The 57671-nt window shown below is 60.6% G+C and carries 49 protein-coding genes, 2 tRNA genes and 1 riboswitch (1 of these 52 running past the window's edge); of the genes, 35 read left to right on the plus strand and 16 right to left on the minus strand.

Annotated features, from left to right (window positions below):
• Positions 1–190 precede the first annotated feature (190 nt).
• Positions 191–1615: a bifunctional D-glycero-beta-D-manno-heptose-7-phosphate kinase/D-glycero-beta-D-manno-heptose 1-phosphate adenylyltransferase HldE gene (gene hldE, locus M5B43_RS15685; protein WP_248750953.1), complete on the plus strand. Its 1425-nt coding sequence runs from the start codon at positions 191–193 to the stop codon at positions 1613–1615.
• 34 nt (positions 1616–1649) lie between these two features.
• On the opposite strand, the gene M5B43_RS15690 is transcribed toward hldE, so the two are convergent.
• From M5B43_RS15690 to M5B43_RS15705, 4 genes are all read right to left on the minus strand, one after another.
• The gene (locus M5B43_RS15690; protein ID WP_248750954.1) at positions 1650–2615 is read right to left on the minus strand and encodes a metal ABC transporter ATPase; all 966 of its coding nucleotides are present in this window, start codon (positions 2613–2615) and stop codon (positions 1650–1652) included.
• A 41-nt stretch (positions 2616–2656) separates the two neighbouring features.
• Complete coding sequence (locus M5B43_RS15695) at positions 2657–3469, minus strand: aldo/keto reductase (protein WP_248750955.1); 813 nt, start codon at positions 3467–3469, stop codon at positions 2657–2659.
• Positions 3466–4641, minus strand: coding sequence for an FAD-dependent oxidoreductase (locus tag M5B43_RS15700; protein WP_248750956.1), 1176 nt, complete (start codon positions 4639–4641; stop codon positions 3466–3468). The genes M5B43_RS15695 and M5B43_RS15700 overlap by 4 nt, the downstream gene beginning before the upstream one ends.
• 103 nt (positions 4642–4744) lie before the next feature.
• The gene (locus M5B43_RS15705) at positions 4745–5080 is read right to left on the minus strand and encodes a multidrug efflux SMR transporter (RefSeq protein ID WP_248750957.1); all 336 of its coding nucleotides are present in this window, start codon (positions 5078–5080) and stop codon (positions 4745–4747) included.
• A gap of 103 nt (positions 5081–5183) precedes the next feature.
• On the opposite strand from M5B43_RS15705, the gene M5B43_RS15710 reads away from it, so the two are divergent.
• Positions 5184–6074, plus strand: coding sequence for a LysR family transcriptional regulator (locus tag M5B43_RS15710; protein ID WP_248750958.1), 891 nt, complete (start codon positions 5184–5186; stop codon positions 6072–6074).
• Positions 6075–6097: 23 nt separating this feature from the next.
• The gene (waaA, locus tag M5B43_RS15715) at positions 6098–7372 is read left to right on the plus strand and encodes a lipid IV(A) 3-deoxy-D-manno-octulosonic acid transferase (protein WP_248750959.1); all 1275 of its coding nucleotides are present in this window, start codon (positions 6098–6100) and stop codon (positions 7370–7372) included.
• On the opposite strand, the gene M5B43_RS15720 is transcribed toward waaA, so the two are convergent.
• Positions 7366–8805 carry a TolC family outer membrane protein gene (locus tag M5B43_RS15720; protein ID WP_248750960.1) on the minus strand — a complete coding sequence of 480 codons (1440 nt, stop codon included), beginning with the start codon at positions 8803–8805 and terminating at the stop codon, positions 7366–7368. The genes waaA and M5B43_RS15720 overlap by 7 nt on opposite strands.
• 195 nt (positions 8806–9000) lie before the next feature.
• Positions 9001–9106: riboswitch (TPP riboswitch) on the plus strand.
• Between the two features lie 148 nt (positions 9107–9254).
• Between M5B43_RS15720 and thiC the strand changes: the two genes are divergently transcribed.
• The gene (gene thiC / locus M5B43_RS15725; RefSeq protein ID WP_248750961.1) at positions 9255–11144 is read left to right on the plus strand and encodes a phosphomethylpyrimidine synthase ThiC; all 1890 of its coding nucleotides are present in this window, start codon (positions 9255–9257) and stop codon (positions 11142–11144) included.
• 137 nt (positions 11145–11281) lie between these two features.
• The gene (cytX, locus tag M5B43_RS15730) at positions 11282–12571 is read left to right on the plus strand and encodes a putative hydroxymethylpyrimidine transporter CytX (protein WP_248750962.1); all 1290 of its coding nucleotides are present in this window, start codon (positions 11282–11284) and stop codon (positions 12569–12571) included.
• On the opposite strand, the gene M5B43_RS15735 is transcribed toward cytX, so the two are convergent.
• A complete protein-coding gene (locus tag M5B43_RS15735; RefSeq protein ID WP_248750963.1) occupies positions 12540–13286 on the minus strand; it encodes an RsiV family protein in 747 nt (248 codons plus the stop codon). The two genes, cytX and M5B43_RS15735, sit on opposite strands and share 32 nt — an antisense overlap.
• Positions 13287–13480: 194 nt before the next feature.
• Here M5B43_RS15735 and M5B43_RS15740 point away from each other — a divergent pair, with 194 nt between their 5' ends.
• The 8 genes from M5B43_RS15740 to M5B43_RS15775 all read left to right on the plus strand — a co-directional run bounded on the left by M5B43_RS15740 (position 13481) and on the right by M5B43_RS15775 (position 22422).
• Positions 13481–14098 carry an NUDIX domain-containing protein gene (locus tag M5B43_RS15740; protein ID WP_248750964.1) on the plus strand — a complete coding sequence of 206 codons (618 nt, stop codon included), beginning with the start codon at positions 13481–13483 and terminating at the stop codon, positions 14096–14098.
• Entirely contained in the window at positions 14089–14538 is a 450-nt protein-coding gene (locus M5B43_RS15745; RefSeq protein WP_034117421.1) for a DUF1249 domain-containing protein, read from the plus strand. Before M5B43_RS15740 ends, M5B43_RS15745 begins: the two co-directional genes overlap by 10 nt.
• 99 nt (positions 14539–14637) lie before the next feature.
• Positions 14638–15453: a 3',5'-cyclic-AMP phosphodiesterase gene (gene cpdA / locus M5B43_RS15750; RefSeq protein WP_248750965.1), complete on the plus strand. Its 816-nt coding sequence runs from the start codon at positions 14638–14640 to the stop codon at positions 15451–15453.
• 184 nt (positions 15454–15637) lie between these two features.
• Entirely contained in the window at positions 15638–16246 is a 609-nt protein-coding gene (locus tag M5B43_RS15755; RefSeq protein ID WP_248750966.1) for a YqiA/YcfP family alpha/beta fold hydrolase, read from the plus strand.
• Positions 16247–16300: 54 nt separating this feature from the next.
• Positions 16301–18205 (plus strand): DNA topoisomerase IV subunit B, encoded by a 1905-nt coding sequence (gene parE, locus M5B43_RS15760; RefSeq protein ID WP_248750967.1) that lies wholly within the window; start codon positions 16301–16303, stop codon positions 18203–18205.
• Positions 18205–19200 carry an esterase-like activity of phytase family protein gene (locus tag M5B43_RS15765; protein ID WP_248750968.1) on the plus strand — a complete coding sequence of 332 codons (996 nt, stop codon included), beginning with the start codon at positions 18205–18207 and terminating at the stop codon, positions 19198–19200. Before parE ends, M5B43_RS15765 begins: the two co-directional genes overlap by 1 nt.
• A 73-nt stretch (positions 19201–19273) precedes the next feature.
• A complete protein-coding gene (parC, locus tag M5B43_RS15770; protein ID WP_248750969.1) occupies positions 19274–21538 on the plus strand; it encodes a DNA topoisomerase IV subunit A in 2265 nt (754 codons plus the stop codon).
• Between the two features lie 173 nt (positions 21539–21711).
• The gene (locus M5B43_RS15775; RefSeq protein WP_248750970.1) at positions 21712–22422 is read left to right on the plus strand and encodes an ABC-type transport auxiliary lipoprotein family protein; all 711 of its coding nucleotides are present in this window, start codon (positions 21712–21714) and stop codon (positions 22420–22422) included.
• 173 nt (positions 22423–22595) lie between these two features.
• Here M5B43_RS15775 and M5B43_RS15780 read toward each other — a convergent pair whose 3' ends face one another.
• On the minus strand, positions 22596–24125 hold the full coding sequence (locus M5B43_RS15780; RefSeq protein ID WP_248750971.1) for a histidine kinase: 1530 nt from the start codon (positions 24123–24125) through the stop codon (positions 22596–22598).
• Between the two features lie 133 nt (positions 24126–24258).
• Here M5B43_RS15780 and serB point away from each other — a divergent pair, with 133 nt between their 5' ends.
• On the plus strand, positions 24259–25473 hold the full coding sequence (gene serB, locus M5B43_RS15785; RefSeq protein ID WP_248750972.1) for a phosphoserine phosphatase SerB: 1215 nt from the start codon (positions 24259–24261) through the stop codon (positions 25471–25473).
• An 835-nt stretch (positions 25474–26308) separates the two neighbouring features.
• Here the strand turns inward: serB and asd are convergent.
• From asd to M5B43_RS15800, 3 genes are read right to left on the minus strand one after another with little or no spacing between them, the layout of a single operon-like run.
• Positions 26309–27169: an archaetidylserine decarboxylase gene (asd, locus tag M5B43_RS15790; RefSeq protein ID WP_248750973.1), complete on the minus strand. Its 861-nt coding sequence runs from the start codon at positions 27167–27169 to the stop codon at positions 26309–26311.
• Positions 27170–27185: 16 nt separating this feature from the next.
• Positions 27186–28001 carry a rhodanese-like domain-containing protein gene (locus M5B43_RS15795; RefSeq protein ID WP_248750974.1) on the minus strand — a complete coding sequence of 272 codons (816 nt, stop codon included), beginning with the start codon at positions 27999–28001 and terminating at the stop codon, positions 27186–27188.
• Positions 28002–28058: 57 nt separating this feature from the next.
• Positions 28059–29594, minus strand: a complete 1536-nt coding sequence (locus M5B43_RS15800; protein ID WP_248750975.1) for an HDOD domain-containing protein — start codon at positions 29592–29594, stop codon at positions 28059–28061.
• A 166-nt stretch (positions 29595–29760) separates the two neighbouring features.
• Between M5B43_RS15800 and motA the strand changes: the two genes are divergently transcribed.
• Complete coding sequence (gene motA / locus M5B43_RS15805; protein ID WP_248750976.1) at positions 29761–30612, plus strand: flagellar motor stator protein MotA; 852 nt, start codon at positions 29761–29763, stop codon at positions 30610–30612.
• A 3-nt stretch (positions 30613–30615) separates the two neighbouring features.
• A complete protein-coding gene (motB, locus tag M5B43_RS15810; RefSeq protein WP_248750977.1) occupies positions 30616–31644 on the plus strand; it encodes a flagellar motor protein MotB in 1029 nt (342 codons plus the stop codon).
• A 71-nt stretch (positions 31645–31715) separates the two neighbouring features.
• Here the strand turns inward: motB and rsgA are convergent, their stop codons facing one another.
• Positions 31716–32747, minus strand: a complete 1032-nt coding sequence (gene rsgA / locus M5B43_RS15815) for a small ribosomal subunit biogenesis GTPase RsgA (protein WP_033898469.1) — start codon at positions 32745–32747, stop codon at positions 31716–31718.
• A gap of 108 nt (positions 32748–32855) precedes the next feature.
• Here rsgA and orn point away from each other — a divergent pair, with 108 nt between their 5' ends.
• Together orn and M5B43_RS15825 are read left to right on the plus strand one after the other, a co-directional pair.
• Positions 32856–33398 carry an oligoribonuclease gene (gene orn / locus M5B43_RS15820; RefSeq protein ID WP_010213620.1) on the plus strand — a complete coding sequence of 181 codons (543 nt, stop codon included), beginning with the start codon at positions 32856–32858 and terminating at the stop codon, positions 33396–33398.
• Between the two features lie 186 nt (positions 33399–33584).
• Positions 33585–34202, plus strand: a complete 618-nt coding sequence (locus M5B43_RS15825; protein WP_248751028.1) for a trimeric intracellular cation channel family protein — start codon at positions 33585–33587, stop codon at positions 34200–34202.
• Here the strand turns inward: M5B43_RS15825 and queG are convergent.
• The gene (queG, locus tag M5B43_RS15830; RefSeq protein WP_248750978.1) at positions 34181–35263 is read right to left on the minus strand and encodes a tRNA epoxyqueuosine(34) reductase QueG; all 1083 of its coding nucleotides are present in this window, start codon (positions 35261–35263) and stop codon (positions 34181–34183) included. The genes M5B43_RS15825 and queG overlap by 22 nt on opposite strands.
• A 63-nt stretch (positions 35264–35326) precedes the next feature.
• Here queG and M5B43_RS15835 point away from each other — a divergent pair, with 63 nt between their 5' ends.
• The 12 genes from M5B43_RS15835 (at position 35327) to M5B43_RS15890 (ending at position 49675) form a co-directional block, all read left to right on the plus strand.
• Positions 35327–36187 (plus strand): NAD(P)H-hydrate dehydratase, encoded by an 861-nt coding sequence (locus tag M5B43_RS15835; RefSeq protein ID WP_248750979.1) that lies wholly within the window; start codon positions 35327–35329, stop codon positions 36185–36187.
• The gene (gene tsaE / locus M5B43_RS15840) at positions 36175–36645 is read left to right on the plus strand and encodes a tRNA (adenosine(37)-N6)-threonylcarbamoyltransferase complex ATPase subunit type 1 TsaE (protein ID WP_248750980.1); all 471 of its coding nucleotides are present in this window, start codon (positions 36175–36177) and stop codon (positions 36643–36645) included. Before M5B43_RS15835 ends, tsaE begins: the two co-directional genes overlap by 13 nt.
• A 15-nt stretch (positions 36646–36660) precedes the next feature.
• Complete coding sequence (locus M5B43_RS15845; RefSeq protein ID WP_248750981.1) at positions 36661–38082, plus strand: N-acetylmuramoyl-L-alanine amidase; 1422 nt, start codon at positions 36661–36663, stop codon at positions 38080–38082.
• A complete protein-coding gene (mutL, locus tag M5B43_RS15850; protein ID WP_248750982.1) occupies positions 38082–39998 on the plus strand; it encodes a DNA mismatch repair endonuclease MutL in 1917 nt (638 codons plus the stop codon). The genes M5B43_RS15845 and mutL overlap by 1 nt, the downstream gene beginning before the upstream one ends.
• A complete protein-coding gene (miaA, locus tag M5B43_RS15855; protein ID WP_248750983.1) occupies positions 39998–40969 on the plus strand; it encodes a tRNA (adenosine(37)-N6)-dimethylallyltransferase MiaA in 972 nt (323 codons plus the stop codon). Before mutL ends, miaA begins: the two co-directional genes overlap by 1 nt.
• A gap of 94 nt (positions 40970–41063) precedes the next feature.
• Positions 41064–41324 (plus strand): RNA chaperone Hfq, encoded by a 261-nt coding sequence (hfq, locus tag M5B43_RS15860; protein WP_248750984.1) that lies wholly within the window; start codon positions 41064–41066, stop codon positions 41322–41324.
• A gap of 12 nt (positions 41325–41336) precedes the next feature.
• Positions 41337–42638 carry a ribosome rescue GTPase HflX gene (gene hflX / locus M5B43_RS15865; RefSeq protein ID WP_248750985.1) on the plus strand — a complete coding sequence of 434 codons (1302 nt, stop codon included), beginning with the start codon at positions 41337–41339 and terminating at the stop codon, positions 42636–42638.
• Between the two features lie 96 nt (positions 42639–42734).
• Positions 42735–43910 (plus strand): FtsH protease activity modulator HflK, encoded by a 1176-nt coding sequence (gene hflK / locus M5B43_RS15870; protein ID WP_248750986.1) that lies wholly within the window; start codon positions 42735–42737, stop codon positions 43908–43910.
• The gene (hflC, locus tag M5B43_RS15875) at positions 43910–44776 is read left to right on the plus strand and encodes a protease modulator HflC (RefSeq protein WP_017138460.1); all 867 of its coding nucleotides are present in this window, start codon (positions 43910–43912) and stop codon (positions 44774–44776) included. The genes hflK and hflC overlap by 1 nt, the downstream gene beginning before the upstream one ends.
• 293 nt (positions 44777–45069) lie before the next feature.
• A complete protein-coding gene (locus tag M5B43_RS15880; protein ID WP_248750987.1) occupies positions 45070–46257 on the plus strand; it encodes an ATP phosphoribosyltransferase regulatory subunit in 1188 nt (395 codons plus the stop codon).
• Between the two features lie 54 nt (positions 46258–46311).
• Positions 46312–47601, plus strand: coding sequence for an adenylosuccinate synthase (locus tag M5B43_RS15885; RefSeq protein WP_248750988.1), 1290 nt, complete (start codon positions 46312–46314; stop codon positions 47599–47601).
• Positions 47602–47740: 139 nt separating this feature from the next.
• Positions 47741–49675: a methyl-accepting chemotaxis protein gene (locus M5B43_RS15890; RefSeq protein WP_248750989.1), complete on the plus strand. Its 1935-nt coding sequence runs from the start codon at positions 47741–47743 to the stop codon at positions 49673–49675.
• 74 nt (positions 49676–49749) lie between these two features.
• On the opposite strand, the gene M5B43_RS15895 is transcribed toward M5B43_RS15890, so the two are convergent.
• From M5B43_RS15895 to M5B43_RS15910, 4 genes are all read right to left on the minus strand, one after another.
• Positions 49750–51303 (minus strand): iron ABC transporter permease, encoded by a 1554-nt coding sequence (locus tag M5B43_RS15895; RefSeq protein ID WP_248750990.1) that lies wholly within the window; start codon positions 51301–51303, stop codon positions 49750–49752.
• On the minus strand, positions 51303–52328 hold the full coding sequence (locus M5B43_RS15900) for an extracellular solute-binding protein (RefSeq protein WP_248750991.1): 1026 nt from the start codon (positions 52326–52328) through the stop codon (positions 51303–51305). Before M5B43_RS15900 ends, M5B43_RS15895 begins: the two co-directional genes overlap by 1 nt.
• Positions 52329–52472: 144 nt before the next feature.
• Positions 52473–52559, minus strand: a tRNA-Leu gene (locus tag M5B43_RS15905).
• 177 nt (positions 52560–52736) lie between these two features.
• Positions 52737–52823: transfer RNA gene (locus tag M5B43_RS15910), tRNA-Leu, on the minus strand.
• Positions 52824–53048: 225 nt separating this feature from the next.
• On the opposite strand from M5B43_RS15910, the gene rnr reads away from it, so the two are divergent.
• From rnr to M5B43_RS15935, 5 genes are all read left to right on the plus strand, one after another.
• Positions 53049–55682, plus strand: a complete 2634-nt coding sequence (gene rnr / locus M5B43_RS15915; protein WP_248750992.1) for a ribonuclease R — start codon at positions 53049–53051, stop codon at positions 55680–55682.
• Positions 55679–56434, plus strand: a complete 756-nt coding sequence (rlmB, locus tag M5B43_RS15920; RefSeq protein ID WP_248750993.1) for a 23S rRNA (guanosine(2251)-2'-O)-methyltransferase RlmB — start codon at positions 55679–55681, stop codon at positions 56432–56434. The genes rnr and rlmB overlap by 4 nt, the downstream gene beginning before the upstream one ends.
• Positions 56435–56680: 246 nt before the next feature.
• Positions 56681–57103, plus strand: coding sequence for a 30S ribosomal protein S6 (gene rpsF / locus M5B43_RS15925; protein WP_010563335.1), 423 nt, complete (start codon positions 56681–56683; stop codon positions 57101–57103).
• A 28-nt stretch (positions 57104–57131) separates the two neighbouring features.
• Positions 57132–57362, plus strand: a complete 231-nt coding sequence (gene rpsR / locus M5B43_RS15930; protein ID WP_002551829.1) for a 30S ribosomal protein S18 — start codon at positions 57132–57134, stop codon at positions 57360–57362.
• A gap of 36 nt (positions 57363–57398) precedes the next feature.
• Positions 57399–57671, plus strand: partial view of a hypothetical protein gene (locus M5B43_RS15935; RefSeq protein ID WP_248750994.1) — the beginning only. The gene runs 621 nt beyond the window's last position; only the first 273 of its 894 coding nucleotides appear in the window; it begins with the start codon at positions 57399–57401; the stop codon falls past the right edge of the window.

Below are 57671 nucleotides of genomic sequence, written 5' to 3' on the forward strand. Positions count from 1 at the left end.
ACTGCTGCGCAGCCCAACGCGGGACAAGCCCGCTCGCCACAGTGATAGTGTTCCTTCTTAACTGACTGGCATTAGGGCAAGCCCCCTTCCACATTTGCCGTGCGATGGATTCGACGTTGCGCCAGTCACAAGCCATCGCAAACCCTGTGCTAATATCGCGCCCCTGTTCATTTTGTATGTGGGTTGCTCCATGAAGTTGTCCATGCCGCGATTCAATCAAGCCGCTGTCTTGGTGGTCGGCGATGTCATGCTCGACCGTTACTGGCATGGTGGTACCTCACGGATTTCCCCTGAGGCGCCGGTACCGGTGGTCAAGGTCGAGCACATTGAAGACCGTCCAGGTGGCGCTGCCAACGTTGCCCTCAATATTGCCGCCCTCGGCGCCCCTGCCTCCCTGGTGGGTGTGACTGGTGACGACGAAGCTGCCGACAGCCTGGCCAATAGCCTGCGCGGTGCTGGCGTGCGCGCACTGTTCCAGCGCATTGCGCACCAGCCGACCATCGTCAAGCTGCGGGTCATGAGCCGTCACCAGCAGTTGCTGCGAATCGATTTCGAAGAACCCTTCGCCACCGACGCCCTGGCCCTCGGCAACCAGGTCGACGCCTTGCTCGAAGGGATCAAGGTGCTGGTGTTGTCCGACTACGGCAAAGGCGCCTTGCAGAACCATCAGGTGTTGATCCAGGCCGCCAAGGCCCGCAACATTCCGGTGCTGGCCGACCCCAAGGGCAAGGACTTCTCGATTTATCGAGGCGCCAGCCTGCTGACACCAAACCTCAGCGAGTTCGAAACCATCGTCGGCGGTTGCGTCGATGAGCACGAGCTGGTGAGCAAGGGTGCGGCACTGATGACCGATCTCGATTTGGGCGCCTTGCTGGTGACCCGTGGCGAGCATGGCATGACCTTGTTGCGCCCGGGCCACCCGGCCATGCACTTGCCGGCGCGTGCCCGTGAAGTGTTTGACGTCACCGGCGCCGGCGATACGGTGATTTCCACCCTGGCAGCCTCCATTGCCGCCGGTGAAGAACTGCCTCACGCCGTGGCGCTGGCCAACCTGGCGGCGGGCATTGTGGTCGGTAAGCTGGGCACCGCTGCCATCAGTGCACCGGAATTGCGCCGTGCGATCCAGCGCTCCGAAGGTTCGGAGCGCGGCGTGCTGAGCCTCGAGCAATTGCTGCTGGCGATTGACGATGCGCGGGCCCACAACGAAAGCATTGTGTTTACCAACGGCTGCTTCGACATCCTGCACGCCGGTCATGTGACTTATCTGGAGCAGGCACGTGCCCAAGGCGATCGCCTGATCGTGGCGGTCAACGATGACGCGTCGGTCAGCCGCTTGAAAGGCCCGGGTCGTCCGATCAACAGTGTTGACCGGCGCATGGCGGTTCTGGCGGGGCTGGGCGCAGTGGACTGGGTGATCAGCTTTTCTGAGGGAACCCCGGAAAACCTGCTGGCCCAGGTCAAGCCGGACGTGCTGGTCAAGGGCGGTGACTATTCCGTCGACCAGGTGGTCGGTGCGGATATCGTCAGTGCCTACGGCGGCACGGTCAAAGTGCTGGGGCTGGTCGAGAACAGCTCGACCACCGCTATCGTTGAAAAGATCCGTAATAACGAGTGATGTACATCACCGTCAGGGGCGAGCGTACTCGCCCCTAACGGCTGGTTTTTTTCGGCACGATCTTGCTTAGCATCTGCCGCGCTTTCCCAGTCAAACGCGTCAGTTTCGACTCCTTTTCCGGTTCGGCCAGGCCCTGCTGCCGGAGCCAATCCTTCCAGCGAATCCGCTCATCGCGTACCAGCCAGCCCTCCTGCTGGGCGAAGCTTTCCGCCAGGTACAGGCCGCGTGTACTGGCCGGGTAGAGCTGATCTTTCTTGACGGTATACAGCTCGGCCAGTGGTTCGCCGTCTTTGAGCGGCATCAGGTACAGGTCCGGGCGCTGGCGATCCAGGCGAGCTACCAATTGATCACCTTCCAGGCGCTCATCCACATGAAACAGGCTGAGCGACTTGGCCTCCTTCGGCACTTCCAGGCGCAAGTCATAAATCAGCTGCAGCGATGCCGTCGGCAGGTGCACATAGGCCCGTGGACGCTCGATCAACTGCGTGGTTGCACAGCGCACCGGGCGAGCGGCGCCGGACAAGGGGCTCAGGCGAAATGGCAGGGCTTCGCGATAATGCAGGGCTGAAGAGTAGGGGGCTGGCAGCCACGTGTCATTGAAGCGTCCGCCGAGCCAGCCTTCGGGTGTTTCGAGCAAGCATTCTTCGGCAATTTCCTGGATGGCGGTATGCAGCGGCAAGTTCAACTCATGGGCCGGGACATAGCCGGAGATCAGCTTGAGCACCACATCGCCACGGTCCTGGCGGCGTTGGCGCACCAGTACCCAGTAATCCTTGTTTTGCCAGTGCAGGGTCAGGCGCACCGAGACGCCGAGGTTCGCCAGTTCCAGGGCGAAGCGCTCGGCGTCCGGCACCTCTACCGGCTTGCGCCGTTGCAGGGTCTGGGCGAAGTTGAGCGGCATGCCGACGCTCTGGTAACTCAGGCCCTCGGGGGTGGCTTCGACGTGCAGTGGCAGTGTTTTGAAGTTGCTGGGGTTTTTTCTAATGAGCGTTCGCGGCATGTCGGCTCCTTCTTGCGACGGGGTCGGCCGCGTCGGCGGCATCAGAGTTGACGAATGACCCGGGCAGCGGTCGCCACGTTATGGGCCAGGTGCAGCGGATTAATGGTCCCGACAATAGCACTGGCGACGCCCGTTTGCGCAAACAACAACATGAAACTGGCATGAATTGGATCCATTCCTGGCTCCAGGCAAACGTGACCACTGGCCAGGGCTTTTTTCACCAGGACGCCCTTGCCATGGGCTGCGGCGTAATCAATCACGGCTTTCTCAGCCTGTTCGTTCAGATTGTAGGTGACCATCGCGCAATCACCCTGTTCCAGAGCCTTTACGCCGCCTTCGACGGTTTTGCCGGAGAAGCCGAAACCGCGAATCTTGCCCTCTTTTTTCAGCGCTGCCAGGGTCTGGTACACCTCGCAATCGTTGAGGATATGCATGTCGTTGCCATCGGAATGCACCAGCACCAGATCGATGAAATCCGTTTCCAATCGTTTCAGGCTACGTTCGATCGACATTCGCGTATGGGCCGCGCTGAAATCGTGATGGGACACGCCTTCGGCAAACTCCTCGCCGACCTTGCTGACGATGACCCAGTCCTTGCGCTGGCCACGCAGCAGGGGGCCCAGGCGCTCTTCGCTGCGGCCATAGGCTGGGGCGGTGTCGATCAGGTTGATGCCCAATTCGCGGGCCTGGCGCAGTAGCATCCGCGCCGCGTCGTCATCGGGGATCTGGAAGCCGCTGGGGTATTTAACCCCCTGATCGCGACCCAGCTTGACGGTACCCAGGCCCAGTGGCGACACCAGCAGGCCGGTGCTGCCCAGGGGGCGGTGCAGGTCGTGCAGGGTGGGCAGGCTCATGGTAACAATTGCTCCCAGGCGGGTTGACCGATTGCCGGTCTTGGCAGGTCGGGCAGAGGTGCCGTTGCGCTTGGGTGGATGCCGTCGCGTTCCAGGGCGCTGAGCACGCGGTCAGCGAAGTCGGGCGCCAACGCCAGTTTGGTCGGCCAGCCCACCAACAGGCGGCCGTGTTCGGCGAGGAAGGCGTTGTCGGGGCGGCTCAGGCCCGATTGCAGCGGCTCGGCACGGTCTACCCGCAGAGTGGCCCACTGGGTCTGGTTCATGTCGATCCATGGCAGCAGTTGCGCCAGCTCTTTTTCAGCGGTGGCGATTTGTTCTTGCGGTGTGCGCGCGACGCCGTCCGCCTCGGCGATATCGCCGCCTATGTACCACACCCAATTGTCGTCGGCAGCCGGGTGGGTGGTAATGGTGAGGCGAGGCTTGGTGCCGCCGCCCAGGCAATGGGCGTACAGCGGCTTCAAGCCCGGGCCTTTGGCGATGATCATATGCAGCGGGCGCTTTTGCATGGCCGGCTGGCTCAGGCCCAGGGTCGCCAGTACGTCAGCGGTGCCGCCGCCGGCACTCAATACAATGCGCTGCGCGCGGATCTCGCGGCCGTCGACCTTCAAGCCCACCAGGGCGTCGCCTTCCAGCAGCGGTTCAATGTGTTGCCCCGCGAGCAAGCCATCACCCGCCAGCTGTGCGAGGCGTTCGATCAGGCTTGGCACATCGACCACCAGTTCCGCCAAGCGATAGACCTTGCCTTTGAAACGGCGGTCTTGCAGGGCCAGGGGCAATTCGTCGCCTTTGACCTGATCGACGCGGCCACGCACGGCCTTGCTGGCGAAGAAGCTGGTGAGGTTGCCGGCGATCGTGCCGGGGGACCACAGGTAATGGGCTTCGGAGAGCAAGCGCACGCCGGACAGATCCAGCTCGCCGTTACCCGCCAGCGCTTCGCGCCAGCGACGCGGCATATCGGCAATCGCTTCGGACGCGCCGGTGAGGGCGCCGTGAAGGGCGTATTTTGCACCGCCGTGAATGATCCCTTGGGACTTCACGCTTTGCCCGCCGCCCAAGGTGGCGCTTTCCACCAGTACGGTGGAAAACCCCTGGCGGCGCAGGCGTGCATTGAGCCAGAGCCCGGCAACCCCGGCGCCGACAATCAGAACGTCGGTGGAAATAACGGATGGCATCGGCGACCTCACTTCAAAACAAGGCGCCAAGTATACATTCTCAAGCCATGCATACCGTAGGCGCTGTCGAGTGAAGCGAGGCGGTTGAGGCTAAAGCGAGCGATCAGTGCCCGACGGTTTTCGAGAACAGCTGAATCACGACCACGCCCAGGACAATCAGGCCCATGCCCAGCATCGCCGGGATATCCAGTTTCTGCCCGTAGATAAACAGCGCGGCGACACTGACCATCACGATCCCCAACCCCGCCCAGACCGCATAAGCCACGCCCACCGGCACGGTGCGCACCACCAGTGTGAGCATCCAGAACGCTACGCCATAACCCACAATCATCAGCAGCAGCGGGATCGGCGTGCTCAAGCCCTTGACGGCTTTCATGGAAACGGTCGCGACCACTTCTGAGCAGATGGCAACGGCCAGGTAGAGGTAGGCGGCATTCATGGGGTAATCCTCGGTGTGTTGCGTGCTTGGTAAGGTCGGCATTCTAACGCTTCGAGAGATGAGATAAAGTCATTACCTATCCGAATTAAAGATGGGTTGGGCCATGAGCGTGCAGTGGAATCTGGAACAGATGCGCCTGTTTGTCAGCGTCGCCGAGCAGCGTTCCTTTTCGGCGGTGGCGCGCGACCAGCGCAAGGCGCAATCGGCGGTAAGCAATGGCATTGCTTTGCTGGAAGCGGACCTGGGGCTGTGCCTGTTCGAGCGCAGCAGTGGCCGTCAGCCGCGCTTGACCGAGGCCGGCGGCGTATTGCTGGAGGAAGCGCGTGAAGTGCTGCGCCAGTGTGAGCGGCTCAATGGTCGGGCGCTGTCCTTGACCCGTGGCGAGGAAGCCTGCCTGCGCCTGGCTCAGGATGAGGCGATGCTGTTCCAGCCGGTGCTCGATAGTCTCGAGGCGTTGGCGGTGCAATACCCGCTCTTGGAGGTGCAGCTGTCCAGTGCCGCCCAAGGCGATGTGGCGCGCAAGTTGGTGGAGCGCAAGGCTGACCTGGGGTTGTTGTTCTACCACGACCAAATTCCCGAGGCCCTTGAGCGACGGGTGGTGGGGCGCGTGGAAATGGTCACGGTGTGCGGTGTGAATCACCCGTTGGCCAAGGAAAAGTATGTGACGTGCCAGCATCTGGCACAGTTTCGCCAGTTGCTGATGTCGACCCAGACCAGCGTCTATCCTGGCAGCGAAGCGGCGAGCCCGCTGGTGTGGCGCGCCGACAGCTTCTACGTATTGGCCGAATGGGTGATGAGTGGCCTGGGCTGGGCCTGGCTGCCTCGGCATATCGTGCAATACCCGACCTATCAGCAACAAATGGTCGAATTGGTCAGCGAATGGACACCGCCGGCCCTGGTGGTGGAGTTGGTGTGGCGTCGCGATGAACACCTGGGGCCCGCGGCCCGCTTCCTGGCCAAACGTTTTGCCGAGTGCTTGCAGGCGATCGACTGAAAAAGCCGATAAACTCCGCCGCCATGAATAGAACTCTCTACAGCTGTCTGTTTTACCTGGTGCTACCGTTGGTGGCCTTGCGTCTGTGGCTGCGTGCACGCAAGGCGCCGGCCTATGCCAAGCGTGTGGGCGAGCGGTTTTCCTATGGCTTGCCGGTGGTCCAGCCGGGTGGGATCTGGGTGCACGCCGTGTCGGTGGGCGAAAGTATTGCGGCGGCGCCGATGATCCGTGGCCTGTTGGAACGTTATCCACAGTTGCCGATGACCGTCACCTGCATGACGCCCACCGGTTCCGAGCGTATCCAGGCATTGTTTGCCAACGAGCCGCGCATCCAGCACTGCTACCTGCCATACGACTTGCCCTGCGCCGCCAAGCGTTTTCTCGATCGTGTGCAACCCAAGCTGGCCGTGATCATGGAAACCGAGTTGTGGCCCAACCACATCCATGCCTGCGCCCAGCGCGGCATTCCAGTGGCACTGGCGAATGCGCGGCTGTCGGCGCGTTCGGCCAAGGGCTATGCGCGCTTTGCCAAGTTGACTGCGCCGATGCTTGCGCAAATGAGCCTGTTCGCGGTGCAAACGCAAGCCGAAGCCCAGCGTTTTCTGAGCCTGGGCGCACGGCCGGAAACCGTCGAAGTCACCGGCTCGATCAAGTTCGACCTGACCATCGATCCTCAACTGCCGTCGCGCGCCGCCGCCTTGCGCGAGCAATGGGGCGCCAGCGAACGCCCGGTGTGGATCGCGGCCAGCACTCACGAAGGCGAAGATGAGGTCGTGCTGGCGGCCCATCGCCAACTGCTTGCCAGCTACCCCAACGCGCTGCTGATTCTGGTGCCGCGGCATCAGGAACGCTTCGGCCCGACATTTGAGCGCTGCGTGCAGCAAGGCTTTGCCACGGTACGTCGTTCCAGTGGCGAGCCCGTCACCGCGCAAACCTCAGTGTTGCTCGGCGACACCATGGGCGAGTTACTGTTTCTCTATGCCTTGGCCGACAGCGCCTTTGTCGGCGGCAGCCTGGTACCGACCGGCGGGCACAATCCATTGGAGCCGGCAGCGTTGGGTAAGCCGGTGATCATGGGGCCGCATTTGTTCAACTTCCTCGAAATCACCACGATGATGCGCGATGCCGGGGCGTTGCGAGAGGTGGATGATGCAGAAGGGCTGGCCGAGGCGGTGCGGCAGTTGTTCGAGTTGCCCCAGGATGCGCGCAGGATGGCAGAGGCGGGGCTTGCGGTGATGCAGGCCAACCAGGGCGCGTTGCAGCGCTTGCTGGATGGCCTGGGTCGTTTGATTCAATAGCCCGGGCGGGCTTTCAGCTGTTCGGCGGCGGCTTTGGCCAGGTCCGGTGGCAGGAAGTCCTTGTCCGGGTTGTAGTCAGCCTTGAGGTAGCGCGTCAGGTCTTGCAAGTCCCCTGGGTTCAGCGTGCCCGCAGCCTGCTTCAAGCGCAGGTTGTCGAGGATGTAGTCGTAGCGGCTGTTGTTATAGCTGCGCACGGACGAGTAGAGCTGGCGCTGTGACTCCAGCACATCGACGATATTGCGCGTGCCTACCTGATAGCCGATTTCCGTGGCTTCCACCGCGCTCTGGTTAGAGATGATCGACTGGCGGCGTGCCTGCACCTGTTCCACATCGGTGTTCACCGCACGGTGCAGGTTGCGTGTGTTTTCCACCACCTGGCGGCGCAGGCCCTCACGTTGCTGCTCGGTCTGGTCGAGGCGCGAATAGGATTCGCGCACCTGCGAACTGGTGAGGCCGCCGCTGTAGATCGGGATGTTCAACTGCAGGCCGATGGTCCTGCGCGATGCGTCACCCCGATAGTCCGGGCCGAAAGGGTTGGGGTTGCTGGCGCCGAGGGCATCGTTGTCACCCTTCTGGTATTGCGCTACTGCATCCAGGGTCGGCGCGTGGCCAGCCTTGCGTTGTCTGAGGGTTTCTTCGGCGGCGGTGACTGCATAGTTGCTGGCCAGGAGGTTGAGGTTCTGGCGACCGGCCGTCTCGACCCAGGCCTTGGCGTCGTTAGGTGTCGGTGGCAGCACCGGCAGCGTGTGGACGATGCCCTGGATCGAGTTGTACTGACGGTTGGTCAGGGTGATCAGTGCTTCGAAGGCGTCGTCTACCTGGCGTTGCGCGACGATGCGGTTGGCACGTGCGGTGTCGTAGCTGGCCTGGGATTGCAGCACGTCGGTCTTGTCTGACAGGCCGACGTCGAAGCGCTCGTTAGACTGGTCCAATTGGCGCTTGAACGCGGCTTCTTCGGCCTTGGTCGTGGCCAGGTTGTCCTGGGCCCGCAGTACGCTGAAGTAGTACTCGGCACTTTGCAGGATCAGGCTCTGCTCGGTGGCGGAGAGCTGCAGCGCAGCTTGTTCATTAACGGCTTCTGCGGCCTGCAACTGAAACCAGCGGTCAGCACGAAACAGCGGCTGGCTCAGGGTCGCCTGCCAGGAATGTGCATCGCGATTGAGCGTGGCGGCAGGGTGATCAAACTGGTTGCGCACATTATTGGAATCGGCGCCCGCCGACAGGTTTGGCAGCAGGCCGGCCCGGGCCTGGGGCACTACTTCTTTTTGCGCCCCGTATTGGGCGCGGGCTGCGGCCAGGTCGGCGTTGTTATCCACCGCTTCTTGGTAGACGCTGACCAGATCGGTTTTGGTCGACAGGGGCGCTTCAGCTGCCCAGACCATTCCGTTGGTTGCACAAGACACGGCAAGCGCCAGTGAAAGTTTGCGCAGCATGAGGCAATCCCTAGATTTGATATTACGGTTATAATTCTGCGCCAAGGCTAAGACGAGTAATCCATAGCGTCAAGCCTCCAGGCAGTTGCCGAGTGTAGTGGCGTGAACACGGCACAACAATCCTGTCATTGCACCATTCATCACGCTGAATGCAGCGCTATTGGCAATTTGCCCACGCCATGGTCTAGACTGGCCGCGTTCTTGTCGGGGTGCCTTGTTGGAAGGCTGAGATCGGTAAATACCGGATCCCGTTGAACCTGATCAGGTTAGCGCCTGCGTAGGGAACAAGATTTCTCGTCACCCGGCGAGTCCTCTTGTGCTTCGTCCGGGATGTTGTTCGACAATCGAACAGCTCTTGTGCGTCAGCACAGCACTGGTTCCAGTGCGTCCATCCGTCACAGGTTCGCTCCGACAAAAATCCACCGCCTGGATAAGTTGGAGAGCCCGTGATGAGTACAAAACCAAAAAACACCGTGCACTTGAGTGAATCGGCCAAGGTCGACTCTGGCTCCGTGCAGCCTTTTACCCGCTCGCAAAAAATCTACGTACAAGGCTCTCGCCCGGACATTCGCGTGCCGATGCGCGAAATCAGCCTGGACGTGACCCCCACTGAATTCGGTGGCGAAATCAACGCCCCCGTGGTGGTCTACGACACCTCCGGTCCTTACACCGACCCCAACGTCATCATCGATGTGCGCAAAGGCTTGGCCGATGTGCGTTCGCCGTGGATTGAAGAACGTGGTGACACTGAGCGCCTGACCTGCCTGAGCTCAAGCTACGGTCAGGAGCGCCTCGATAACCCGGACCTGGCTTACCTGCGCTTTGCTCACCTGCAAAACCCGCGTCGGGCCAAGGCTGGTGCCAACGTGAGCCAGATGCACTACGCGCGCAAAGGCATCATCACGCCGGAGATGGAATACGTCGCCATCCGCGAAAATATGAAGCTGGAAGAAGCACGCGCCACCGGCCTGCTCAAACAGCAGCACCCTGGCCACAGCTTTGGCGCAAGCATCCCGAAAATCATCACGCCTGAATTTGTCCGCGAAGAAATTGCCCGTGGCCGCGCGATCATTCCCGCCAACATCAACCATACCGAATTGGAACCGATGATCATCGGTCGTAACTTCCTGGTGAAGATTAACGGCAACATCGGCAACAGTGCCCTGGGTTCGTCCATTGAAGAAGAAGTGGCGAAGATGACCTGGGGCATTCGCTGGGGCTCGGACAACATCATGGATTTGTCCACCGGCAAGCACATCCACGAAACCCGCGAGTGGATCATCCGTAACTCGCCAGTGCCGATCGGGACCGTGCCGATCTACCAGGCCCTGGAAAAAGTCGACGGCGTGGCCGAGGACCTGACCTGGGAGCTGTTCCGCGACACGCTGATCGAACAGGCCGAGCAGGGGGTGGACTATTTCACCATTCACGCCGGTGTCTTGTTGCGTTATGTACCGCTGACCGCCAACCGCGTGACCGGCATCGTCAGCCGTGGCGGCGCCATCATGGCCAAGTGGTGCCTGGCCCACCACAAGGAAAACTTCGCCTACACGCATTTCGAGGAAATCTGCGAAATCATGAAGGCGTATGACGTCAGCTTCTCTCTCGGCGATGGCCTGCGCCCAGGCTCGGTGGCAGATGCCAACGACGCAGCGCAATTCGGTGAGCTGGAAACACTCGGCGAGCTGACCAAGATCGCCTGGAAACACGACGTGCAAACCATGATCGAGGGTCCTGGCCACGTGCCGATGCAACTGATCAAGGAGAACATGGACAAGCAGCTGGAATGCTGCGACGAGGCGCCGTTCTACACCCTCGGGCCGCTGACCACCGACATCGCGCCGGGTTACGACCACATCACTTCCGGCATTGGCGCCGCGATGATCGGCTGGTTCGGCTGCGCCATGCTCTGCTACGTCACACCCAAGGAACACCTGGGTTTGCCAAACAAGGATGACGTGAAGACCGGGATCATCACCTACAAGATCGCTGCGCATGCGGCCGACCTCGCCAAGGGCCATCCGGGGGCGCAAATCCGCGACAACGCCTTGAGCAAGGCGCGCTTCGAATTCCGTTGGGAAGACCAGTTCAACCTTGGTCTCGACCCTGATACCGCACGCGCCTTCCACGATGAAACGTTGCCGAAAGAGTCGGCCAAAGTCGCGCATTTCTGCTCGATGTGCGGGCCGAAGTTCTGCTCGATGAAGGTGACCCACGAAGTGCGCGAATACGCGGCCAACCAGCGCATTGAAACGGTGGATGTGGACGTGGCCAAGGGCTTGGCCGAGCAGGCGGAGCGGTTCAAGCGGGAAGGTAGCCAGTTGTACAAAAAGGTCTGATCCGGGATCCAAGGTGCCTGTAAGGGCCTGATCGGGAGCAAGCTGCCTCCCACATTTGAAATGCATTTCAGTGTGGGAGGGGGCTTGCCCCCGATAGCAATCTCTCCAACAAAAAATGCCCCTCAGAGATACCCCCCTTGAGCATTCAACCGAGTACCTACTCCCCGGACATTACAGTCCCCCAGGACAAGCGCGTGTTCGGCGCCCGCGACCTGTTTTCCCTGTGGTTCTCCCTCGGCATTGGCCTGATGGTCCTGCAAACCGGTGCGCTGCTCGCCCCGGGCCTGGGCCTGTGCGGCTCATTGCTGGCGATTTTCTTCGGTACCCTGGTGGGCGTGCTGCTGCTGGCCGCTGTCGGCGTGATCGGCAGCGACACCGGCCTGTCCGCCATGGCAGCGCTCAAACTCAGCCTCGGCGCCAAGGGCGCCAGCCTGCCGGCGGTGCTGAACTTGCTGCAACTGATCGGCTGGGGCGCGTTCGAGATCATCGTGATGCGGGACGCTGCGAGCCTGTTGGGCACTCGCGCTTTTGGCGAAGGCAGCCTGTTGAGTAGCCCACTGTTCTGGACCCTGATCTTCGGTGCGCTTGCCACATTGCTGGCAGTGAGCGGCCCGTTGACCTTTGTACGCCAGATCCTGCGTAAATGGGGGATCTGGCTGCTCCTCGCCGCCTGCCTGTGGCTGACCTGGAACCTGCTCGCCAAGGCTGACCTCGCCGCACTGTGGGCCAAGACCGGTGACGGTTCGATGTCCTTTGCGGTGGGGTTCGACATTGCGATTGCCATGCCGTTGTCCTGGCTGCCGTTGATTGCCGATTACTCACGCTTTGGCAAACGCGCCAACAGTGTGTTCGGCGGCACTGCGCTGGGTTTCTTTATCGGTAATTTCTGGCTGATGAGCCTGGGCGTGGCCTATACCCTGGCGTTTGCGCCCAGTGGCGAAGTGAATGCGTTGCTGCTGGCCCTGGCGGGCGCCGGCCTGGGCATTCCGCTGTTGCTGATCCTGCTGGATGAGTCGGAAAACGCCTTTGCCGATATTCACTCGGCGGCGGTGTCCAGCGGGATTCTGTTGCGCTTGAGGGTCGAGCACCTGGCGTTGGCCATTGGCGTGATATGCACCGTGATCGCCTGCTTTGCGCCGCTGGCGCAGTACCAGAACTTCCTGTTGCTGATCGGCTCGGTGTTTGCGCCGTTATTTGGCGTGGTACTGGTGGATCATTTCATCCTGCGCCGCCGTAGCCCGGGGAGGGTCACCCACCTGCACTGGCCGGCGTTGGTGGCCTGGTTGGGTGGCATCAGTACGTATCATCTGTTGGCCAACCTGTATCCGGACATAGGTGCAACCCTGCCTGCATTGCTGCTGGCAGGGCTGTTGCAGTTTGTCCTGGGCCGGGCTGTCAGTGGCGTGCGGGCATCAGCTCAGGCTTGAGCACGCCGGTAAGGCGCGTATAGGGGATGGTCATTTCGATCAGCCCCAATGCGTAAGGCGCAATGGTCGCTACGTTGTACTTGAGTACTACGCCGTTGCTGGTCAAGGCGATGTTCGGGGTTTTCTGGAAGGGCCAGTTCTTCACGAACTCCGGGTCACGGTCCATCTGCGAGTTGATCTGCCAGCTGTTGTGGGCAACTTTCGCGGTGTTCCAGAACGCCTGCTCCTGGCCTGGCAGCAGCATGTCGCTCAGGCTCAGCTCTTTATGCAGTAGACGTGAATAGTTGATGAAGCCACGGCCGGGCTCGCCGTGGGCGGCGCCGGTGTCCAGGTAGCTGGAGACTTCAACGATCACCAGTCCGTCATGCTGTTCACGTACCTTGGCCTGCAAGTACATGCTGTGGCGGTCAGGGGCTTCACGCAAAAACTTGTCCCGATAGGCCGTCAGGGTTGCCGGCACGCTCGCGCCAGGGGGGGTGCGGGTCATTTGCAGCAAGCGCTGCTCGACCAGGGTGTCGAGTTGCGGCTCGGCGGGAAAGTGCACGGTATCAATGTTCACCAGCGGGCATTCGGGGCTGTCGCAGCCAGGCTTGATTTGCTCCGATTTGTCAGCGGTGGTGTCCAGCGGCTTGAGATAGCTGGGTTGGAACAGGCTCTGGCAAGCACCCAGGGTCAAGGCAATACAGGCCACGGAGGCGATTTTTAAAAGCGACATGTGCGTCCTTCGGAAATCGATGGAAAGCGAAAAAGAGTAGCGCTTCGACTGCGAACAAAGCCGTCAGTTCGCCACTAAGCTGATTAGAGTGAGTTTGACCTGCGCCATCTATCCCGGCAACTGGAAAGGGGCTGCACCGAGGGGCAACGGCGCGTTAGGATGGCGCGAATTGCACCGGCTTAACGAGGAAGAATATGACGGACATTGCGAAATCGACGCCGAACAAGATCGAGATTGTTCAGCACGACAATGCCTACAAGGGCTTCTACAAGCTTGATCGCGTGCAACTGCGCCACGAAAAATTCGATGGTGGCATGAGTCGTGTGATCAACCGCGAAGTCTTTGTTCGTCATGACGCCGTGTGCGTGCTGCCCTATGACCCGCAACGTGATGAGGTGGTGCTGATCGAACAGTTCCGCGTTGGCGCCATGGGCCGTACCGATAACCCCTGGCTGGTGGAAATGGTCGCCGGCCTGATTGACAAGGACGAGCAACCGGAGGAGGTTGCACACCGCGAAGCCGAGGAGGAAGCTGGGCTGACATTCTCCGCGCTGTGGCCCATCACGAAATATTTCCCATCGCCCGGCGGCAGTACCGAATTTGTCCACTTGTACCTGGGCCGTTGCGACAGCTCAGGCGCCGGTGGCGTCCATGGGTTGGAAGAAGAGGCAGAAGATATCCGCGTGACGGCCTGGGCATTCGAAGATGCCTTTCAAGCGGTACGCGATGGCAAAATTTCCAATGCAGCCAGCATCATCGCCCTGCAGTGGCTTGCGCTTAATCGCGCAGAAGTGAGGGGGTTATGGCAGTAAAGGCACGGGAACGTTATCGAGTTGACCTGATCGGGCTGCAAGCCGCCTGCGAGGCCAACTACGCGCGGCTGATGCGCCTGCTGCCCGATATGCGTCACACACCTGAGGCACGGCGTATTGCCGTGACCCACGGCGACCAGATGCTTGGCGTGCTGACCCTGGAAGTGATCCTCACCTGCCCGTACACCACCACGCTGCGTGTACGCCAGGAGCACAGCCTGCCGTGGCTGCCGGTGCCGCAATTGGAAGTGCAGGTGTACCACGACGCGCGGATGGCCGAAGTGATCAGCGCCGAACATGCACGACGCTTTCGCAGCATCTATCCTTACCCGAATGTGTTCATGCACCAGCCCGATGAGAAAGCGCAGCTCAATGTGTTCCTCGGTGAATGGTTGAGCCACTGCCTGGCCCTGGGGCATGAGTTCGAAGTCGTGCGGTAGATGTGAACTGTGTCTGCTTCCTCAGGTTTCCTCTTTGTGTCCTGCCCTAGCATAATCGCGCCAAACCTCCATTTTCTGTGATTGCCCTGGGAGAGCGCCTTGCCGAGCGTATCCACCACAAACCCCGACGCTGGCGCCTTGCTGGTGCAACTGTCTGACAGCCACTTGTTTGCCGAGGCAGACAGCGCGCTGCTGGGCATGAATACCCGCGAAAGCTTGCAGCGGGTGATCGAGTTGGTGCGCGAGCAACAGCCTCGGGTCGATCTGTTGCTGGCCACGGGCGATCTGTCCCAGGATGGCACCTTGGCGTCTTACCAGCAGTTTCGCGAGATGACCCAGTCAATCGACGCCCCGGCGCGCTGGATCCCGGGTAATCATGATGAACCGCAGATCATGGTCCACGCCGCCGTGCACAGCGATTTACTCGAGCCGGTGGTCGACATCGGCAACTGGCGCATCACCCTGCTGGACTCTGCCGTACCCGGCTCCGTGCCTGGGTACCTGCAAGACCAGCAATTGCAACGGCTTGCCCAGGCCCTGAGTGAAGCACCGAGCCGGCATCACCTGGTGTGCTTGCACCATCACCCGGTGTCTATCGGCTGTGCCTGGATGGAGCCTATCGGCCTGCGCAATCCTGACGCCCTGTTTGCCGTGCTTGACCGCTTCCCGCAGGTGCGGGCGGTGTTGTGGGGGCACGTTCACCAAGAGATCGACTGCGAGCGCAATGGCGTGCGGCTGTTGGCGTCACCGTCCACCTGTATCCAGTTCGCGCCGGGCAGCGAGGATTTCCAGGTCAGCGACCAGGCGCCGGGTTATCGCTGGTTGCGCCTGCATGCCGACGGACGGTTGGAAACGGGCGTGGAACGGGTCGAAGGTTTCGAATTTACCATCGACTACGGCAGCAACGGCTATTAAATGTGAGAGGGGGCTTGCTCCCGATAGCGGAGTGTCAGGCAATATATTGGCTGGCTGGCCCACCCCCATCGGGAGCAAGCCCCCTCCCACATGGGGTTTGTGGCGTCAGAGATAGTGTGTGTACTCACTCCTGGCCTCGATCCCTGTAAACTGCGCCTTTTGGCGTAAGCATGGAGAGCCCGGCATGTCCGCTTCGATCCTGTATATCCACGGTTTTAACAGCGCGCCGTCTTCCAACAAGGCCAGCCAGTTGATCGCCGTGATGGACAACCTCGGCCTTGCCGACCAATTGCGTGTGCCGGCCCTGCATCACCACCCACGTAAGGCAATTCCTCAATTGGAGGAGGCCATTGCGCAGCTGGGGCGGCCGCTGCTGGTCGGAAGCTCACTCGGCGGCTACTATGCAACCCATCTTGCCGAGCGCCATGGCCTCAAGGCGCTGCTGGTCAACCCGGCGGTCAGCCCGCATCGGATGTTCGACGGTTACCTGGGTACTCAGAAGAACCTCTACACCGATGAAACCTGGGAACTGACCCACGACCACGTCACGGCCCTGGCAGAACTGGAAGTACCGGCTCCCCAGGATGCCGCGCGTTATCAGGTGTGGTTGCAGACCGGGGATGAAACCCTGGATTATCGCCTTGCCCAACAGTATTACCGGGCCTGTGCCCTGCGCATCCAGGCCGGTGGCGACCATGGTTACCGAGGGTTTGCCCAGCAACTGCCGGCGATGTTGAGCTTTGCCGGCATTGGCGCAGATCAGTATCAATCCTTCGATTTCTCGGCACTGTAATCGCCTTGCAAATCCCAGGTCACTTTTTAATCGAACGACTCACGACGAGACCCCATGGCCACTCCCAGCGCTAGCTCTTATAACGCCGACGCCATCGAAGTCCTCTCGGGCCTCGACCCGGTGCGCAAACGCCCCGGCATGTACACCGACACCAGTCGGCCGAACCACCTTGCCCAGGAAGTCATCGACAACAGCGTCGACGAAGCCTTGGCCGGGCACGCCAAGTCGGTACAAGTCATCCTTCACGCCGACCATTCCCTGGAAGTGTCCGACGATGGTCGCGGCATGCCGGTGGACATTCACCCGGAAGAGGGCGTGTCGGGCGTCGAGCTGATCCTCACCAAGCTGCACGCCGGCGGCAAGTTCTCCAACAAGAACTATCAGTTCTCCGGTGGTTTGCACGGTGTGGGTATTTCGGTGGTCAACGCCCTGTCCACCCAGGTGCGAGTCAAGGTCAAGCGCGACGGCAACGAGTACCAGATGACCTTTGCCGATGGCTATAAAGCCACCGACCTGGAAGTGGTCGGCACCGTTGGCAAGCGCAACACCGGCACCAGCGTGTACTTCGCCCCGGACCCGAAATACTTCGATTCGCCGAAATTCTCCATCAGCCGCCTCAAGCACGTGCTCAAGGCCAAGGCTGTATTGTGCCCGGGCCTGCTGGTCAGTTTTGAAGACAAAGGCACCGGTGAAAAGGTCGAGTGGCATTACGAAGACGGCTTGCGCTCCTACCTGGAAGACTCCGTCAGCGACTTCGAGCGCCTGCCCAACGAGCCGTTCTGCGGCAGCCTGGCCGGTAATAAGGAAGCCGTCGATTGGGCACTGCTGTGGTTGCCCGAGGGGGGCGACAGCGTGCAGGAAAGCTACGTCAACCTGATCCCCACTGCCCAGGGCGGTACCCACGTCAACGGTTTGCGCCAAGGCTTGCTGGATGCCATGCGTGAATTCTGCGAATACCGCAGCCTGTTGCCGCGTGGCGTGAAGCTGGCGCCGGAAGACGTGTGGGAGCGCATCGCGTTCGTGCTGTCGATGAAGATGCAGGAGCCACAATTCTCCGGCCAGACCAAAGAGCGGCTGTCGTCCCGCGAGGCGGCGGCGTTTGTCTCCGGTGTGGTCAAGGATGCCTTCAGCCTGTGGCTCAACGAGCATCCGGAACTGGGCCTGGCCCTGGCGGAACTGGCGATCAACAATGCCGGCCGTCGTTTGAAGGCCAGCAAAAAAGTCGAACGCAAGCGCATCACCCAGGGCCCGGCACTGCCTGGCAAACTGGCCGATTGCGCCGGACAGGACCCGATGCGTTCCGAACTGTTCCTGGTGGAAGGTGACTCCGCCGGCGGTTCCGCCAAGCAAGCGCGGGACAAGGAGTTCCAGGCGATCCTGCCGTTGCGCGGCAAGATCCTCAACACCTGGGAAGTCGACGGCAGCGAAGTCCTTGCCAGCCAGGAAGTGCACAACATCGCCGTGGCCATCGGTGTCGACCCAGGCGCAGAGGACATGAGCCAACTGCGCTACGGCAAGATCTGCATCCTCGCCGACGCCGACTCCGACGGCTTGCACATCGCCACGTTGCTGTGCGCACTGTTCGTCCAGCACTTCCGCCCGCTGGTGGATGCCGGTCACGTCTACGTCGCCATGCCGCCGCTGTACCGTATCGATCTGGGCAAAGAGATTTTCTACGCCCTGGACGAAGCCGAGCGCGATGGCATCCTCGACCGCCTGGTGGCCGAGAAGAAACGCGGCAAGCCCCAGGTCACGCGATTCAAAGGCTTGGGTGAGATGAACCCACCGCAACTGCGTGAAACCACCATGGACCCCAACACCCGGCGCCTGGTGCAACTGACGCTGGAAGACTTCGCCGCTACCTCGGAAATGATGGACATGCTGTTGGCGAAGAAACGTGCGCCGGATCGTAAGTCATGGCTGGAGTCCAAAGGTAACCTGGCCGAGGTTCTGGGCTGATGCGCACAGGTTTCGCCCTGGCGATCCTGATGTTGAGCGGGTTGGCGGCCACCGACGTGGCCGCGGCGCCCGTGGCTGAACTCAAGCTGGTGTCCGAGCACCCGGTGGAGGGTATGCGCGGCGGTAACCTGTCGGGCCTGGCCTTGTGCGGCAAGGCGCTTTGGACGGTTTCCGACCGCGATGACGACCAGATCTACCGCCTCGATATCAGTGCGCCGACCTGGAAGGCTCAAGCGCTGAAGATCGACGTGCCGCCTGTGCCTGAGTCTGGGCTGCCTTGGGGGCTGCGTTCGCGCACCAAGGCCGCTTCGTTCATTCGTGGTGGCGACCTGGATTTTGAAGGCATCACCTGTGATGCCGCTGGTAACCGCTACATTGTCAGCGAAGCTCATGCAGCGGTACTGCAAGTGCCGGTGACGGGCGCGCCCGGGTGGCTGAAAATCGCCCCGGGTATGGTGCGTGAAGCCCGGGCCAGTGGCATGTTGCTGCACTTCAATGCTTTGTTCGAGGGCCTGGCGGTGAACCCTGACGGTAATCAGATCTGGCTGGCCGCCGAACGTGAGCGGCGCGGCTTGATCTCGATAAAACGAGGGCAGAGCGTGTGGGATTGCGACGGCCCCTGTGTGTTATTGAGCGAGGCCGGCCAGGAAGTACAGCCGGCACAGTTCACCAATGCCAAGGTTGTATCCAAGGATTTTGCCGATCTGGCACTGTTCAACGGCAAGCTGTTTACCCTGGAGCGCAATGCGTTCCAGATCTGCCGGCGCGATACGGTTACGGCCAAGGTCGAGCTGTGCTGGTCGTTTGCCGAAGAGGCCCTGGTGCCCAACCGGCGTTATGCCCAGCCCTATGGCCTGGCCGAGGCCCTGGTAGTGGAGGCTGACGGAGCATGGGTGGGCATTGACAACAATTTCGGCCCGCGCGCCGATGGTGAGAAACGCCCTATGGTCTATCGCTTCGCCGCCCCGGTCGGTGGCTGGAGCGCGCAGCCATGAACCCGTGCTTTTTTGAATTGACCCGGCGCAGCGGCAGTTCCGCTGCGCGTTACCCCACAATGATGAGGCCCGCATGAGTGACATCCTCGCAGACAGCTTAGATGGCGTAGAACGCCGGTCGCTGGCTGACTTCACCGAAAATGCCTACCTCAACTACTCCATGTACGTGATCATGGACCGTGCCTTGCCGCATATCGGCGACGGCCTGAAGCCTGTGCAACGGCGCATCATCTACGCCATGAGTGAGTTGGGCCTGGACGCCGATTCCAAGCACAAGAAGTCGGCGCGTACCGTCGGTGACGTGCTGGGTAAGTTCCACCCCCACGGCGACTCGGCGTGCTATGAAGCCATGGTGCTGATGGCCCAGCCGTTCAGCTACCGCTACACGCTGGTCGACGGCCAGGGCAACTGGGGTGCGCCGGATGATCCCAAGTCCTTCGCGGCCATGCGTTATACCGAGGCGCGCCTGTCGCGTTATTCGCAAGTGCTGCTCAGTGAGTTGGGCCAGGGCACCGCGAACTGGGGGCCGAACTTTGACGGTACCCTGGACGAGCCCCTGGTGTTGCCGGCACGTTTGCCGAATATCCTGCTCAATGGCACCACTGGCATCGCGGTTGGCATGGCCACCGATGTTCCGCCCCATAACCTGCGCGAAGTCGCCACTGCCTGCGTACGCTTGCTGGATGAGCCCAAAGCCACGGTCGAGCAGCTCTGCGAGCATATCCAGGGCCCGGACTATCCGACCGAAGCGGAAATCATCACGCCGCGCGCCGACCTGCTGAAGATGTACGAAACCGGCAAGGGCTCGGTGCGCATGCGCGCCGTGTACCACGTCGAAGACGGCGACATTATTGTCACCGCACTGCCGCATCAGGTCTCGGGTGCCAAGGTACTGGAGCAGATCGCCGCGTTGATGCAGGCCAAACCGTCGAAATTGCCGCAGGTTGCCGACCTGCGTGACGAATCCGACCACGAAAACCCATGCCGTATCGTGATTATCCCGACCAATAGCCGGGTTGATCATGAAGTGCTGATGCAGCATTTATTTGCCAGCACCGACCTGGAGTCCAGTTACCGGGTTAACGTCAACATCATCGGCCTGGACGGTAAGCCGCAGTTGAAGAACCTGCGCAACTTGCTGGTGGAGTGGCTGGAGTTCCGCGTACAGACCGTGCGCCGTCGTCTGCAATTCCGTCTCGACAAGGTCGAGCGCCGTCTGCATCTGTTGGACGGTTTGCTGATTGCTTACCTCAACCTCGACGAAGTGATCCACATCATTCGTACCGCCGAGCACCCGAAAGCGGAGTTGATCGCACGTTTCGAACTGAGCGAAATCCAGGCCGACTACATCCTCGACACCCGCTTGCGTCAGTTGGCGCGACTGGAAGAAATGAAGCTGCGTGACGAACAAGACGCGCTGCTCAAGGAGCAAGCCAAGCTGCAAGCGCTGCTGGGCAGCGAGGCCAAGCTCAAGAAGCTGGTGCGTAGCGAACTGATCAAAGATGCTGAAACCTATGGCGATGATCGCCGTTCGCCGATTGTCGAGCGTGCTGAGGCCAAGGCCCTGACCGAAACCGAGCTGCTGCCTAACGAGAAAATTACCGTCGTTCTGTCGGAAAAGGGTTGGGTTCGTTCCGCCAAAGGGCATGATATTGATGCTACAGGTCTTTCGTACAAGGCTGGCGATGGTTTCAAGACCGCTGCGGCTGGGCGTTCCAACCAGTTTGCGGTGTTTATCGACTCCACGGGGCGTAGTTATTCGGTGCCGGCCCACACCCTGCCATCGGCACGTGGGCAGGGCGAGCCGTTGACCGGGCGCCTCACGCCGCCACCGGGGGCGAATTTCGAGTGCGTACTGCTGCCGGACGATGATTCGCTGTATGTCATTGCGTCCGACGCCGGTTATGGTTTTGTGGTCAAGGGTGAAGACCTGCAAGCCAAGAACAAGGCAGGCAAGGCGTTGTTGAGTTTGCCGAACAATGCCAAGGTAATCCTGCCGCGCACGGTGGATGATCGGGAGAGCAATTGGCTGGCCTCGGTGACCACCGAAGGGCGTTTGCTGGTGTTCAAGATCAGCGACCTGCCGCAGTTGGGCAAGGGCAAGGGCAACAAGATTATTGGTATCCCGGGTGAGCGTGTGGCCAGCCGCGAAGAGTTCGTGACCGACATCGCTGTGATCCCGGAAGGCTCTACCCTGGTGCTCCAGGCCGGCAAGCGCACATTGTCGCTGCGCCCTGACGACCTTGAACACTACAAGGGTGAGCGTGGCCGACGCGGTAACAAACTGCCGCGGGGCTTCCAGCGAGTGGATGCTTTGCTGGTGGAAACGCCCGTATAAGGCGGACTAGAGAGCTCGATCTACGATTTAACGCGTAGATCGACGCTTTGGCGCTGGAGTCATGGCGCATATTCACGGATGATATGGCCTTTCCAGCGCCGGCGTGGCCGAGCGTGTTTAGGTTATTTTTAGTATTACATTGTGGTTCGCCTTGTGGCAGCCACCTGGATGGGATGATGACTGCTCCACGCCTTCCTCTATTTTTGATGCTCGCTGGCCTTTTGGGGTTGGCGGGTTGCAGCACGCACCAACCGGTGTCGCTGTACCAGCTGGACAGCGGAAGTCCAGCGCAGCCAGCACAAACAGCTGGCATGGCAGTATTGCTGGGTCCGGTAATCGTTGCTGATTACCTGCAACGCGAAACCCTGCTGCAACGTCAGAGCGACGGCAGCCTCCAAGGTTCCACTGATGGTCGTTGGGCGGGCAGCTTGTCGTCCGATATCAACCAACTGATGCTGCGCCAGGTGGCTGGCCAGTTGGACAGCCAGCGTGTGGTCCTGGCGCCAGGCCCCTCCGGGTTTACCCCGGATGTGCAGGTGCTGCTGACCATCACACGGCTTGACTCGGGTGTCTCGCAGCCGGCAATCCTTGATGCGCAGTGGCGCTTGCTCGACCGTCGAGGGCAAGTGCGAGACAACCGTATCGTGCACCTGCAGGAAGAGCATGCCGGCACCACCGCGTCCCAGGTCCAGGCCCAGGGCGTATTGCTGCAGCATCTGGCGCAACAGTTGTCCGTGGCGCTCAAGCCATTGGCTAACCAGCCGCCGGTCGCTGAAGCGCCACGAAAGCAGGCCCCGGCACCGACCAAGCCGGCCGCCCCGCAAAAGCCTAAGATGCCGATGGCTACGCCGATTCGTACCGATATGGAAGTGTTCCGGTTCTGACCTCAATGGTGCACAAACAAAAGGCCCGCTGACTCAGCGGGCCTTTTTGTTTATGCGCGATACAAAAGTGGGAGGGGGCTTGCTCTCGATAGCGATGGACCAGTCACTGCATACGCCGACTGATACCCTGCCATCGGGGCAAGCCCCCTCCCACATTAATGCCTCATTGGGCTTCAGGGTTTGCGGGTCTCATGCATCCGCGCCAACTGTCGCTCCAGCATCGACGGATAAGGCTCCATCAACCGTTCCACGCAACTGGCGCCTTCAGGGCTGGCAATCGGGCGGATGCGTGCGCGTTGGCGGATCAGCGAGTCTTCACTGATCTTGCGCTCCACCAGCAGCAAGTTGCGGCTGTGTTGGGACAAGGCCAGGGCATCCTGGGCGATCTCGGTCAGCAGCAAGTCAATCTGGCTAATGCCAAACAGGTCATCACCGACCGTTAAGCCCAGCTGCAGTTGCAGGGTAATACCGCTGTCGGCCACTTCAATCTGCAAGGCGTGGCCCAGTGCGCGCAGCAACTCGCCACAGCAGATGGCGTTGGTCAGGTAGTCTTCGCCGCTGTCTTCGCTGTGGAACAGCATCAGCGTGCTGCCATCGTTCAGGGTATGCAGTTCGCTCTGGTAGAGCGAGGCAGCCTGGTCGAGGCAGTCGCGGTAGCGTTCAAGCAATTCGGTCAGGCGGGCGCGGGGCAGGCGGCGCAGTTGGTCCTGAGCACCCAGTTGTACGGCGAGTACGGCGCTGTGCTGGGGTTCGGTGCTCTTCACGGGAGCCGGCGTCGGCGCAGCGGCGGGAGCGGTAGCCGAGGTGTCGCGCAGGTCGGCGAACGGGTCTTCGTCGTCCAGTTCGTCTTCTTCGGCCTTGACCACATGGCGCGGTGTCGCCTTCAAACCCACCACCGGGGTGCTCTCATCGAAACCTGGGTCGCGCAGATCGCGCACTTCAAATTCAGGCTCGTCGTTATAGTCGGTGTCGTCGTACTCGGGCTCCGGTTTCGCCTCGGGCACGGTAGGCTCCGGGGCGAAGCTGGCGTGGAGCTGGCGCGCGAGGTCGCCGATTTCGTCCTGGCGATCGGTGGCCGGGGTGTTTTCGTCGATGTCCCGCAGCCAGATGCGCAATTGCATCAGCGGCGTGGAGATATGCCGCCCCAGGCGCAGGCTCAATGCCAAGGCCAGGGCCAGCAGGATCGCACTCAAGATACCCATGCTTTGCAGGCTGATGGTCATCGGCTGCTGGAACTGCTGCATATCGAGGCTGATACGCAGTTGGCCGGCCTTTACATCCTGAAAGGTAATGTTGCTCTGATACAGGCCCTCGGCCTCACCCAGCAGGCCGTTCTTCGGGCGTTGCCCGGCTTCGGCCATGATCCGGTTGTCCACGCTATAAATGGCGGCGTGGGCGACCAGCGGGTTCTTGGTCAGGTTGTTGAGCAGCACGTTAAGGCTGAGGATGTCGTTGGACACCAGCAACTCAGTCGCCGAGGTGGCGGTCTGGGTCGTCAGGCTCGCACCCAGGGCGTCGGCCTGCTCATGCATGGCCTGCTTGAACTGCAAACCCATCACGCAGGCGTAGATCACCAAGGCCAGGGCGACCAGGATCACGTTATGGCTGGCGATGCGTAATGCGATCGGTACACGGCGGTGGCGCAGTGCCCGGAAGATCAGCAGGAAGAAGTTATCGGTTTTTACTGGCGTGGGCCGGTTCACTTGCGCTCGGCTCTTGGTCCGTGAAGTTGACGCGCAGTATAGCGACAGGCCCATGACCGGCAAAGCGTTGGCTGTGCCCGATGGTCACTGAAAGTGGGTAGAATGCGGTTTTTTTCCAGCCTGGGGGTGCGCTTTGCGCGAAATTGTCCTGATTAACATCACCGGTGTTGACCGCCCGGGTCTCACCGCAGCCATTACCGGTGTGCTGGCCCAGGGTGGTGTGAACATTCTCGACATCGGCCAGGCGGTGATCCACGACACCCTGTCGTTCGGGATACTGGTGGAGATCCCGAGCACTGAACAGGCGTCCTCGGTGCTCAAGGACATCCTGTTTACGGCGTACAAGCTGGATCAGCAGGTGCGTTTTACCCCGGTGTCCGAAGAGGATTACCAGCATTGGGTGGATGGCCAGGGCAAGAAACGCCATATCGTGACGTTGCTTACCCGCAAGGTCACTGCCGAACAATTGCAGCGTGTCAGTTCCATCACCGCGAAATACGGATTGAACATCGACCATATCGACCGTCTGTCGGGTCGCATGCCATTGGACACGCCGGCCGACAAGGGCAAGGGCTGCATCGAGTTCTCCGTGCGCGGTGAACCCGCTGATTCGCAAGCGCTACGCGCCGAATTCCTGAGCGTGGCCCAGGAACTGAATGTCGATATTGCCTTCCAGGAAGATTCGCTGTTCCGTCGTAACCGTCGCCTGGCGGTGTTCGACATGGACTCCACGCTGATCGAGGCCGAAGTCATCGACGAGTTGGCCAAAGCGGCCGGCGTGGGTGAGCAGGTCAGCGAGATTACCGAGCGCGCGATGGCCGGTGAACTGGATTTTCGTGCCAGCTTCAAGGAGCGCCTGGCGTTGCTCAAGGGCTTGGACGTGAGCGTGCTGGACTCAATCGGTGCGTCATTACGGCTGACCGAAGGCGCCGAAACCCTGTTCGCCGAACTCAAGCGCCTGGGCTACAAGACGGCCATCCTCTCTGGCGGCTTCACCTATTTTGCCAAGCAACTGCAGGCCAAGCTGGGCATCGACTACGTCTTTGCCAACGAGCTGGAAGTGGTGGAGGGCAAGGTGACCGGCGTGGCGGTGGAGCCGATTGTCGATGCTCAACGCAAGGCAGACCTGCTCAAAGAATTGGCGCATAAGGAAGGCTTGCGTCTGGAGCAGACCATTGCGGTCGGCGACGGCGCCAATGACTTACCGATGCTGGCGATTGCCGGGTTGGGTGTGGCGTTCCGCGCCAAGCCGTTGGTCAAGCAGTCGGCCAAGCAGGCGATTTCGACCTTGGGCTTGGATGGTGTGTTGTATCTGCTGGGCTTGCGTGACCGCGACGGTCAGCTGTAATCCGTTCCAGCTGTAGGCACATAGCCAAAAAAGTGGGAGGGGGCTTGTTCCCGATGGCGGGGTCTCAATCAATACATTAATGACCGAACCACCGCCATCGGGAGCAAGCCCCCTCCCACATTGGTTTTTCCACATTGTTTGAATCAGGCTTTAGGGGTGGCGATTTCGACCTTGGGCTTGGAGGGTGTGTTGTATCTGCTGGGCTTGCGTGACCGCGACGGTCAGCTGTAATCCGTTCCAGCTGTAGGCACATAGCCAAAAAAGTGAGAGGGGGCTTGCTCCCGATGGCGGGGTCTCAGTCAATACATTAATGACCGAACCACCGCTATCGGGAGCAAGCCCCCTCCCACATTGGTTTTTTCACATTGTTTGAATCAGGCTTTAGGGGTGGCGATTTCGACCTTGGGCTTGGAGGGTGTGTTGTATCTGCTGGGCTTGCGCGACCGCGACGGTCAGCTGTAATCCGTTCCAGCTGTAGGCACATAGCCAAAAAAGTGGGAGGGGGCTTGTTCCCGATGGCGGGGTCTCAGTCAATACATTAATGACCGAACCACCGCTATCGGGAGCAAGCCCCCTCCCACATTGGTTTTTTACATTGTTTGAATCAGGCTTTAGGGGTGGCGATTTCGACCTTGGGCTTGGAGGGTGTGTTGTATCTGCTGGGCTTGCGTGACCGCGACGGTCAGCTGTAATCCGTTCCAGCTGTAGGCACATAGCCAAAAAAGTGGGAGGGGGCTTGCTCCCGATGGCGGGGTCTCAGTCAATGCATTAATGACCGAACCACCGCTATCGGGAGCAAGCCCCCTCCCACATTGGTTTTTCCACATTGTTTGAATCAGGCTTTAGGGGTGGCGATACCTTGGCCCATTTGCACCGGTGTACCTGCCACCAATTCTTCTGCCCACTTCACTTGGTCTGGCCCGAACAGCACAATGGCGGTCGAGCCCAGCTTGAAGCGACCCAGCTCAGCACCTTTCTCCAAGTGAATCGGCGCGCGCGCCGCTTCGTCGTAACGGAAGGTTTTCAGCTCGCGTTTCGGGGGTGTCACCAAGCCTGCCCACACGGTTTCAATCGACGCCACGATCATCGCGCCCACCAATACCACAGCCATCGGGCCGCGTTCGGTGTCGAACAGGCAGACAACGCGTTCGTTACGAGCAAACAGCTCCGGCACATTTTCGGCCGTGGTCTGGTTGACCGAAAAAATCCGGCCTGGCACATACACCATCTCGCGCAGCGTACCGGCCAACGGCATGTGCACGCGGTGGTAGTCCTTCGGTGACAGGTAAATCGTGGCGAAATCACCGCCCATGAACGGCGCAGCCATGGCCGCGTCGCCACCCAGCAACTCCAGCACGCTGAAGCTATGACCCTTGGCCTGGAATATACGGCCATGCTCGATCGGGCCAAGCTGGCTGACAGCACCATCGGCTGGGCTCAGCACCGCACCTGGGGTTTGATCCAGCGGGCGCGCACCGTCTTTCAAGGCGCGGGTGAAGAAGGCGTTGAAGTGCTCGTAAGCGGTCACGTCTTCAACCAGGGCCTGGGACATGTCCACTTGGTAGCGCTTGGCGAACCAGGTGGTGAAGGCGTTTTTGAACCAGCGCACGCGGCATTCGGCAATGCAGCCGGCCAGGCGCGACAGCAAGTGGTGCGGCAGTAAGTACTGGCTGAGGATAAACAACTGCTTTTTCATTAAGTGTCCTTAAACCTTAAATCTCAACGGGGGTGTCGGGGTGGTTGCCCCATTCGCCCCAGGAACCGGCATAACCTTTGACTCGCGGATAACCGAGCGCCTTGGCCACCAGGTAGGTGAAGCCAGAGCGGTGGTGAGTCTGGCAGTGGGTGATGATTTCTTTGTCGCGGGTCAAACCGAGGTCTTCGAGGATTTTCGGCATGTCACGGCGGATGCGCAGGTTGCGCGCCTTGTCCATGCCGGCGGTCCATTCGAAATTCACCGCGCCGGGGATGTGGCCACCCTTGGCTGCGAGCACTTTTTCACCGGAGTACTCCAGTGGGCCGCGTGCATCCCAGATACCCAGGTCGGCAGCGCCCAGGCGGCTTTGCAGGTATTCGCGGGTGGCGGTAGGGCCGTCGTGCAAAGTCAGGCTGACCGGGCCGCCGACGGCCGCGGGCACCACGGTAGAAACCGGGTGCTGGCCATCCAGCCACGCCAACAGGCCACCATCGAGATAGTGATATTTCGAGTGGCCGATCACGTCGAGCAGCCAGATAAAACGCCCGGCCCAGCCGCCGCCTTCGTCGTCGTAGACCACGTAGGTGGCGTCAGGGGTGTGGCCCAGTTCGCCGAAGAGCTTCTCGAGGTCGGCCTTGTGGGGCAGCAGGCCGGGTGCGGGCGGCAGGCCCAGTTGGGTGCGCTTGGGGTCAACGAAATGCGCGCCGGGGATATGCCCTTCGGCGTAGCGGGCGACACTGGTGAGGTCCACCAGAATCAGGTGTTCGGCATCAAGGCGACCAAGCAGGTCGCTGGATTCGATCACCAGCGGCAAGCCAGAGAAGTCAGGCATGTGAGGTCTCCTGGGCACAAATGTTGGCGATAAAAGAGGGCGATTGTAGCGCAAGCGTCAGGCGCTGCGGTTGGTAAAGCTGTGCAGCGCTTTTTCGATGCATTGAGCGGTTTTACCGAACGCCTGCACGGTGGTTTCCGAGAACGGCCCGCCGCCTTGGTCCGCCACTATCAGCATCACCACGCGACCGTTGCAACTCAATGAGCGCAACAGCAAGTGCTCGCCGGTAAACAGGCGGCGCAGGATCGGTGGCAGCAGCGCGGAGAACTGCGCATGGTTGTCCGGCGTCAGGCGTATCTGGGCGGACTTTTCCAGCAGGCGCTGCAGCAGTGTGCTGTTGACCACATCCAGGCTCAAGTGTGCGGCGTCCTTCGGCAAACCGTCGGCTTGGTGCACGCGCAAGGTACTCAAGGCGCGATCCGCCATGAACAGCAAGACTCGCTGCATGCCACTGGCAACCAGGGCTTCTTTGGCACAGGTGGTCAGGTGCATGGCGTTGGCAAAGCGGCTTGGCTCTACCAGCAGCTCGGTACAACGCTTGCGCCACACGGCCAGTGCTTCGGCGGTGGGCGGTGGTGCGGGCAACAGGCCGCGATGAACCTTCTGTACATGCCATGGCCAGATCAGCGACAGCGCCGGATGCCAGAGGTCGGGCATCAAGGTGGTGCGGGCGCTGGTCACCGCTTGCTGGTGAACCTGCTGTTGCACATCGCTCATCGGTTCTTGCAGGTACAGGGCGGTGAGGTATTGCCAGCGCTCCGTGTGCGGGCAGGTCCAGGACTCTTGGGCCGACATCGCCAGGCCATTGGCCAGCAGTACGGTGTTGGCCGGCTGGTTCAGCCAGCGACGCAGGTTGGGTTCGGCGTCGAGCAATTGCTGGTGGCGCAGCATATCGTCGGCGCGGGCGATATGCAGGGCCTTGACCAGTAGGCGTTGTTCGGTCAGCAGCAGGTTGTAGCCCTGTGATACCCAGATCGGCAGGTGCCAGGTTTCGGTCAGTGCCAGGCACAGGTCCAGCAGCCGAACGCCGAACAATTCCTGCTCGACCTGGCGCGCCGGCTGGCCTTTGTGGATCACCCGCAGCTCCCATTCTTCCAGGAGCTTGGGGTACGCGACGGCCATCGGCCACAGCGGTGACAGAAACAGCAAGCTGCCCCAGTGAATGTCTTGCCACAATCGCGCCAGGCGGCTGCCGAACAAACCGTTGGCCTGCTGGGAGGCGTGCTGGCTGACCAGCAGCAGTTGGCGCAACGCCACGGGGATTTCATTCGCCGGCACCGAAGGCAGGCGCGCCAGGAGTTCCTCGGCACGTTTCAGGCCCAGGCGGTTAAGCGCCACTTCGAGGTTTTCCGCGGGCTCCGCCAGGCTGCCGTGGGTATGGCTGTTGGCCTCGCGCATGACGCTGAGCACCAGGGCCGGGCTGTTTTGCATCAGCTCGGCAATGTCTCTTAATGAACTGCGGCTGTCGCGGATGGCTTTACAGACACGCTCATGGCTGGCTTGGGGGACGGGCAGCCGTACCTCGTCCAGGCGCTTGATCCAAGCGGCGAGGGTGGTGGGTTTTGCACTTGGGACTGTCGTTTCATTAGCCATGATTGGGGCGCGATCATCACTTGCATTCAACACGCCCGGAACGGGCCGAATTGGCTTTTCGCCTTAACGGGCTATAGTCTGGCGCAGTTTTGCCGATAAGTAGAACAAGAGTTTTCCGCAGCACCCAATATGTCCATGAACCCGACGGCGCAAGTACTCATCCCCTATGGCTAAAATTATCGGCATCATCGTCGTCATCGCAAGCGTGCTCGGTGGGTACGTCTTGTCCCACGGTAAAATTGCCGCGTTGATCCAGCCTTTCGAAGTGCTGATTATCGGCGGTGCCGCGTTTGGCGCATTCTTGCAAGCCAACCCCGGCTACATGACCATGCACGTGATCAAGAAGTCGTTGGGCATGTTCAGTTCGCGCTTCTCCCATACCTTCTATTTGGAAGTGCTGGGGCTGATCTACGAGATTCTCAACAAGAGCCGCCGTGAAGGCATGATGGCCATCGAAGGCGACATCGAGGATGCGGCCGCCAGCCCGATCTTCGCCAAGTACCCGGCCGTGCTCAAAGATGAGCGCATGACCGCCTATATCTGTGATTACTTGCGCATCATGTCTTCCGGCAACATGGCTCCCCACGAGCTGGAGGGCTTGTTCGACATGGAGCTGTTCAGTCTTAAAGAAGAGCTGGAACATCCCTCCCACGCCGTGACCGGCGTCGCTGACGGCATGCCCGGTTTCGGTATTGTGGCAGCGGTACTCGGTATCGTGGTGACCATGGCATCCCTGGGTGAGGGTGACCAGAAGGCCATCGGTATGCACGTGGGTGCGGCGCTGGTCGGTACCTTCTTCGGTATTCTGGCGGCCTACGGTTTCTTCGGCCCGCTTGCCACCTCCCTGGCCCACGATGCCAAGGAAGAGGTCAACCTCTACGAAGCGATCAAGGCGTGCCTGGTGGCCTCGGCGTCGGGCATGCCACCGTCGCTGGCCGTGGAGTTCGGTCGCAAAGTGTTGTACCCCAAGCATCGCCCAAGTTTCTCCGAGCTGGAACAAGCGGTTCGCGGTCGTTAAGCCATGGAAAACAACCAGCCGATAATCATCAAGCGCGTCAAGCGCTTCGCTGCGGGGCACCATGGCGGCGCCTGGAAAATCGCCTTCGCCGACTTTGCGACGGCGATGATGGCGTTCTTCCTGGTGCTGTGGCTGATGTCCACCGCGACGCCCGAACAGAAGATCGCCATCGCCGGTTACTTCAAAGACCCGATTGGCTTCTCGGAAAGTGGCACGCCCTTTGTGATCGACCTGGGCGGCTCGCCGCAACTGGCACCTGAGCGCACCATCAATCCCGAGGTCAAGACCGAGTCGCCGCAGGAAAACATTCCGATCGAGCGCGACACCGTCGAGAGCATGGCCGAGCAGGTCGAGAAAGAGCGCCTTGAGTTGTTGCTACAGGAACTGCAGACCAAGGTTGAAGAAAATCCGCAGTTGCTGAAATTCAAGGATCAGATCTCCTTCGAAATCACCCCGGAAGGCTTGCGCATCCAGATCACCGACGCTGCCAATCGGCCGATGTTCGACTCCGGCAGTGCGCGCTTGAAGCCTTACTTTGAAGACATCCTGCTGGCCATGGCTGACACCATCAAAGCCGTGCCGAACAAGATCAGCATCAGTGGCCACACCGATGCCAAGCCGTATGCGGGCCAGGGTGACTTCGGCAACTGGGAACTCTCGGCCAACCGCGCCAACGCCGCCCGCCGTGCGCTGGTAGCGGGCAGCTATCCGGATGCGCAAGTGGCACGCGTGGTCGGGTTTGCTTCCTCGCAATTGTTCGATGCCAAAGATCCTTTCAACCCGATCAACCGTCGCATCGATATTGTCGTGCTGACCAAAAAGGCCCAGCGCGCGATCGAGGGTGACCAAGGTGCGGCGCCGGTGGTACCGACCCAGGGAGGGGGGGCGCCAGGCGAAGTGCCGGCTGATCCGAACGCCATCCCGCCAGGGCAGGAACCGCTGCCGGCCCATGAGCTGCGACAGAAGCTGAACCTGTTTGATGACGGGGGAGTGAAGGACCCTACGGCGCCTGCTCCGGCACCTGGGTCGTAACCCTTTATGCAAAAGGCCGCGATCATCGCGGCCTTTTTATATCTGCTCGATAGGAGCAACCTTGCATCAAGTCAGTAACTGCTCTCAGGCAAGCTCGCAATAATCGACCGATAGCTGTTCATGCGCTGCTGCTGCACGCGGCCATCTTCCAGCGCCTTGAGCAAGGCACAGCCCGGTTCGCGGTCGTGCTTGCAGTCGCGGAAGCGGCAGGTGCCGATCAGGTCGTTGAATTCGATGAAGCCTGCTTCCACGTCGCTGCGGCTGACATGGCCGAGGCCGAACTCACGGATACCTGGGGAGTCGATCAGCTCACCGCCACCCGGGAAGTGGAACAACCGCGCAGTGGTAGTGGTGTGCGTGCCCTGGCCGGAGAGTTCCGACAGCGGGCCGACGCGGGTTTCGACTTCCGGCAGCAGGCTGTTGACTAGCGACGACTTGCCGACACCGGACTGGCCGACAAACACGCTGATACGACCGTCCAGCTGCTGTTGCAGCTGTTCCATGCCATTGCCGTGATGGGCCGAGACTTCCAGCACCGGGTAGCCCAGGGTACGGTAGACCGCCAGCAACGCATTGAGCGCCGGGGCGTTTTGCTCGTCGATCAGGTCGAATTTGTTGAGCAGCAACAACGGGCGAATCCCGGCATGCTCGGCGGCCACCAGGTAGCGATCGATCAGGTTGGCATGGGGTTCGGGCAACGGGGCGAACACGATGACGATCATGTCGACGTTGGCCGCCACTGGCTTGAGTTGACCGCGGCTGTCGGGGCGGCGCAGTTCGGTGGTGCGCGGCAACTGGGCGACGATGACGCCGATGCCCTGGTTGCCGGCTCGCCACACGACTTGGTCGCCGGTCACCAGCGCAGGCAGGTTGGCGCGCAAGTGGCAACGGAACACCTGGCCTGCGAGTTCGCCTTCCAGCGCCTCGACTTCGACCTGCACCCCAAAGTGCGCGATCACCAGGCCCGTTTGTTCGGGGCCCAGGTCGCCGCCCTCGAGTGCTTCCACGGCGGAGGATTCGCGTTTGGCGGCGCGTGCGGCGCGTTCACCCTGAATCTTTTCGATGCGCCAGTTTTGGCGGCGATTGAGCTGGCGTTTGGCCATTGGTGTTCCGTGTCGATAATGCAAAGGTTAGGTAAAACGGTCGCGAGTCTAGCACGCCCCCGCCTGCTAAACTGCGCAGCTACGCCAAGGTGCCAAGAGAATCAAGCCATGCAAAACCCACAGAACCTGATTTGGATCGATCTGGAAATGACCGGTCTGAACCCCGACACCGACGTCATCATCGAGATGGCGACCATTGTCACCGACAGCAACCTCAACACCTTGGCCGAAGGTCCGGTGATCGCCATCCACCACAGCGACGCAGTATTGGCCACCATGGATGAGTGGAACACCCGCACCCACGGCAACTCCGGGCTGACCCAGCGCGTGCGCGACAGCCGTATCAGCATGGCCGAAGCCGAAGCCGAAACCATCGCCTTCCTGGAGAAATGGGTGCCGAAGGGCAAGTCGCCAATCTGTGGCAATAGCATCTGCCAGGACCGCCGCTTCCTTTATACCCACATGAAGGCACTGGAAAGCTACTTCCACTATCGCAACCTCGACGTATCCACCCTGAAAGAGCTGGCCGCGCGTTGGGCGCCGGAAGTGAAGGACAGCTTCCATAAAGGCAGCACACACCTGGCACTGGATGATATTCGCGAGTCGATTGCCGAGTTGCAGCATTATCGCAAGCACTTCATCAAGGCTTGAGCGGGTGCCCCTGTAGCACGCAGTCTTCCTGTGGCGAGCGGGCTTGCCCCGCGTTGGGCTGCGAAGCGGTCCTAATCCCTGATACTGCCAACGCATTCCCTCAAGAAGATATCATTGTCGGGTTTGGGGCTGCTGTGCAGCCCAACGCGGGGCAAACCCGCTCGCCACATATTTGTCAGGAACGCCATCATGCTGTTGATGCTCTACCTCATTGCCATCACCGCCGAAGCCATGACCGGTGCCTTGTCCGCCGGGCGGCGCGGCATGGATTGGTTTGGTGTGGTGCTGATCGCCTGCGTCACCGCGTTGGGTGGTGGCTCGGTGCGCGATGTGCTGTTGGGGCATTACCCGCTGACCTGGGTCAAACACCCGGAATACCTGGTGCTGACCTCCGTCGCCGCGCTGGTGACGATTTTTATCGCACCGCTGATGCGCCGCCTACGCTCACTCTTCTTGGCGCTGGATGCGGTGGGGTTGGTGGCTTTCACCCTGATTGGTTGCATGACCGCCCTTGAAATGGGCCATGGCATGCTGGTGGCGTCGGTCAGCGGCGTGATCACCGGCGTTTTCGGCGGCATCCTGCGGGATATTTTCTGTAACGACATCCCGCTGATCTTCCGGCGTGAGCTGTACGCCAGCGTGTCGTTCCTCGCTGCCTGGTTCTACATGCTGTGCCTTTACTTGGAGCTGCCCAGCGAGCAGGCGATTCTGCTCACGCTGTTCAGCGGCTTTCTATTGCGCTTGCTGGCGATCCGTTTTCACTGGGAAATGCCCAAGTTCGTCTATAACGACGATGTGCATTGACGCTCGTCGTGCTGCTTGAGCGCCCACTCCACATGTTCGCGTACCAGCTCTGACGGGTAGTCGCGCCGGGCCTTCAAGGCTTCCAGCACAGGAATACTCGAGGGTGCATTGCCCAGGCCCACGGCCAGGTTGCGCAGCCAGCGTTCATAACCGGCACGACGTAGGGGGGAGCCTTCAGTGCTGCTGAGGAATGTCTCCTCATCCCACATAAACAGCGTTGCCAGCTCGGCGTTGTCCAGGTTGTGCCGTGGCTTGAAATCACCCTCGGTAGTGGGGCGGGCGAAACGATTCCACGGGCAAACGATCTGACAGTCATCGCAGCCGAACACGCGATTGCCGATCAGGGGGCGCAGGTCTTCGGGGATTGCGCTCTTGAGTTCAATGGTGAGGTAGGAAATGCAGCGTCGCGCATCCAGTACATAGGGGCCCACGAAGGCATTGGTGGGGCAGATATCCAGGCAGGCCGTGCAGCGGCCACAGTGCTCGGTGGTGTGCGGGGGGTCTACCGGCAGCGGCAAATCGACAAACAGTTCACTCAAGAAGAAATAACTGCCGGCCTTGCGATTGAGCACCAGGGTATTTTTGCCGATCCAGCCCAACCCGGCTTGTTCGGCGATGGCTTTTTCCAGCACCGGCGCGCTGTCGACAAAGGCGCGAAAGCCGAACGGCCCGATCTGTGCCTGAATGCGATCAGCCAATTGCTGCACGCGTTTGCGAATCAGCTTGTGGTAGTCGCGGCCCAGGGCATAGCGCGAGATATAGGCCTTTTCCGGCTTGCCCAGCAGTTGCGCCATTTGGGTATCGCCGGGCAGGTAATCCATGCGCAGCGACACCACGCGCAAAGTACCCGGCACCAGCTCTTCGGGGTGAGAGCGCTTGCTGCCATGGGCGCCCATGTACTCCATCTCGCCGTGGTAGCCCGCGTCGAGCCAGCGTTGCAGGTGCTGTTCATGCTCGGCCAGGTCCAGGCCGCTGATGCCGACTTGTTGAAAGCCCAGTTCACGGCCCCAGTCTTTGATCGATTGGGCGAGTGCGGGCAGATCGGAGGTGATAGCAGGCATGAGACAGGGGAAACCACAGGTTAGATGGGTATAATTCTGCCAGACATCGGAGCTTGAAGACGCATGCCGCAGACAAAACACGAAATAACCGACGTTCAGCCCCTGTTGCCCGGCCATTTGCCGCAACTGGCTGTGCGTTCAGCGGACGCCCATAAAGGCCAGTTCGGCCACCTGCTGGTGATCGGCGGCGACCGTGGCTTTGGCGGCGCGGCATTGCTGAGCGCTGAAAGTGCCCTGCGCAGCGGTGCCGGCATGGTTTCCCTGGCGACGCGCCCTGAGCATGTGTCGGCCGCGCTCGCTCGGCTACCGGAAGTGATGACGGTGGGCGTCAGTTCGGCCAACCAACTGATGGGGTTGCTGGAAAAAATATCAGTCATCGTCATTGGCCCGGGCCTGGGCGCTGCGTCGTGGGGTAAAAGCTTGCTCTCTGTGGCGGCGAACGCTCGGACACCGCAGGTCTGGGACGCCGATGCCTTGAATCAGTTGGCCACGGGCAGCGTCAGCCTTGCGCTCGGTAGTGTGGTTACCCCACATCCAGGCGAGGCCGCGCGCTTGCTGGGGATTACGACAGCCGAGGTTCAGGCCGACCGCCTTAAGGTGGCGCGTGCCTTGAGCCAGAAATTCAATGCAGTGGCTATTCTCAAGGGGGCGGGCAGCCTGATTGCCAGCCCGGACGGTCGTATTTCCCGGTGTGATCAAGGCCATCCGGCCATGGCGGCGGCGGGGCTCGGTGATGTCTTGGCTGGCTTGGTCGGCGCATTGCTGGCCCAAGGCATGCCTGCTTATGAAGCCAGTTGCCTGGCCGTGTGGTTACATGCCACGGCGGGGGACCGCCAAGGTAGTTTTGGTCGCGGCTTGGCTGCCAGTGACCTGATACCTGCCATTCGTCAATTGTTGGAGGAGCAGTCGCCGTGTCTGAAGTAACCCTTTTCCTGGCCGATGAAAACGCCATGGTCGAGTTCGGGCATTGCATTGCCCAGGTCACGGCTGGCGCGGGGCTGATTTTTCTCGAAGGGGACCTGGGCGCGGGCAAGACCACACTGTCGCGGGGGATTATTCGGGGGTTGGGCCACACGGGCGCGGTGAAAAGCCCTACGTTTACCCTGGTCGAACCCTACGAAATCGATAAGGTGCGCGCCTTCCATTTCGACCTCTATCGCCTGGTAGACCCTGAAGAATTGGAGTACATGGGCATCCGTGATTACTTTGACGAAGACGTGCTGTGCCTGATCGAGTGGCCAGATAAAGGCACAGGCTTTTTGCCAAAGCCGGACCTGACCATTACCATTACGCCGCATGATCACGGACGTCAGCTGAAGTTGTTGCCCCAGGGGGCGCGCGGTGAGTCGTGGTGCGCCGCTCTGGCATTGGAATTCAAATAATTGGTGGGGTTAGGTATGCGCTTTCGCGCGTTGGTTGCTGTCGTAGGGGTATTGCTTGCGGCAATGACTGTCAATGCTCTGGCTGCTTCGCAGGTGAAAAGTGTTCGCCTGTGGCGGGCACCGGATAACACGCGACTGGTGTTCGACCTGTCTGGACCGGTCCAGCACAGCGTCTTTACCCTGACGGCGCCCGATCGCCTGGTGATCGACATCAACGGTGCGACCCTGGCCGCGCCGCTGAAAGTCTCTACTGCGAACACTCCGATTACCGCCATGCGCTCGGCCCAACGTACGCCGACCGACCTGCGGGTGGTCATCGACCTTAAAAAGGCGGTGACCCCAAAAAGTTTCTCCCTGGCGCCCAACGCTCAATACGGTAACCGGCTGGTGGTCGACCTGTTCGACAACGCCGCCGATGCTGCCCCACCGCCTGCGCCGACGCCTAGTGTGGCGACGGTGCCGGCGGTGCCGGTCAACCCATCGCAACCCCAGGTCAAGTTGCCACCGCCGCCGCCAGCACCGGCAGGCAAGCGCGACATTATTGTGGTGATCGACGCCGGCCACGGCGGTGAAGACCCGGGCGCTTCCGGCTCGCGCGGCCAGCATGAGAAAGACGTAGTACTGGCCATTGCCCGTGAACTGCAGCGCCAGGTCAACGGCATGAAAGGCTATCGCGCCGAACTGACCCGTACCGGCGACTACTTCATTCCGTTGCGCGGCCGTACCGAAATCGCCCGTAAGAAGGGCGCGGACCTGTTCGTGTCCATCCACGCCGACGCGGCCCCTTCGGCTGCGGCGTTCGGTGCGTCGGTGTTTGCCCTGTCGGACCGTGGTGCAACCTCCGAGACCGCGCGTTGGTTGGCCGACAGTGAAAACCGTTCCGACTTGATCGGCGGGGCCGGCAACGTGTCCCTCGATGACAAGGACAAAATGCTCGCTGGCGTATTGCTCGACCTGTCGATGACCGCCTCGCTGACTTCCAGCTTGAACGTCGGCCAGAAAGTCCTGAGCAATATCGGCCGGGTCACGTCGCTGCATAAACAGCGGGTGGAGCAAGCCGGGTTCATGGTGCTGAAATCGCCGGATATCCCGTCGATCCTGGTGGAAACCGGGTTTATCTCCAACTCCAACGAAGCGTCGAAACTGGCCAGCGCCAGCCACCAGCAGGCACTGGCGCGCTCCATCAGTGCCGGTATTCGCCAGTTCTTCCAGCAGAACCCGCCGCCGGGCACCTATATCGCCTGGTTGCGCGACTCCGGGAAAATTGCCCAGGGCCCACGTGACCATCGCGTACAGCCCGGCGATACCCTGGCCATGCTGGCGGTGCGATTCCAGGTGTCGGCGGCGACATTGCGCAGTGCCAATAACCTGCAGACCGATGAGTTGAAAGTCGGTCAGGTGTTGACCATTCCCGGCACTGAATTGGCGGCGCAGTAATGAGTGAATCAATCCTCAATAGCGGCTCGCGCATCGAGCTGCTCAGCCCGCGCCTCGCCAACCAGATTGCGGCGGGTGAGGTGGTTGAGCGCCCGGCATCGGTGATCAAGGAACTGCTGGAAAACAGTATCGACTCCGGCGCCAAGCGCATTGATGTCGATGTGGAGCAGGGCGGCGTCAAGCTGCTGCGGGTACGTGACGATGGCAGCGGCATCTCTGCCGATGACTTGCCGCTGGCCTTGGCCCGTCACGCCACCAGCAAGATCCGTGACCTCGAAGACCTGGAGCGGGTGATGAGCCTGGGTTTTCGCGGTGAGGCCCTGGCGTCCATCAGTTCCGTGGCCCGCCTGACCCTGACCTCCCGTACTCGCAGTGCCGAGCAGGCCTGGCAAGTGGAAACCGAAGGGCGTGACATGGCGCCCCGGGTCCAGCCGGCTGCGCATCCGGTGGGCACCTCGGTGGAAGTGCGTGACCTGTTCTTCAATACCCCGGCGCGCCGCAAGTTCCTCAAGGCCGAAAAAACCGAATTCGACCACCTGCAAGAAGTCATCAAGCGCCTGGCGCTGGCGCGCTTCGATGTGGCGTTCCACCTGCGTCACAACGGCAAGACCATCCTCAGCCTGCACGAGGCCAATGACGATGCCGCACGCGCCCGGCGGGTGGCGGCGGTGTGCGGCGCGGGCTTCCTGGAGCAGGCGCTGCCGATTGAGATCGAGCGCAACGGATTGCGCCTGTGGGGTTGGGTCGGTTTACCGACCTTCTCCCGCAGCCAGGCCGACTTGCAGTATTTCTTTGTGAACGGTCGGGCGGTACGCGACAAGCTGGTGGCCCATGCGGTGCGCCAGGCGTATCGCGACGTGTTGTTCAACGGCCGGCATCCGACGTTTGTACTGTTTTTTGAGGTTGACCCTTCCGTGGTCGACGTCAACGTACACCCGACCAAGCACGAAGTGCGCTTTCGCGATGGGCGCATGGTGCATGACTTCCTCTATGGCACCTTGCACCGTGCCTTGGGTGATGTGCGCCCGGATGATCAACTGTCCGCGCCGATAGTCACGGCGGTGGTGCGGCCGAGCGGGCCGCAAGCCGGTGAATTTGGCCCGCAAGGTGAAATGAGCCTGGCGGCCAACCTGCTGCAATCGCCACAGTCGCAGCCAGCCTACACGGCGCCAAATTCGGGTGCGGGTTCGGGTTATCAGTATCAATACACCCCGCGTCCACAGTCGGCAGTACCGGTGGCCGAGGCCCAGGCGGCTTACCGTGAGTTTTTCGCGCCGCTGCCGGGTGCTGAGCCAGGGGCTGCTGTCGCGTTGCCGGAGGGCGGCGGTGATATCCCGCCACTGGGCTATGCGCTGGCGCAACTCAAGGGTATCTACATCCTGGCGGAAAACGCCCATGGCCTGGTACTGGTAGACATGCACGCCGCCCACGAGCGGATCATGTACGAACGCCTGAAGATCGCCATGGCCAGCGAAGGGCTCAGTGGCCAGCCGTTGCTGGTGCCCGAATCCCTGGCGGTCAGCCAGCGAGAAGCTGACTGTGCCGAAGAGCACCACGGCGTGTTCCAGAAACTGGGTTTCGAGTTGCAGCGCCTGGGCCCGGAAACCCTGGCGATCCGTCAGATTCCCGCGTTGCTCAAGCAAGCTGAAGCCAACCGGCTGGTTGCCGATGTGCTGGCTGACTTGATGGAATACGGCACCAGCGACCGCATCCAGGCGCACATCAATGAGCTGCTCGGTACCATGGCCTGTCACGGCGCCATCCGCGCCAACCGCCGGCTGGCCTTGCCGGAAATGAACGGTTTGCTGCGCGACATGGAAAACACCGAGCGCAGCGGCCAGTGCAACCATGGCCGACCGACCTGGACCCAGATGGGCCTGGACGATCTGGACAAACTCTTCTTGCGCGGCCGTTGATGAGTGCCTTGCCCCCCGCAATCTTCCTGATGGGCCCCACGGCCGCCGGCAAGACCGACCTGGCGATCGAGCTGACCAAGGTGCTGCCGTGCGAGTTGATCAGCGTCGATTCTGCCCTGGTTTACCGGGACATGGACATCGGCACGGCCAAGCCTTCCAAAGCACTTTTGGCGCAGTATCCGCACCGCTTGATCGACATCATCGACCCGTCCGAGAGCTATTCGGCGGCGGATTTTCGCACCGATGCGCTGGCCGCCATGGCTGAGATCACCGCGCGGGGCAATATCCCGTTGCTGGTGGGCGGCACGATGCTCTACTACAAGGCGTTGCAGGAAGGGTTGGCTGATATGCCGCCCGCTGACGCCCAAGTACGCGCCGAGCTTGAAGAGGAGGCGGCACGCCTTGGCTGGCAAGCCCTGCACGACCAGTTGGCGGCGGTCGATCCGGTGTCGGCGGCGCGTATTCACCCCAATGACCCCCAGCGGCTCACGCGTGCGCTGGAAGTCTGGCGTGTGAGTGGCCAGACCATGACTGAACACAGGCTGAAACAAACTGCGCAAAGTGCTGTTGCAGGCGCATCTGGACAGTCACAATTGCCCTATACTGTGGCGAATCTGGCCATCGCTCCGGCAAATCGCCAGGTGCTGCATGACCGAATTGCACAAAGATTCACAATTATGTTGGAACAGGGGTTTGTAGAGGAGGTCGTAGCACTGCGTTCAAGAGGTGACCTGCATACAGGGCTACCTTCGATACGCGCTGTGGGCTACCGCCAAGTCTGGGATCATCTGGATGGCAAGCTGACGTCAGCTGAGATGCAGGAGCGCGGCATCATTGCCACGCGCCAATTGGCGAAGCGCCAGTTCACCTGGCTGCGCAGCTGGAGCGATTTGCACTGGTTGGACAGCCTGGACAGCGACAATCTGTCACGCGCCTTGAAATACTTGGGCACGGTCTCCATATTGAGCTGAGTCCTTGCAATTGCCGTCTATCCTTGGGGGTGTGACGGTCATAAGCTATTTATTTTCCGATTTTTTATTATTGATCCTTAAAGGAGTGCGGCACATGTCAAAAGGGCATTCGCTACAAGACCCTTACTTGAATACTTTACGTAAAGAGAAAGTGGGGGTTTCCATCTACCTGGTCAACGGTATCAAGCTGCAAGGCACGATCGAGTCGTTCGACCAGTTCGTTATCCTGCTGAAAAACACCGTCAGCCAGATGGTTTACAAGCACGCTATCTCGACAGTCGTTCCAGTTCGTCCAATCCGTCTGCCTAGCGCAACCGGTGATGAGCAGGGTGACGCTGAGCCAGGTAACGCCTGATAGGAGTCTCCTTTGTTCTTTGAGCGCCACGGTGGTGGTGAGCGAGTGATCCTCGTTCACTTGGATGGACAGGACCCTGAGGCGCGCGAAGATCCGCAGGAGTTTCAGGAGTTGGCAAATTCGGCCGGCGCCGAGACCGTTGCGTTTTTTAACGTGCCGCGTCATCGGCCAACCGCCAAATTCCTGATTGGCAGCGGCAAGGTCGAGGAACTACGCGACCTGGTCCATGCCGAAGAAGCCGATCTGGTGATCTTCAACCACGTCCTCACGCCCAGTCAGGAACGTAACCTCGAACGTGTATTCGAGTGTCGCGTAATCGACCGTACCGGCTTGATTCTCGATATTTTCGCCCAACGTGCCCGCACCCATGAAGGCAAGCTCCAGGTCGAACTGGCCCAGCTTGACCACATGAGTACCCGGCTGGTTCGTGGCTGGACTCACCTTGAGCGCCAGGGTGGCGGTATCGGCATGCGCGGTCCGGGTGAAACCCAGTTGGAAACAGACCGCCGCTTGCTGCGGGTTCGCCTGCGACAGATCAAGGGCCGCCTGGAAAAAGTACGCAGCCAGCGCGAACAATCGCGACGGGGCCGCATGCGTGCGGATATCCCGACCGTTTCGCTGGTGGGCTATACCAACGCCGGCAAGTCCACACTGTTCAATAACGTGACGAAATCGGACGTGTACGCGGCCGATCAACTGTTCGCCACGCTCGATCCGACCTTGCGCCGTCTGGAGCTGGACGACCTGGGGCCGATTGTTCTCGCCGACACCGTGGGTTTCATTCGTCACTTGCCCCACAAGCTGGTCGAGGCGTTTCGGTCTACGCTCGAAGAGTCGAGCAATTCCGACCTGTTGTTGCACGTGATCGATGCGGCTGAACCGGATCGCATGTTGCAGATTGAACAGGTAATGGTGGTGCTGGGCGAGATTGGTGCACAGGACTTGCCGATCCTTGAGGTCTATAACAAACTCGATTTGCTTGAGGGTGTTGAGCCTCAAATCCAGCGCGATGAAGACGGCAAGCCCCAACGGGTCTGGCTGTCGGCGCGTGATGGCACTGGCCTTGAATTGCTTGAGCAGGCGATCGCCGAGCTGCTGGGTAGTGATTTGTTTATTGGTACCTTGCGCTTGCCTCAGCGTTTTGCTCGACTGCGTGCACAGTTTTTCGAACTGGGTGCGGTACAGAAAGAAGAACACGACGAAGAAGGTGTCAGCTTGCTGGCCGTTCGATTGCCACGCTCGGAGCTCAATCGGCTGGTCAGCCGCGAGGGCGTTGTACCGGCAGAGTTCATCGAACAACACACTTTGCAATAAAAGCCTCCTAAAGCGGTTGTGCCGCAGTAGCAGGCATTCTGTAGCATTGGTCGGCGCGCCGTGGGTGCGTCTTTGCTTTATCAGATGGAGAGCGCTATGGCTTGGAATGAGCCGGGTGGCAACTCGAATAATCAGGATCCTTGGGGTGGTAAACGCCGCAATAATGGCGACCGCAAGGGGCCACCAGATCTCGACGAGGCCTTCCGAAAGCTGCAGGAAAGCCTGAATGGGTTGTTCGGTGGTGGAAAAAAACGAGGTGGTGACGACAGCGGTCGCACAAGCAAGGGCGGTGGCTATGGCCTGCTGGGCCTGGGACTTGTCGTGCTCGCGGCTGCGTGGCTGTACAGCGCGGTTTACGTAGTGGACGAGCAGGAGCAAGCCGTGGTGCTGCGCTTCGGCAAGTACTACGAGACTGTAGGCCCGGGCCTGAACATCTATTTCCCGCCGATCGACAAGAAGTACATGGAGAACGTCACGCGTGAGCGTGCCTACACCAAGCAGGGCCAGATGCTGACCGAAGACGAGAACATCGTCGAAGTGCCGCTGACCGTGCAGTACAAGATCAGCAACCTGCAGGACTTCGTGCTGAACGTCGACCAGCCGGAAATCAGCCTGCAACACGCAACCGAAAGCGCCTTGCGCCATGTGGTGGGTTCCACCGCCATGGACCAGGTGCTGACCGAAGGGCGTGAATTGATGGCCAGCGAAATCAAGGAGCGCCTGCAACGGTTCCTCGATACGTATCGTACCGGTATCACCGTTACTCAGGTGAACGTACAGAGCGCAGCTGCACCACGTGAAGTGCAGGAAGCCTTTGACGACGTGATCCGTGCCCGTGAAGACGAGCAGCGTTCGCGCAACCAGGCTGAAACCTATGCCAACGGTGTCGTGCCGGAAGCGCGTGGTCAGGCCCAGCGCATTCTCGAGGATGCCAATGGTTACCGCGACGAAGTGGTCTCGCGTGCCAAAGGTGAGGCGGATCGTTTCACCAAGCTGGTCGCCGAGTACCGCAAGGCTCCGGAAGTCACGCGTGAGCGTCTGTACCTGGACACCATGCAGGAAGTCTTCAGCAACACCAGCAAGGTTCTCGTGACCGGCAGCAAGGGTGGGCAGAACAACCTGCTGTACCTGCCGCTGGACAAGATGATCGAAGGTGGTCGTAGCAGCACCAGCGCACCGTCCACCGGTTCCAATGCCGCTGCCAACGAAGCGAGTGCCCGTGCGGCCGCTGACTTGCTGCAACAGCAAACACGTACCAGGGAGAGTCGTTGATGAGCAATAAATCGCTGACCGCCCTGATTGTGGGCGTCGTCGTGGTCATCGCTGCCTGGAACTGCTTCTACATCGTGTCTCAGACCGAGCGCGCGGTGTTGCTGCAATTCGGTCGTGTGGTCCAGGCGGATGTCCAGCCGGGCCTGCATGTGAAGGTCCCCTACGTCAACCAGGTGCGCAAGTTCGACGGCCGCCTGATGACCCTGGATGCACCAACACAGCGCTTCCTGACCCTGGAAAAGAAAGCTGTCATGGTTGACGCCTACGCCAAATGGCGCGTCAAGGATGCCGAGCGTTTCTACACGGCGACCTCTGGCCTCAAGCAGATTGCCGACGAGCGTTTGTCGCGCCGTCTGGAATCGGGCCTGCGTGACCAGTTTGGTAAACGTACCCTGCACGAGGTGGTATCCGGTGAACGTGATGCGCTGATGGCGGATATCACCCGTTCGCTGAACACAATGGCGGAAAAAGAGCTGGGGATCGAAGTGGTCGATGTCCGGGTCAAGGCCATTGACCTGCCGAAGGAAGTGAACCGCAGCGTGTTCGAGCGCATGAGCACCGAGCGTGAGCGTGAAGCCCGTGAGCACCGCGCCAAGGGTAACGAACTGGCTGAAGGTATCCGTGCGGATGCCGACCGTCAGCGCCGTGTGCTGTTGGCAGAAGCCTATCGTGAGTCTGAAGAGGCCCGCGGTGATGGCGATGCCCAAGCGGCGGCGATCTATGCCAAGGCTTACGGCCAGGACCAGGAGTTCTACGCGTTCTACCGTAGCCTGCGCGCCTACCGTGAAAGCTTCGCGAACAAAACCGACGTCATGGTGCTGGACCCAAGCAGCGACTTCTTCCGCTACCTGGAAAAGTCCAAGTAACCAGCCGGTGATTCTGTAGGACCCACTCCGTCGGGCGGCTAAAATGCCTGGCGGGGTGATCCTTTCAGAAAACGGGTGTATGATGCGGCAGCCGGGAAATTCCCGGCTTTTTTGCGTCTGCATGTTTGATTCGGCAGGCGTGACAGGTTTTTCGAGGAAAGTGCCCGACGAGGCCGCTGGCAGGCCGTTCGTCACGTCGCTCTTGCGCGTGGTTTATGCAAGGCGCGGGTATTTTCTGCTTCACTCAAGGCTCGGCCGAGGGCTGGCCGCCCGGATCATAGGGGAATGGCGTAATGGCAACGGTAGACCGCTGGCTGCTGCCAGATGGCATCGAAGAAGTACTGCCACCAGAGGCTGCGCGCATTGAAGTAGCGCGTCGCCAGGTGTTGGATCTGTTCCAGAGCTGGGGTTACGAGTTTGTCGTGACCCCCCATATCGAGTACCTGGAATCCCTGCTGACCGGCGCGGGCCAGGACCTGGATCTGCGCACCTTCAAGGTCATCGACCCGCAATCGGGCCGGCAAATGGGCTTCCGTGCCGATATCACGCCGCAAGTGGCGCGTATCGATGCGCACACCCTGCGTCGCGAAGGCCCAAGTCGCCTGTGCTACGCCGGTAGCGTGCTGCACGCCCAGCCGCGCGCCTTGTCGTCTTCCCGTAGCCCGATTCAGTTGGGTGCCGAGTTGTACGGCGATGCCAGCCCGAGCAGTGATGTTGAAGTCATCAGCTTGATGCTGGCCATGTTGCAACTGGCCGATGTGCCGGATGTTCACATGGACCTGGGTCATGTCGGTATCTACCGCGGCCTGGCTCGTGCGGCCGGGTTGTCCGGTGAAGTGGAGCAACAGTTGTTCGATGCCCTGCAGCGCAAGGCGATCGACGAAGTGATCGCCCTTACCGAAGGCGTGCCTGCTGAACTGGCCGGCATGTTACGTGCACTGGTGGGGCTGTGCGGTGGCCGTGAAGTGCTGGTTGCGGCGCGTGAGCGCCTGGCCAATGCGCCGGCGCCAGTATTGGCGGCGCTGGATGATGTGCTGGCGATTGCTGAACGCTTGTCGGCGCGGTTCCCGGAACTGCCGCTGTATTTTGATCTGGGTGAGTTGCGCGGCTACCACTACCACACTGGGGTGGTGTTCGCGGTGTTTGTCCCGGGTGTTGGCCAGGCCATCGCCCAAGGCGGTCGTTATGACGATATCGGCGCTGACTTCGGTCGTGCGCGTCCGGCGACTGGCTTTTCCACCGATTTGAAAACCCTGGTGACCCTGGGGCGTGCTGAGGTCGAGCTGCCGTCTGGTGGCATCTGGATGCCTGACAGTACGGACGCCGCTCTCTGGCAGCAAGTTTGCCAGTTGCGCAGTGAGGGTCAGCGTGTCGTCCAGGCTTTGCCTGGGCAGCCATTGGCCGCCGCCCGTGAAGCGGACTGCGACCGGCAATTGATTCTGCAGAACGGGCTTTGGCAAGTATCGCCACTGGCTTCTTGAGTTTTCCTGCCGGCCATCGCCGGCACCAAGTTTGCGCGAATGAGGACAAGTGTTATGGGTAAGAATGTCGTAGTCCTGGGCACCCAATGGGGTGATGAGGGCAAAGGCAAGATCGTCGATCTGCTGACCGAACATGCTGCCGCCGTAGTGCGCTACCAAGGTGGCCACAACGCTGGCCACACCCTGGTCATCGATGGCGAAAAAACCGTCTTGCACCTGATCCCGTCGGGCGTATTGCGCGAAGGCGTGCAGTGCCTGATCGGCAACGGCGTGGTGGTTGCACCTGACGCCCTGCTGCGCGAGATCACCAAGTTGGAAGAGAAGGGCGTACCGGTGCGCGAGCGCCTGCGTATCAGCCCGTCCTGCCCGCTGATCCTGTCCTTCCACGTTGCGTTGGACCAGGCCCGTGAAAAGGCCCGTGGCGAGCTGAAGATCGGTACCACCGGTCGCGGCATCGGCCCAGCCTACGAAGACAAGGTTGCACGTCGTGGCCTGCGTGTTGGCGACCTGCTCAACATGCCGCGTTTCGAAGACAAGCTGCGTGAATTGGTGGAATACCACAACTTCATGCTGGTGGGTTACTACAAAGAGCCTGCCATCGACTTTGAACAGACCTTGGCCGAGTGCAAGGCATACGCTGAGCTGCTCAAGCCGCTGATGCTGGACGTGACTGCCGAGCTGCACGACCTGCGTCGCGCCGGCAAAGACATCATGTTCGAAGGTGCCCAGGGTTCGTTGCTGGACATCGACCACGGTACCTACCCGTACGTGACCAGCTCCAATACCACCGCTGGCGGCGTTGCCACCGGTTCGGGCGTTGGCCCGATGTTCCTGGATTACATCCTGGGCATCACCAAGGCCTACACCACCCGCGTTGGCTCGGGTCCCTTCCCGACTGAGCTGTTCGACGAAGTGGGGGCGCACCTGGCCAAACAAGGTCACGAGTTCGGCGCCACTACCGGCCGTGCCCGTCGTTGCGGCTGGTTCGATGCCGTTATCCTGCGTCGCGCTATCGATGTGAACAGCATCTCGGGTATCTGCCTGACCAAGCTGGATGTACTCGACGGCCTGGAGACCATCAACATCTGTGTTGGCTACAAGGACGCAGAAGGTAAGGACGTTGCTCCAACTGATGCTGACAGCTACGTTGGCCTGCAGCCTGTGTACGAAGAAGTGCCGGGTTGGAGCGAGTCGACCGTGGGTGCCAAAACCCTGGAAGAGCTGCCAGCCAACGCCCGGGCTTACATCAAGCGCGTTGAAGAGCTGATCGGAGCACCGATCGACATTATTTCGACGGGCCCAGACCGCAACGAGACCATCGTTCTGCGTCACCCGTTCGCGTAATAAGCTGTTGATGTGAAAAGCAAAGGGCTCCTTCGGGAGCCCTTTGTCGTTTCTGTCTGCTAAGCGGCACGGCCCTTGCTGTGTTTCTTTCTTTCGCGGTGCTATCAAATTAATGGCACCCGTGGTGGAGGGATTCCCGATGTCTGCCGTTCTCTCATTGTTACAAAGCCGTCTATTGCGACCGGTGTTCGTTACCCTTGGTATCGCTCTTTTGGTGCAGGTGCTGGTGGCTGTCGCTCTCACGCGGAGCACCGTCACGGCGCTGGAGGCTGATTTGGGTAGCCGCCTGGGGATCGACAGTCAAAAGCTGTCTGGCGAGTTGGCCCAGGCGGGGAAGGAAGTCACTTCCAGCCTGGAAAGCTTGTCCACCAATACCCGCCAGCGTCTGACGGCGGGGCTTTCTGCACGATTGCAGGAAGAGCAAAAGCAACTGCGCGCGACCTTGGAAAAGGACCTGCAAGACTCCGCCAATGACATGGCTCAACTGCTGGCGTCGGTGGCGCCGCGCGCCATGTGGGACAGCGATGTTCCGACGTTGTCGGAGTTTGCCCGGCGTGCCCAGCGTAATCCCAATGTGTTGTTCGTGGTCTACGACGACGCGGCGGGCGAGCATTTGACCCGCTATCTGAACCGGGAAAACCCGATCAACCAGGCGCTGTTGGAAAAGGGCAAGGGAGACCGTGCTCTGGATAAGGTGTTGGACGCGGCGAAAAATGATCCCTCCGTGTTCTATGTCGAGGCGTCCATCAGTCCCAACGGCGTAGAGATCGGCAAAGTTCGCATGGGGGTTTCGACCGCAGGGGTAGAGGCTGACCTGGCTGCGCTGGATAAGCGTTTTGCGGCGCTGATCGCCAGTGGCGATCAATTGGTCGGCGACAGCCTCAAGGGCGCCGCCGCAGACAGCGCAGCCGCCATGGGCGCGCGTCTGCAGTCGGCGCAAGCCACGGCGACCCAGATGACCGCCAATACCACCAGCGCCGTACAGGAAGCTGCCGGGACCCTGCGCTGGCGCATCGGCATGGGGCTCGCGGTGGTCGGCTTGGGCGTATTGTTGCTGATTGCTGTGGTGTTGGGGCGCCGCGTGGTCAATCGCCTGAAGCTGTTGATTGCGGCCATGGAAGACTTGGCAGCGGGTGAGGGCGACCTCACCAAGCGCGTGCAGATCAACAGTCAGGATGAAATCGGCGACATGGCCTCGGCGGTCAATCGCTTTGTGGATAAGTTGCAACCGATCGTGCGCGAGGCGGGCGATGTGGCCCAGCGCACGGGAGTGGAAATCGGCGCCATGACCCTGCGCAATGCCGGCGCTGATGCGGCGGCTGGCTTGCAACGCGATGAGGTGGCGGAGAGTTTGCGCGCACTCTCGCAAATGGCTGACGAGGCTCAAGCCGAAAGCCACGCCATGCAAGCGGCGCTGCAGCAGGTGGTGGGTATTCGCCAGGCCACGGATGAGAACTCACGGACTTCCGCCGAAGTCGGCAGTTTGATCGAGGCGCTGGCGGGGCAGGTGCAGGCTGGTTCCCAGGTTATCGAGCGCCTGGCCCAGCAAAGTGAACAGATTGAGGTGGTGCTGACGGTGATCCACGGTATTGCCGAACAAACCAACCTGCTGGCGCTGAACGCGGCCATTGAGGCGGCGCGTGCCGGTGAGACCGGGCGTGGCTTTGCAGTGGTGGCGGACGAGGTGCGTGCGTTGGCCAGCAAGACCCAAAGCTCCACTGGCGATATCCAGGCGCACATCGTGGCCTTGCAGCAAGGCGCGCGTGAGGCGGTGGAAACCATCGGCAAGGCCGGGCGCCAGGCCAATGAGGGATTACTGGTACTGCGTGACAGCGTGCGCTTGCAGCAAACGGTGCAGGCTTCAGTGGAGCAGGTGCATGCGGCGATTGGCCTGGCGACACGAGCGGCCGAGCATCAGGCCAAGGGCGCCCACGCGGTGCGGGGGCGGGTCGAGGTGATCCATGCCCAGGCCGAGCGCGCGGCCCAGGCCGTGGTAGAGACCACGGCCAGTGGCAAGGTGCTGGATGGGTTGGCGGCGCAGTTAAAGGCGAGCCTGGGGCAGTTCAGGGCTTAGTGTTGCCTGTAAGGCCCTTCCCGCAGGTTGAAATACACTCAAAATGTGGAGGGGGCTTGCCCCCGATAGTGGTTTCAGCGACTCAGATACATCCGCGTCGTCAGCAAATACACTGGCAACCCCGACACCAGAATCAACAACGCCGCATAAGGTGCCGCCGCTGCAAACTCTACATTCGACGTGTGTGCCCACACGGCCGTTGCCAAGGTATTCAACCCGGTGGGACTCAGCAGCAACGTCGCCGTCAACTCCTTCATCGCATCCAGGAACACCAGTGCAAACGCCGCCCCCAGCGCAGGGAAGATGATCGGCAACGTCACCCGGCAAAACGCACTGAACGATGACGCACCCAGCGTGCGCGCCGCCTCTTCCAGTTGTGGTGCCGCCTTGTTCAGTGCCGTGCGAATCGGTGCCTGGGCCAGCGGCAAAAACAGCAGTGCGTAAGCGATCAGCAGCAGCGCCGAGGTCTGGTACAGCGCCGGCACGTAATGCAGGGCGAAATACACCAGTGTCAGCGCGATCACCAGGCCGGGCAGGGCATGCAGCAAGTAGGGCAGGCGTTCTGCCCAGAGAGCCAATGGGCCTTTGTAGCGCACCACCAGCAAGCCGACGGGCACTGCCAGTACCAGGCACAACGCCGCACCACCCAGCGACAGGGCGAGCGACGACAGCAATGCCTCGCCAATTTCTGCCAGTGGAAACGCAGCGGAAGAGCCGACCGCCAGCCAATAACCGAGCATCCCCAGCGGAATACCACTGCCAATGATTGCCAGCGCCAGGCAATACACCTGGCCCAATGGCGCCCACTTGCCCAGTCGGACCTGTTCGGCATGCCGCGCCGCGCCCTGGCCGATGCGCACGTGCCGACCTTTGCCGCGCACTCGCAGTTCCAGCCACAGCAGCGTCAGGCACATCACCAGCAACACCGCCGAGAGCATCGCGGCATTGGCATTGCTGAATTCCAGTTCGAATTGCTGGTAGATGGCCGTGGTAAAGGTCTGCAGGCCGATGATCGACAGTGCGCCGAACTCCACCAGCATGTGCAAGGCGATCAGCAGTGCGCCGGCCAATAACGAGGGCCACAGCAATGGCAGGGTGATACGCAAAAATACGTCCCAGCGATTCAGTCCCAGGGTGCGGGCCGACTCTTCCAGGGACGGGTCAAGATTGCGCAGGGTTGCCGCCACCGGCAGAAACACCAGCGGGTATTTGGACAGGCTCATCACCAGGATTGCGCCGCCGAGCCCTTCGAAGTTGGCGCTCAGCGACACCCAGGTAAAACTGCTGACAAACGCCGGCACGGCAAACGGCAGGCACAGGATCACGCCCCAGGCGCGGCGCCCTGGCAGGTTGCTGCGCTCCAGCAGCCAGGCCAGGGACAGGCCGATCACGCCACAGGTCACGGTCACGCCGACCATCAGTGCGAGGGTGTTGCGCAGCAAGCCAAAGACGTACGGTCGCCACAACAGATGCACCGCCTCTGCCCAGCCCGCCTGCCAGGCCTTGAGCCCGACATACGCCAGCGGCAGCAGGCTCAGGCCGACCAGCAACAGCACCGGTAGCAACAGCCAAATCGAAGGGCGTTTGTGTCGGGGGCTGAACGCTGCGGCGGATAGCGATGGGTTCATCAGTTCAAGCCAACGTCACGTTCCAGTTCCAGGGCCTCTTCGGCATTGCCCAGGTCTGCCGGGGTGACTTTCGGCGGTTGCAGCTCGCTGAAAGGCTTGAGGCCACGACTGGATGCCATGCCCTTGCGCAGCGGGTATTCGGCGGAGGTGTTGGTGATCACGCGCTGGCCTTCTTCGCTGGCCATGAACGCGAGCAACTGCTGGGCTTCTTTGGGGTGCTTGCTGGACTTCAGGGCGGCGGCGGACGATACGGTAATCAGGCCACCAACATCACCATCGGTGAAGTAGTGCAGTTGAGAATCCAGGTGGGTCTTTTCCTTTTTCAGGGCAAACCAGTAGTAGTTATTCACCAGCACGGTGGCCACTTCGCCGTTTTCCACGGCCTTGAGGGCGACCATGTTGTTGCTGTACACCTTGCCGAAGGCGCGCAAGCCGGTCAGCCATTCTTCCGCGGCTTCGCGGCCGTGCAGCTTGATGATCGCCACGGCTTGTTCCTGGAACGCACCGCTGGTGGGGACGAAACCGACCTTGCCTTGCCACTCGGGACCTGCGAAATCCAGCACCGATTTGGGCAAGTCTTTTTCGGCAATCAGTTTAGGGTTGAAGGCCACGACGCGGGTGCGTGCGGTCACGCCCATCCAGTCGCCGTTGCTGCCGACGTACTCTTTAGGTAATACATCGAGGGTGCTGGCGTCGATCTTGGACAGCAAGCCTTGCTCGCCGAGTTTGTTCAGAGGGGGGGATTCTTCGGTGTAGATCACATCGGCAGGCGAGCGGTCGCCTTCTTCGACGACCTGGCTGGCCAGCTGGTTGCTGCTGCCTTTGCGCACATTGACATGGATGCCGGTCTTGGCTTCGAAGGCTTTGGCGAGTTCATCGCCGACTTCTTTGTGTTGGCCGTTGTACAAGGTCAGGGAGACCTTGTCGGCGCAATGGGCGGCGGGCGAGAGCAGTGTCAGGCCGAGCAGTGTGAGGGTCAGGCCACGCAGAAGGGATGTCTTGAGACGGATATCGCGGATCATCATCCGGGTTTTTCCTCGCTTGAGTGCAACAAATCATTGCAAGGATAAACGATAAAGCTTCTCAAATGCGCACGAGGGGGAAATAGTGGGGGAAGTTTTCAAACCCCGGAAACGAAAAAACCCGCTTTCGCGGGTTTGATCTGAATTTGGTGCCCAGGAGAAGACTCGAACTTCCACGACCTTGCGATCACCAGCACCTGAAGCTGGCGTGTCTACCAATTTCACCACCTGGGCATTATCAAGCAACGTTGCCGCTGTTGATGGGGCGAACTATACGGTGGCCTTTTTGATCTGTAAACCCCTGATTCGAAAATATAAATCAAGTTTTTCGTTAAAAATCAAAGGCCTATAACGCAAAAACCCGCTTTCGCGGGTTTTTGGAGACTCAAGGTTTAACCTTGAGTTTGAAATTGGTGCCCAGGAGAAGACTCGAACTTCCACGACCTTGCGATCACCAGCACCTGAAGCTGGCGTGTCTACCAATTTCACCACCTGGGCAGCATCAACAACGTTGCCGTCGTCGATGGCGCGCACTATACGGAGCAGTTTTTGAGCTGTAAACCCCTGCCATGAAAAAAGCCTGGAAAATTTCGCCAGTGGTCGTGCAAGGTGCGCGCCGGGAGCCATGAAAGGGCTTTTAAACACTTGTTGATGCCTGAAATTTCCCGTTTCAATACGCGTATGCCAAACTAACCCGCATATAGACAAGGTGAAAACTCTCTAATGGCCGATTGGCAGTCCCTCGATCCCGAGGCCGCTCGTGAAGCGGAAAAATATGAAAACCCTATTCCTAGCCGTGAACTGATCCTGGCGCATCTCGCCGATCGGGGTTCGCCTGCTAGCCGCGAGCAGTTGGTCGAAGAATTCGGTTTGACCACCGAAGACCAGCTCGAAGCCCTGCGCCGCCGTTTGCGTGCCATGGAGCGCGATGCTCAATTGATCTACACCCGCCGTGGCACCTATGCGCCAGTAGACAAGCTCGACCTGATCCTGGGCCGTATTGCCGGCCACCGTGACGGTTTCGGCTTCCTGATCCCGGATGATGGCAGCGACGACCTGTTCATGAGCCCGGCACAAATGCGCCTGGTGTTCGATGGTGATCGTGCCTTGGCACGCGTCTCCGGCCTGGACCGTCGCGGTCGCCGTGAAGGCGTGATCGTCGAAGTAGTCTCCCGTGCGCACGAGTCCATCGTCGGCCGTTACTTCGAAGAAGGCGGTATTGGCTTCGTTATTCCGGATAACCCGAAGGTCCAGCAGGAAGTGCTGGTGACCCCGGGCCGTAATGGCGCCGCCAAGGTCGGTCAGTTCGTGGAGGTGAAAATCACCCACTGGCCAACCCCGCGCTTCCAGCCCCAGGGCGATATCGTTGAAGTGGTCGGCAACTACATGGCGCCGGGCATGGAAATCGACGTTGCGCTGCGCACCTACGATATTCCTCACGTCTGGCCTGAGGCCGTGCTCAAGGAAGCCGCCAAGCTCAAGCCGGAAGTCGAAGAAAAAGACAAAGAAAAACGCATCGACCTGCGTCATCTGCCGTTCGTCACCATTGATGGCGAAGATGCTCGCGACTTCGACGATGCGGTCTATTGCGAAGCCAAGCCTGGCAAGCTGCGCCTGTTCTCCGGCGGCTGGAAATTGTTCGTCGCGATTGCCGACGTGTCCAGCTACGTGAAGATCGGTTCGGCCCTGGATAACGAAGCCCAGGTGCGCGGTAACTCCGTGTACTTCCCTGAGCGCGTAATCCCGATGCTGCCTGAGCAGCTGTCCAACGGCCTGTGCTCCCTGAACCCGAAAGTCGACCGTTTGGCCATGGTGTGCGAGATGACCATCTCCAAAACCGGCGAGATGACCGACTACCAGTTCTACGAAGCGGTGATCCATTCCCAGGCGCGCCTGACCTACAACAAGGTCAGCACCATCCTGGAAACGCCAAAGACCAGCGAAGCCAAGGCCCTGCGTACCGAGTACGCTGGCGTGGTGCCGCACCTCAAGCAGCTGTACTCGCTGTACAAGGTGTTGCTGGGTGCCCGTCATGTCCGTGGCGCAATCGATTTTGAGACCCAGGAAACCCGGATTGTCTTCGGTTCCGAACGCAAAATTGCGGCCATTACCCCGACCACGCGTAACGATGCGCACAAGCTGATCGAGGAATGCATGCTGGCCGCCAACGTGGCCACTGCCGAGTTCCTGCAGAAGCACGAAATCCCTGCGTTGTACCGGGTGCACGACGGTCCGCCGCCGGAGCGCCTGGAAAAACTGCGCGCCTTCCTCGGTGAGCTCGGCCTGTCCCTGCACAAAGGCAAGGAAGGCCCGACGCCGAAGGATTACCAGGCACTGCTGGCCAGCATCAAGGATCGTCCGGATTACCACGTCATCCAGACCGTGATGCTGCGCTCCCTGAGCCAGGCGGTGTACAGCGCGGATAACCAGGGCCACTTCGGTCTGAATTATGAGGCGTATACCCACTTCACTTCGCCGATTCGCCGCTACCCGGACTTGCTCACGCACCGGGCGATCCGCAGCGTGATCCATTCCAAGCAGAACACTCCGCACGTCAAGCGCGCGGGTGCCATGACCATTCCGAAGGCGCGGATCTATCCGTACGACGAAGCGGCCCTGGAACAGTTGGGTGAACAGTGCTCCATGAGCGAGCGCCGCGCCGACGAAGCCACTCGCGATGTGGTGAACTGGCTCAAGTGCGAGTTCATGAAAGACCGCGTAGGCGAGTCGTTCCCGGGCGTTATCACCGCCGTGACCGGCTTTGGCTTGTTCGTCGAATTGACCGATATCTACGTCGAGGGCCTGGTGCATGTCACCGCCTTGCCGGGTGACTACTACCACTTTGACCCTGTGCATCACCGCCTGGCGGGCGAGCGCACGGGCCGCAGCTTCCGCCTGGGTGATACCGTGGAAGTGCAGGTCATGCGCGTCGACCTCGACGAGCGCAAGATCGACTTCGGCATGCCTGACAAGCCCGTCGAGCCGGCTGGCCGTAAAAAACGTGGCAGCGAAACGACCGCGCCGACCGGCAAAGGCAAAGGTGCTCCTGCGAAAGCCGCAGTGGCAGAGCCTGCCCCAGCCAAGGCCGGGCGTCGTCCTGCCGGTAAGGACAAGGCGCCAGAAACCTACCGCCCAAGCGACGCGGCGGCGAAAAACGCCGAGCTGCGCAAGAGCCGCGAGTTGAAGCAGCAGTTGCTCAATGAAGCCAAAAGCGGTGGTAAAGCGGCGTCTGGGGGAAAGTCCCACGGGGCGGAAAAGCCGTCGAGCAAGCCCAGTAAACACCGTAAAGGCCCGCCGAAAGCGGGTTCGGCTCCCGCGAAAAGCGGCGGGTCGCGCAAACCTAAGGCCAAGTCATGAGTCTGGAAAAAATCTACGGCGTACACGCCGTAGAAGCACTGCTGCGTCACCACCCCAAGCGCGTCAAGCAGGTGTGGCTGGCCGAAGGCCGCAGCGAACCACGCGTGCAAGCGCTGGTTGAACTGGCCACCCAAAACAAGGTTGCCATCGGCCAGGCCGAGCGTCGTGAGATGGACGTCTGGGTCGAAGGCGTTCACCAGGGCGTGGTAGCGGACGTAAGCCCGAGCCAGGTCTGGGGCGAAGCCATGCTCGACGAGCTGCTCGACCGCACCGAAGGCGCGCCGTTGCTGCTGGTGCTGGACGGCGTGACCGACCCGCACAACCTCGGCGCGTGCCTGCGCTCGGCGGATGCGGCGGGTGCACTGGCGGTGATCGTGCCTAAAGACAAGTCGGCCACCCTGACGCCCGTTGTGCGTAAAGTGGCCTGTGGCGCGGCGGAAGTGATTCCGTTGGTGGCCGTGACCAACCTTGCGCGCACCCTGGAGAAACTCCAGCAGCGCGGTCTGTGGGTCGTCGGCACGGCGGGCGAGGCCGAGGTCAGCATCTATGACCAAGACCTTACCGGCCCGACCATCCTGATCATGGGGGCCGAAGGCAAAGGCATGCGTCGCCTGACCCGTGAGCACTGCGATTATCTGGTGCACCTGCCGATGGCCGGTAGCGTCAGCAGCCTCAACGTGTCGGTTGCGACGGGTGTGTGCCTGTTTGAAGCCCAGCGTCAGCGTGGCGCCAAGGTCAAGACCAAGAAGTAATGAGGTTTGATGCAGTTCAAAATGTGGGAGGGGGCTTGCCCCCTCCCACATTTGTTTTTGTGGCGTATGGGGGATTGTTCAAATAATCACCAATCACCTTGCGCCCGTTCTCCCCCTTCTCTACAATTGCGCCCCTTGCCTTCCTGGCGGGCACCGATGTGCCTCCCTGCGGCAAGATCCATAAGTGTCATTCACTCCTTGTCTGACCGTTTTTGAGCGGCAGGCTACAACCCGTAAGGAGCATTCATGCGTCATTACGAAATCATCTTTTTGGTCCACCCGGATCAAAGCGAGCAAGTCGGCGGCATGGTTGAGCGTTACACCAAGCTGATCGAAGAAGACGGCGGCAAAATCCACCGTCTGGAAGATTGGGGCCGTCGTCAACTGGCCTACGCAATCAACAATGTTCACAAGGCTCACTACGTGATGCTGAACGTTGAGTGCACTGGCAAGGCCCTGGCCGAGCTGGAAGACAACTTCCGCTACAACGATGCAGTGATCCGTAACCTGGTCATCCGTCGCGAAGAAGCCGTTACCGGCCAATCCGAGATGCTCAAGGCTGAAGAAAACCGCAGTGAGCGCCGTGAGCGTCGCGACCGTCCTGAGCACGAAGGCGCTGATAGCGTTGATAGTGATGACAGCGACAACAGCGATAACGCTGACGAGTAATCCACGGACCTTTTAAGGAGCCTATCAAATGGCACGTTTCTTCCGTCGTCGTAAATTCTGCCGCTTCACCGCTGAAGACGTGAAAGAGATCGATTACAAAGATCTCAACACTCTGAAAGCCTACGTATCCGAGACCGGCAAAATCGTTCCAAGCCGTATCACCGGTACTAAAGCTCGTTATCAGCGTCAGCTGGCCACCGCTATCAAGCGCGCCCGCTTCCTGGCCCTGCTGGCCTACACCGACAGCCACGGCCGCTGAGACCGGGCAGTCGACAAGTAGTAAGGGATTGAATGCATGCGCGCCTTAGCTGAGTTCATCATGCGCGGTCGCGTGCAGGCCACTCTGGTAGTGGCTGGATGTGCGGCATTGCCGTTGCTTTATTGGTTGGGTGCTGCCGCAGGTTGCCTTGTGCTGCTGCGGCGCGGTTTGAAGGACGCCCTTGGCGTTCTTGCCCTGGGATTGTTGCCGGCCTTGATCTGGTGGCTGCAATTGGGTGATCCACGGGTACTTCTGGTACTGCTGGGATCATCGAGCCTTGCGTTGGTTTTACGCGCAAGTGAGTCCTGG

The sequence above is a fragment of the Pseudomonas sp. MWU15-20650 genome (assembly GCF_023242475.1).
In the GTDB taxonomy this organism is placed as follows: Bacteria; Pseudomonadota; Gammaproteobacteria; order Pseudomonadales; family Pseudomonadaceae; genus Aquipseudomonas.

Coding starts and splice junctions, on each gene's coding strand:
- hldE (WP_248750953.1), top strand. CDS start 191: ATGAAGTTGTCCATGCCGCGATTCAATCAAGCCGCTGTCTTGGTGGTC.
- M5B43_RS15690 (WP_248750954.1), bottom strand. CDS start 2,615: ATGCCGCGAACGCTCATTAGAAAAAACCCCAGCAACTTCAAAACACTG.
- M5B43_RS15695 (WP_248750955.1), bottom strand. CDS start 3,469: ATGAGCCTGCCCACCCTGCACGACCTGCACCGCCCCCTGGGCAGCACC.
- M5B43_RS15700 (WP_248750956.1), bottom strand. CDS start 4,641: ATGCCATCCGTTATTTCCACCGACGTTCTGATTGTCGGCGCCGGGGTT.
- M5B43_RS15705 (WP_248750957.1), bottom strand. CDS start 5,080: ATGAATGCCGCCTACCTCTACCTGGCCGTTGCCATCTGCTCAGAAGTG.
- M5B43_RS15710 (WP_248750958.1), top strand. CDS start 5,184: ATGAGCGTGCAGTGGAATCTGGAACAGATGCGCCTGTTTGTCAGCGTC.
- waaA (WP_248750959.1), top strand. CDS start 6,098: ATGAATAGAACTCTCTACAGCTGTCTGTTTTACCTGGTGCTACCGTTG.
- M5B43_RS15720 (WP_248750960.1), bottom strand. CDS start 8,805: ATGCTGCGCAAACTTTCACTGGCGCTTGCCGTGTCTTGTGCAACCAAC.
- thiC (WP_248750961.1), top strand. CDS start 9,255: ATGAGTACAAAACCAAAAAACACCGTGCACTTGAGTGAATCGGCCAAG.
- M5B43_RS15735 (WP_248750963.1), bottom strand. CDS start 13,286: ATGTCGCTTTTAAAAATCGCCTCCGTGGCCTGTATTGCCTTGACCCTG.
- M5B43_RS15740 (WP_248750964.1), top strand. CDS start 13,481: ATGACGGACATTGCGAAATCGACGCCGAACAAGATCGAGATTGTTCAG.
- M5B43_RS15745 (WP_034117421.1), top strand. CDS start 14,089: ATGGCAGTAAAGGCACGGGAACGTTATCGAGTTGACCTGATCGGGCTG.
- M5B43_RS15755 (WP_248750966.1), top strand. CDS start 15,638: ATGTCCGCTTCGATCCTGTATATCCACGGTTTTAACAGCGCGCCGTCT.
- parE (WP_248750967.1), top strand. CDS start 16,301: ATGGCCACTCCCAGCGCTAGCTCTTATAACGCCGACGCCATCGAAGTC.
- M5B43_RS15765 (WP_248750968.1), top strand. CDS start 18,205: ATGCGCACAGGTTTCGCCCTGGCGATCCTGATGTTGAGCGGGTTGGCG.
- parC (WP_248750969.1), top strand. CDS start 19,274: ATGAGTGACATCCTCGCAGACAGCTTAGATGGCGTAGAACGCCGGTCG.
- M5B43_RS15775 (WP_248750970.1), top strand. CDS start 21,712: ATGATGACTGCTCCACGCCTTCCTCTATTTTTGATGCTCGCTGGCCTT.
- asd (WP_248750973.1), bottom strand. CDS start 27,169: ATGAAAAAGCAGTTGTTTATCCTCAGCCAGTACTTACTGCCGCACCAC.
- M5B43_RS15795 (WP_248750974.1), bottom strand. CDS start 28,001: ATGCCTGACTTCTCTGGCTTGCCGCTGGTGATCGAATCCAGCGACCTG.
- M5B43_RS15800 (WP_248750975.1), bottom strand. CDS start 29,594: ATGGCTAATGAAACGACAGTCCCAAGTGCAAAACCCACCACCCTCGCC.
- motA (WP_248750976.1), top strand. CDS start 29,761: ATGGCTAAAATTATCGGCATCATCGTCGTCATCGCAAGCGTGCTCGGT.
- motB (WP_248750977.1), top strand. CDS start 30,616: ATGGAAAACAACCAGCCGATAATCATCAAGCGCGTCAAGCGCTTCGCT.
- rsgA (WP_033898469.1), bottom strand. CDS start 32,747: ATGGCCAAACGCCAGCTCAATCGCCGCCAAAACTGGCGCATCGAAAAG.
- orn (WP_010213620.1), top strand. CDS start 32,856: ATGCAAAACCCACAGAACCTGATTTGGATCGATCTGGAAATGACCGGT.
- queG (WP_248750978.1), bottom strand. CDS start 35,263: ATGCCTGCTATCACCTCCGATCTGCCCGCACTCGCCCAATCGATCAAA.
- M5B43_RS15835 (WP_248750979.1), top strand. CDS start 35,327: ATGCCGCAGACAAAACACGAAATAACCGACGTTCAGCCCCTGTTGCCC.
- M5B43_RS15845 (WP_248750981.1), top strand. CDS start 36,661: ATGCGCTTTCGCGCGTTGGTTGCTGTCGTAGGGGTATTGCTTGCGGCA.
- mutL (WP_248750982.1), top strand. CDS start 38,082: ATGAGTGAATCAATCCTCAATAGCGGCTCGCGCATCGAGCTGCTCAGC.
- miaA (WP_248750983.1), top strand. CDS start 39,998: ATGAGTGCCTTGCCCCCCGCAATCTTCCTGATGGGCCCCACGGCCGCC.
- hfq (WP_248750984.1), top strand. CDS start 41,064: ATGTCAAAAGGGCATTCGCTACAAGACCCTTACTTGAATACTTTACGT.
- hflK (WP_248750986.1), top strand. CDS start 42,735: ATGGCTTGGAATGAGCCGGGTGGCAACTCGAATAATCAGGATCCTTGG.
- hflC (WP_017138460.1), top strand. CDS start 43,910: ATGAGCAATAAATCGCTGACCGCCCTGATTGTGGGCGTCGTCGTGGTC.
- M5B43_RS15880 (WP_248750987.1), top strand. CDS start 45,070: ATGGCAACGGTAGACCGCTGGCTGCTGCCAGATGGCATCGAAGAAGTA.
- M5B43_RS15885 (WP_248750988.1), top strand. CDS start 46,312: ATGGGTAAGAATGTCGTAGTCCTGGGCACCCAATGGGGTGATGAGGGC.
- M5B43_RS15890 (WP_248750989.1), top strand. CDS start 47,741: ATGTCTGCCGTTCTCTCATTGTTACAAAGCCGTCTATTGCGACCGGTG.
- M5B43_RS15895 (WP_248750990.1), bottom strand. CDS start 51,303: ATGAACCCATCGCTATCCGCCGCAGCGTTCAGCCCCCGACACAAACGC.
- M5B43_RS15900 (WP_248750991.1), bottom strand. CDS start 52,328: ATGATGATCCGCGATATCCGTCTCAAGACATCCCTTCTGCGTGGCCTG.
- rnr (WP_248750992.1), top strand. CDS start 53,049: ATGGCCGATTGGCAGTCCCTCGATCCCGAGGCCGCTCGTGAAGCGGAA.
- rlmB (WP_248750993.1), top strand. CDS start 55,679: ATGAGTCTGGAAAAAATCTACGGCGTACACGCCGTAGAAGCACTGCTG.
- rpsF (WP_010563335.1), top strand. CDS start 56,681: ATGCGTCATTACGAAATCATCTTTTTGGTCCACCCGGATCAAAGCGAG.
- rpsR (WP_002551829.1), top strand. CDS start 57,132: ATGGCACGTTTCTTCCGTCGTCGTAAATTCTGCCGCTTCACCGCTGAA.